Origin of the sequence: Pseudokineococcus lusitanus (assembly GCF_003751265.1) — a bacterium.
In the GTDB taxonomy this organism is placed as follows: Bacteria; Actinomycetota; Actinomycetes; order Actinomycetales; family Quadrisphaeraceae; genus Pseudokineococcus; species Pseudokineococcus lusitanus.
Genome location: NZ_RJKN01000001.1, coordinates 629,638 through 685,097 on the forward strand (window position 1 = coordinate 629,638; position 55,460 = coordinate 685,097).

Genomic DNA, 55,460 nt, shown 5'->3' on the forward strand with positions numbered 1-55,460 from the left:
AGCACGGCGACGGCCCGGCCCCGCCGCCGCCAGCCCACCGCGGCGCCGGCCACGGCCACCTCGAGGACCCGGCAGGCACCCACCCGCCGGGCCCCCGCGGTGGCCACCGCCCGGGCTCTCACCCAGCACCGGGCGCTGCCGGTCCGGCGCGGCCGCGGCGCGCCGGCCGCGACCGCGACGACGTCGGCCCGTCACCGCGCCGCCCGCGCCCTGCGCACGGCCGCCGCGGCCGCCGCGACCAGCACGGGCCGGGCGCTGTCCCGCCGGACCCCGCGCTCGCGGGCGACGACGGCCACCGCCTCGACGGCACGGCACGGCCACACGGCACGGGCGCTGGCGGCCGCCGCCGCGGCGGCGACCTCGCCCGCCAGGGCCCGGCGGACCACCCGGGCGCTCGCGGCGGCCGCGGCGCTGCTCCGCCCGGCGGCCGCGGCGACCCGCGTGACCGGCTGGCCGAGCACGTCGACGTCGTCCGCGACCTCGTCGTCGAGGTCGACGCCGGCGCGCACGGTCGAGCACCTCGCGGCGGCGCTGGCCACCGCGGTGGCGCTCGTGCGCACGGCGGTGCGCTTCCCGCCGCCGACGACGACCGACGGCGACCTCGTCGCCACCATCGGTCCGCCCGAGCCCGGCTGGGCGCTCGCCGCGCCCCGCCCCACCTGGCACCTGCAGGAGCCCGAGACCGGCTGGCTCCTCGGCCCACCCTCACACCAGCCCGGAGGAGACCGATGGAGCTGACAGCCGGCTCACGCGCGTGGGCGCACCACGAGCTCACGCCCACCCGCGGCAAGGCCGTGCCGCTCGCCGAGGTCAAGGCCAAGGGCGCCGTGGCCTTGCGCGGCACCGCGCCCCCGGCCGAGGCGTGGGCCGACGCCGTCGTCGACGTCAGCCCGCTCGGCGGCTTCGACGTCGCCGTGTGGTGCGACCTCAGCGACGCCCGCCCGGGCGAGGTCTACGACGTCTACGTCCTCCTTGAGCCGGGCGACGAGTACCTGCCGAAGCGGACGGGCCGCATCGACGTCACCGCGGCCACGGCCTAAGGGGGGCGGCGTGGAAGACGTCATCCCCTGGCCGGCGGTCTTCGACGGGCTCGGTACCGCCGGGATGGTCGCCGTGCTGTTCGTGCTCCTGGCCACCGGCCGGCTGTTCACGAAGAGCTCGGTCGACCGCCTCGAGGCGGCCTGGACGGCACGGCAGGCGTCGGTCGAGCAGGCGGCGGCAGAGGCCGTCGCTGCGGCCCAGGCCGACCGCGACCTGCGGGTCGAGGCCATCCGCGAGGACCGGGACGCCCAGCTCACCCGAGCTGATGCGACGAGCACGGAGTGGCGCGAGGCCTGGGAGGCCAGCGAGCGTGGACGAGTCGAGGCAGTCAGCCAGTTCCTCGAGGTCGCGCGCGGGGCCACCGCGGCTGTGGCGGCCATCCCTGACGCCACCTCCGGCCGGCGACCGCCGCCGCCACCCGAGGCGGTCTCCGATGGATCGTGACGCCGAGCTCGCGGCCGCCCGCGTCGCCCGAGCCCGCACCCAGCGCGCTGTCGAAGAGCAGCGCGGCGGGCCGCTGGCCCGCATGGCCGCCTGGATGGCCGACGTCCGCGAGGTCAACCACCTCGCCGCCAGCATCCGCATGACCTTCAACGACCCGCCGCGTCGGGAGGACCGCACCCCGTGAGCCAGCTGCTCGACCTCGCAGACCGATCCTTCCCCGAGCTGCTCTACCTCGGCGCCGTCCTCCTGGTCCTGGCGCTCGCGGCCTACCTCGTCGCAGCGCGGCCGCTGCGCTCCGGCGCCGGACGGCTGCTCATCCTCCTCGGCGGCGGGTGGGCGCTGACGCTGCTGCTCGTCGCCTCCACCCAGCTGCTCGGGCCCTACCCGGCCCGCCCCCTGGTGCGCATCGCCGTCTACGGCTTGGCCGTCCTCGCCGGCGGCGCCTTCCTCACCGAGATCTGCAAGCAGGTCCGCGCCCGCAGCCGCCGCCGCACCACGCAGCCGCGCACCCGCGGCTGACCCGCCCCACGCCAGCAGCCGACGCCCGCCCCGGGCGCCGGCCCCCACCCATGCCCGAGGAGGGCCCGCATGGCCACCGCCTACCTGCGGCAGCACGAGCCACGCCGCCGCCAGTACCGCTCCCCGCGCCGCCTCGACCGGTCTCCGGTCCGCGGCAAGGTTGCTCCCGTCACGGTCGTGCACACCGCCGAGTCGGTCATGGACGCCGTCGGCGACGACACCGGCGCCGAGAACGTCGCCCGCTTCATGGTCGGCCGCACCGACCCCGGCAGCTACCACGACCTGGTCGACAGCGACTCCCGCGTGCAGCTGGTCTACTACGGCGACGAGGCCTACCAGGACGGCACCGGCTCGAACCCGTGGTCGCTGTCCATCTCCTTCGCCTGCCGCACCACCGACTGGTCGAAGATGAGCCAGGGCCGCCGCCGCGCCTTCCTGCACCAGGGCGCGCTCGCCTTTAAGGCGCAGCAGGACTGGCGCCGGTCGAAGGGCTACCCCCTCGTCGCGCTGCGCCGCATCAGCAAGGCCGAGAGCGACCGCGGCGTCTCCGGCTTCGTCTACCACGGCGACCGCGACCCCGGCCGCCGCACCGACCCGGGCACGAGCTCGCGGGCGGCCTTCCCGCTCGCCGAGTTCTTCGCCGAGATCGTCCGCGTCGAGGCCGGCCGCGCGCCGGCGCCCGAGATCACCCCGGTCAAGGTCGGCACCCGCGAGCTGCGGCAGACCTCGCCGACGATGAAGGGCACCGACGTCCTGGCCGTCCAGCGGTGGGCCGGCGTCGCCGAGGACGGCTCCTACGGGCCCGCGACCGTCGCCGGCGTGCGCCGGGTGCAGGAGACCGTCGGCGTGCCCGTCACGGGCGTCGTCGACGCCGTGACGTGGCAGCACTACGGCCGCTGGGTGAAGTGGCGCGCCGACAAGGCCGCTGCCGACTCCGCGCCGAAGCCGGCCCCCGCCCCGGCGCCGCGCCCGCCGGTCACCGCCAAGCCCGCTCTGCCGCGCCTGGGCGCCTTCACCGCCGACCGCGGCCTCAGCCGCGCCCGGAACTCCAGCACCTACCACGCGGGCGTCGAGAAGTGGCAGCGCGCGCTCGCCGCGCAGGGCCTGTACCGCATCGGCTCGGACGAGCCGGGTCGCTTCGGCGACGACACCGAGGCCGCGACGAAGACGCTGCAGCGTCAGCGCGGCCTCGTCCCCGACGGGGTCGTCGGCCCCGCCACCTGGCCCCACGGAGAGAAGTGGTCATGACCCCTGCCCGTCACGCCGCACCCGGGGCCCGCGGCCCCGCCGTCCTGCAGCTCGAGGTCTACGCCAAGGCGGCGCTCTACATCGCCGCGGCCGCCATGGCGGCGATCGTCGCGGCGCTCACCGACGACGTCGTCACGCCCGCCGAGCTCGTGCTCGTCGGCCTGGCCGTCATCGGCGCCGCCGGCGTCTACCTCGTGCCGAACCTGCCCGAGGGCGCTCGCCGCTACGCCAAGGGCGGCGTGGCCGTCCTGGTGGCCGCCGGCGACGCGCTCGTCGTGCTCGTCTCCGACGGCGTGACGCTGTCGGAGTGGCTGCTCGTCGTGCTCGCCGGGCTCGCGGCCGTCGGCGTCGTCGTCGTGCCGAACGCCTCCCCGGCCGACCTCACGCTCGCGCAGCGCGCCGGGCCGATCACCGTGCTGCCGGTCGTCACCACGACGACGGGCCTGAGCTCCGGCGACGTGCAGCAGCGCGTGACGGAGCGCTTCGACCCCGCGTCGCTGGGCTCGGTCACCACGGCGGCGGCGGCCGACCTGCGCTTCGACGACGACGGCGTGCTGCAGAGCGTCGCCCCGCCCGGCGCCTGACCAGCGCGCGCCCTCGCCCCCCGCCCCGGCTCACGCCGGGGCGGGGGCGCTTCGTCGCGTCCATGCTGACTGCGGTGCGACACCGCCATCGCCCGAACTTAGCGAGTGCTAGGTTGTAGTGAGCAGGATGACCAACTAGTGAACGAGGTGGCCGCGGCATGGACAGCCAGTGGAATGAGATCCCGGCGGACGTGCGGGACATGCGACGGAGGACTCTCTTTTCCGTCTTCAGCCCCTCCGCACCGGTCGATCGGCGTGAGGTCTTCGCCGGACGCCTCGAGCAGCTGGCGACCTTGCGTGAGGTCGTCTTCCAGCGGGGTCAGCATGCGGTCATCTACGGGGAGCGAGGCGTAGGGAAGACGTCGCTTGCACGGGTGTCCCGAGACGTCGCCACGGCTGAGCAGATGTTCACGGCGCATGTGACCTGCGACGGCGGCGACAGCTACGCGAGCATGTGGACGAAGGTACTCTCGGAAATCCATTTCACCATCGAGGGCACCGAGGGAGGCGAGGAGGGCAGCTCGACCGCGCTGGCGTACGCATCGGAGATGAGCGGGGCCATCGACTCGAACACCCTCCGCATGGTCTTCACGGCGCTGGGACGCGTGGCGCCGACCGTCGTCTTCATCGACGAGTTTGACGTAATCACTAGCGCAGAAGTGCGTCAGCGAACCGCCGAGACGATCAAGATGCTTTCCGATCAGGGCGTCAACGTTACCGTCGTGCTCGTCGGCGTTGCCGAGGACGTCACGGGTCTCATCTCCGCTCACGAGTCCATTAATCGGAACATTGTGCAAGTGCCGATGCCCCGCATGATCGTGTCCGAGCGCCTGGACATCATTCGTACTGGCCTCAGCACGGCTGAGATGTCGATCGACGACTCTGCCGCACAGCGCATCGCGCTCCTGTCCCAAGGGCTGCCGCACTTCGTGCACTCCCTAGCACAGAAGGCGGCGCTAGCTGCCTTGAACGCCGGGCGGGACCGCGTGGAGGACGGCGACGTGTCTGTCGCCATTTCGCAGGCGCTCGACGCCTCTCTCGTAACCGTGTCGTCCGCCTATTACCACGCGGTGACATCAAATCGTGAGACGACGTTGTACCCGTCGGTGCTACTGGCCTGTGCCTTGGCGACTCCAGATGACCGAGGCTTCTTCACGGCCAAGGCGCTGGTCGCTCCCCTCACAACGATTCTGGGGAGAGAGGTCGGCATCCCCGCCTTCGGGCCGCACCTCAACAAGTTGGCCAACGAGAGAGGGCCGGTTCTCATCAAAGAAGGTGAGCCGCGCCGCTACCGATACCGCTTCCGCAACCCGCTGTTGCAGCCGTACGTGCTCATGCGAGGCATCTCGGATGGGCTGATCAGCTTCTCTGCCATTGAAGGGCCTTAAGCAGAAGCGCCCCCGGCCACGGGCCCGGGGGCGCTTCTGCGTGCTGGGTCAGCGGTCGGCGAGCTGGCGGCGCGGGGCGGTGGTCTCCACGGCGACGGCGCTGATGGCGTAGGTGCTGCCGACGCGGGTGGCGGCGAGGGTGCCGGCCTTGATGCGCTCGAGGACGGACTGGCGGGTCATACCGAGGCGCTCGGCGGCCTCGGTGACCGAGAGCAGCTCGGGCAGGAGCGGGAGGGCGACGCGGCGGTCGAACTCCTTCGTCGTCATCGCCTCGACGGCCGCGACGTCGGGCCGCCCGAACTGCGTGAGCAGCGCGAGGGCGGTGGTGACGGCCTGGCCGACGCTGTCGGCGGGCAGGCTGACGATGACCTCGAGCCGGCCGACGTCGGTGACGCTGACGGCGGGCGAGTAGAGGGCGAGGAAGTCGAGCAGGCGCTCGTGGTCGTCGGGGACCTCGCGGTGGGCGCCGGCGGGCCCGAGCTCGAGCCGGATGGTGTGGGACGTGGCCACGGTGTGCCTCCTGGGTGGTGGTGGGGCTGCCGGGGGTGGGGTGATGATGGCCGGACCTCCCAGGGACCGGAGGCACTTGCTCTGCCTCCGGCCCCTGGGGGCTACCGCTCGCCGTCGCGTCTCCGCTTCGGCGGCTTGGGCGGCCACTGGAACCCGCGGCGCTTGAGCGGCGCCAGCGCGTTCAGCGTCGACCGCCTGTCGCTCGCGGTCCCCGCGAAGGTCGTCACCTTGCGCCCGTCGGCGTCGCGCACCTCCACGTGCCCGCTCTTCAGCGTCTCCGTGGTGTAGCCCGCCGCCTCGATGGCCTCGACGATCTTCTTGAGGTCCTTGTCCATCATCATCACCCCCTCTCGCTTGCTGACAGGACGAGCATACCAGCCTTCCTGTCGTTTGACAGGACGACGGGCGGACGGGTGACGTGATGTCGAGCGCACCCGGGCGCGCTCGCGTGACGTGACGATGGCGCCATGCCCCGCACGCGTGTCAGCGCCCGCCGCCGCACGGCGCAGCTCCTCGTCGGCTACGGCCTGCCGTTCGCGGGCGCTGGCGCCGCGTACCTCTTCGGCGTCCGGGACTGGCTCGGCGCCCGCACGGCGGCCGCCGAGTGGTGGGCCGGGCAGATCGCCGCGGCCGCCCCCGGCGTCGCCTGAGAGTCGGCCCTCCGCTCGTGCCCTACCCCGGCCGGCCGGTTCTTCGGCCCCTCCCCCGCTTCGCCGGCACGGGCGGCGACGGCGGCCGCCGCGCCGACCCGGACCTCGTCGAGTTCGTCCTCGCCGAGTACGCCGCCGGGCGCTCACTGCGCGAGATCGCCGAGCTGACCGACCGGTCCCACGGCGCCATCCGCTACCTGCTGCAGCGCCGCGGCGTCCTGCGCCGTGACCGCGGCGCGCCACCTGCTGCCGCGCCGCCGCCATAGCTCGCCCGCACGACGCTCGAGCACGGCATACGGTCACCGACGTGACGGGGGACGCGCTCGAGAAGCAGCTGCAGGTGTGGTGCCCCACCTGCCAAGAGCTGAAGTTCTGGCACGCGCACGTGCCTACGTGGTGCGCCAACTGCGAGCAGCTCTTCCCTACCCGCATCCTGCTGCGCCGCGGAGTCCGCGACATCAAGATCCACGACTCACAGGCGCAGTGCCCCGACTGCGACCTGTACTCGCCGATCATCGACGGCATCTACGAGTTCACCAGCACGGCCCTCAACCTGCTGTCGCGCCCCGAGTACGACCTCGAGCGGCTCGCAAACGTCGCGCTCGCCCTCAACGCCGCTCGTCAGCAGCGGTCCCCGCAGGCGGCCATCCGGACCGTGACGAAGACCGACGAAGAGCTGGGGCAGCACCTCAAGCGCTTCTTCGAGTGGAAGGGCGCCCCCGCTGTCATCGCGGCGCTGACGCTCCTTGTGAGCGTGGTCGTGCCCTTGGTCACCGCCTACGTGGGCCGCACGGGGGTCGACGAAGATCGCGTGCACGAGATCGTCGAGGAGGCCGTCCAAGAGTCTCGGCGGCAGAGCAACGAGCCGGACGCCGTCACCGAAGCGGTCGTCGAGGCTGTCCGTCAGGCCTTCGCAGAGGAGCGGGCGAGGTCACAGCCACCCCGACCAGACACACCACCGCCAGTAGCGCCATGAGGGCGTAGCCGACCGGGGTGCCGGCTTCGACGGCCAGCAGTGCCGTGACGACGGCTGCCACCACCCACTAGCGGTGCACAGCACCAGTGTCCTCTTAGCCCGACCGATCTTCGGGACCTGCTGACAGAGGTCGCCTCTACCTTCCCAGCGCATGGCGGGCGGGATGCATCCGAAGCGCGGCCGCGGCGTACCGCTCGGCGAGCGACCCGTCGCCGGCCGCGACGAGCCTCCGGCGCCCGTGGCGACGAGCCCGGCCTACCGTCGGCTCATGGGACTGCCGGAGCCGCCGCGGCCGCCGCTGTCGCTGGACCGCCAGCACGTGCTCGTCGAGACGGACGAGGGCCCGGCCGCCGGCCTGCTCGTCGAGCTGGCCGGGGACCGGGCCCGGGTCATGTACGCGTGCGACGAGGAGGATGCCTCGCAGAGCCTCCTCGAGACGTGGGTGCACGTCGACGACGTCGTCGAGGTGGACGCGCCCCCACCCGTCTGAGCAGCTGTCAGGGCGTGGCTACGCGGGGGTCCAGTCGTTGCAGCCGCGGCTCTGCCAGATGTCCCCGTCCTCGAGCTCGACACGCAGCGGACCGTCGGACAGCTCGTTGCTGATGATGTCGGCGTCCGCCCCGAGTCCGTCGAGGAAGGCGTAGTAGCAGCCGAAGGCTCCGCCGTCCGTCCGGTAGGAGCCGGCAGCGACGTCCTCGCCCACGACGAAGACGCCGTCTCCCGGGATGGTCGACGCTTCGACGGCCTCCTCCGTCGCGGTGACGGCCGCCTCGCGCTCGGCGACGGCCGTCTCCCTGTCGGTCAGCTGCTGCTCGGCCTCATCGAGCAGCGTCTGCGCCTCGGCAAGACCTGCCTCGACCTCGGTGACCCGATCCTCGGCCGCGTCGCGGGCGGTGTTGGCGCCCTCGAGGTTGCGCTGCAGCTGCTCCACCGACGACTGCAGCTCGTCGCGGTCGGCGGTCATGGCGGCCATCTGGTCGTCGTCTCCCCCGGCGGCGCTGCAGCCGATGAGGAGCCCGAGGAGCCCGGCGCCGACGGCTGCGGCGATGAGGCCGCGGCGGCCGCCCGGGCGCGCCAGTCGCTCGGCCTTCGCCTGCTGCTCTTCCACGACCGGGCCCTCGTCGGCTGCTGCACGGTCGTCGTCGACGTAGAGCTGCCAGCCCTCGGGCGCCGGCCCCCATGCCGGGTCGGGCTGCCAGTCCGCCGGCGGCTGCCACCCCTCGGGAGGCGCGGGCCAGTTCGGCGGTGGGTTGAAGCGTCGTGCCATGTCGGTGGGTCCTCCCCGTATCGATCCTCGCGGCGTGCATGCACGCGCCCGCCAGCCTGCGCCAGGAGGCGCCGAGCCCGCGGCGATGTGTCCGTCCTGTGACCTGCGGTCAGGCGGCTGGCCGGAGCCCGCCGCGTCGACGGTCCGCCTCGAGCAGCGCGCCCGCCGCGGCGCGACGGCGGGCGTCGTCCGGGACCAGCGTGTAGATCTGCGTCGTCGTCACCTGGGAGTGACCGAGCAGTTCCTGGACGGCGCGCAGGTCCCGCTCGACGGAGTAGGCGAGCGTGGCGTAGCGGTGCCGCAGCGTGTGGGCGGTCCAGCCGGGCCCGAGCGCCGCGGACATCAGCTTGGAGACCGTGTGCGCGGTCAGCGGCTGCCCCGGCCTGGTGCCGGAGGGGAAGATCCAGCCGGGCGGGAGCCGGCGCAGGATGCGCGCGAGCTCGTCGTCGAGGGGGACCAGGCGCTCGCGGGCGCCCTTCCCCCGCACGTGCAGCGACGACCCGACGACGTCGCGCACGAGGTCTTCGCGGCGGACCCGGGCGACCTCGCCGGCGCGCAGGCCGGTGCGCTGGGCGATCACGAGCATGAGCCGCTCGCGCAGCGGCGCCCGCTCGAGCGCCTCGAGCAGCACCTCGTCGGGCGTGGGCCGCGGCGTCCGCCGCGGCGCGCGGATCAACGGCAGCGCCAGCGTCGGGTCACGCAGCAGCCGCCCAGCGGCAACGGCCCACCCGTAGAAGCCCCGCAGCGACGCCCGCACCGACCGGCGCGTGTCCGCGCCCCACTCCATCCCCGCCGTCCACGAGACCAGGTCGTCGGTCGTCAGGTCGTAGGGCCCGCGCTCGCGGTGGGCGGTGGCCAGCCGGCGCAGGTGGTACCGGCGCAGCTCCCTCGTCGTGCTCGGGCGCCCGGCCGCGGTCAGCCACCGGTCCCACCCGTCGATCTCCGTCTGCCACGTCGTCGTGACGATCAGCCCCATGCCTCGCACTCGAACACCCGTGCGATACACACCGCCAGCGGCTTCGGCGGCATTCACCCGATCCGGGCGTGTCGCCTTCACTCGTGCGGGTGGCGTCGTGCCGCCGGGTGAACGCTCGGCCGCCGACGGACGTACTCCCCCAGACGTCTCGACGGGGAGGTGGTCGACGAGGACCAGCGGAGGGCGGCTCACGGCCGGTACGCCCGTAGCTCGCGCTCGAGCACGCGCAACGGGCGCCCGGCGCCGCGGTCGAGGCGCACGAGCACGTCGCCGTCGGCCAGGTCGCCCAGCGTCGAGACGCGGGCGACCTCGTGGAAGTCGAAGCCCAGGTCGACGAGCTGCTCGGCGCGGGCGTCGCTCATGCCGTCGCCGTCCAGCGTGGCCATGTCACCGACGCGCAGCGGCGCGCTCACGCCGCCACCGCCGCCGGCGCGAGCTCGCGGCGGCCGGGCGCACGCCGCTCGCTGCCGCGACGCAGCGGAGCCAGCGGCACGACGACATCCGCGCGGCCCCACCCAGAATCAGTGGGTTCCCGGTTCGAGTCCGGGGCGGCGCACCAGCACGAGGCCCTCGTCCGACACCGTCGGGCGGGGGCCTTCGTCGTCCTCCCTCGCGGGAGCGGCTGCGCCGCAGCGCCGGCCGACGCCACGACGGCGGTCCCCGAGGAGCCCCGCGCCGCCGGGCGGGGCGCACGTTTACGCCGTAGCGTCGCGCGCACCCGCCGCCGCCCCGGTGCGCGGGTCCCCGCCCCCGAGGAGCCCCTGTGACCCCCCGCAGCCGCGCCGCCGCCGTCTCCCTCGCCGTCGTCCTCGCGGGCGGCCTGCTCGCCGGGTGCGGCGCCGGCCGGGACCTGTCCGACCGCAGCGGCGGCGGCCTGTCGATGGAGCCGTGGCGCGACCGCGTCGACGCGCGGGACCGCGGGGACGACCGCGCCGGGGCCGCCGAGGACGCCGCGCGCTCGCTCGAGGACTGCGCCGACCCGGACGACGCCGCGGAGCTCGAGGGCGACCAGGGCGACGTCTCCGTCACCGTCCACGTCCCGGCGGACTCCTCCGACGACCACGTCGAGGACCTCGAGGACTTCCGCGAGGACACGGACGCCGGCCCGGTCTGCTGGGTCGTCGTCGAGGTGGACAACCGGGACGGCACCGAGGTCGTCGACCTGCCCGAGGTCGACGTCGTGGCTGCCGACGGCAGCCGCGTGACCCTGCAGCGTGCCTCGGACGTGCTGAGCACGTGGGCCGAGCGGTCGGACGACGACGACGCCGTGGCCCGCGCCGTCGAGCTCATCACGCAGACCGGCGGCACGGTCTCCCCCGGCCAGGAGGGCTACCTCGTGCTGCTGGCCGCCGAGGACCTCGACGACCCGCGGGCCGCGCACGTCCGGCTCACCGACGGCGGGGACGTCCTCACGCTGGAGCGCTGACCCCCGCGCCCGCGCGGCGGCGGGGCGCGAGCCGCAGCCGCAGCCCGTCGCGCGGGCGCATCGTCACGAGCGCGTCCACGCGCACCCGCTCCCCCGGCACGGGGTGCACGGAGGCGCCGCGGAGGAGCTCGGCGAGGACGAGCGTCGTCTCGACGAGCGCGAAGTCCCGGCCGATGCAGAGCCGGGGCCCGGCGCCGAACGGCGTGTACGCCCCGCGGGCCTCCCGGCCGAGCCCCTCGCCCTCGAACCGCTCGGGCCGGAAGACCTCCGGGTCGGGGAAGAGCTCGGGGCGCCGGTGCAGCAGCCAGGGGCTGATGATCACCGTCGTGCCCGCCGGCAGGGCGACGCCGTCGACGACGTCGTCGACGAGCGCCCGCCGGCTCACGACCCACGCCGGCGGGAAGAGCCGCAGCGACTCCTCCACCGCCGCGCGGGTCCGCACGAGCGACCGCAGGTCCGCCCACGCGGGCGCGCGGCCGCCGTCCTCGTCGGCGCCGCCGAGCACGGCGTCGAGCTCCTCGGCCACGCGGGCCTGGGCGCCCTGCTCCTCGGCCAGGAGGTGCAGCGTCCAGGTGAGGGCGGACGCGACCGTCTCGTGCCCGGCGATGACCGTCGTCACGAGCTCGTCGCGCAGCCCCTCGGGCGCCAGGTCCCCCGCGTCGACGGCGCGCAGCAGGAGGGCGAGGAGGTCGCCGTCGTCCTCGTGCAGCCCGCGGGCCCGCCGGCGGGCGACGACGTCGGCCGCCGCGACGTCCAGCGTCGCGACCGCGCGGCGCAGCCGTCGCCGCGCCGGGGTCGGCAGCCACGCGGGGAGCGGCGTCCGGACCCGGCCGACGACGACCTCGAGGGCCTCGAGGACCGCGGCCACGAGCCGCTCGCCGTCGTCGGTGACCTCGCCGCCGAAGAGGGTGCGCCCCACCACCTCGAGCGTCGCCTGCAGCGCACCGGCGTCGACGTCGACGACGCCGCCCGCGGCGGGCCACGTGGCGCGGAGCCGGCCGGCGGCCGCCACGGACTGCTCCGCGACGACCCCGAGGCCGCGCGGGTGGAAAGCCGGCTGGGCCGTCCGGCGCCGCTCGCGCCACACCTCGCCGTCGCTCGTGAGGAGGCCCGTCCCCGTGACGGCCGACAGGGCGCCGTACTGCGCCGTCCGCTTGCCCCACGCGCGGTGGTTCTCGACGAGGACGCGCCGCGCCGCCGCCGGCGACGACAGCAGGACGACAGGGTCCCGCGGCATAGGGAACGCGACGACGTCGCCGTAGCGGCCGCGGAGGCGGGCGAGGAAGCCGAGCGGGTCCGCGCGGATGCCGGGGACCGCGGCGACCATCTGGTGCGGGAGCGGCCCGTCCGCCTCGACGGGCGTGTACCGGGCGTTGCGCCGCGGCGCCGCCCCCGTCGCGGCGCTCAGAGGTACAGCCCGGTGCGGCCCTGGCGGTCGTCCGCCTCGGCGACGGCGTGGAGGTCCCGCTCGCGCAGCAGCACGTACTCGTGCCCCGCGATCTCGACCTCGCCGCGGTCCTCCGGGTCGAAGAGCACCCGGTCGCCGAGGGCCACCTGGCGCACGTGCTGCCCGACCGCCATGACCACGGCCCACACGAGGCGCTTGCCGACGGCCGCGGTGGCCGGGATGACGATGCCGGACGACGAGCGCCGCTCGCCGCCCGCGGCCTCGGTGGAGACGAGCACCCGGTCGTGGAGCATCCGGACGCCGAGCGTGCCGGGCCGCGGCCGCGCGCCGCCGGAGGGGACGTCGGCCGGGGCCGGGTCGGGGCGGTCGGCGCTGTCGCTCACAGCCGCGACGCTACCCGCCGGTCGACGCCGTCCCGGCGGCCGCCCGGGCGCGGGACGGCCGCGCCGGGGGCCGGCGTCGGCGACGGGCGGAGGGGTCGGACGCGCGTCAGCCCAGGCGCTTCTGCGCCTTGGCGGCGGCCTTCTCGACCTTGCGGCGGCCACGGCGGCGGTGGCGGCGGACGGCGCTCACGAGGGCGAGCACGGCGACGCCGGCCGCCCCGGCGCCCGCGGCCGCCACGCGCTCGACGCGCAGCTCGCCCGACGACGTGTAGACCGCGTCGTGGCTCTTCTGCCGCAGGTCGGCCTTGGTGCGCGCGACGACGTTCTTCGGCGAGACCTTGTCGACGAGCGCGTCCACGCTCTCGGCGAGCTGGGCCTGCTGGCCCTTGATGAGCTGCTCGAGCGCGGCCGGGTCCGAGGGCAGCGGTGCGCCGGTGGACGGACGGGCGGTGCTCATGGGGCCTCCAGTGCTGGTCGCAGGCCCGGGGGCCGCCGACGGTGGTGCGCGGATGATCAGCGACGACGCTATCGCGCAGGGGGTGCGGCGGCAGGTCCGGAGCGAGGGCCGGGGCCGCCACGGCCGAGCGGGCCCGACGTCGGGCGGGCGCCGTCGCCCCGGCTGGCTAGCCTCCGGCGCATGACCGATGCCGGGACGCCCGCCCCCACCGCCTCCTCCACGACCCGCCGCCTCGAGGTCGGGGACGAGGCCCCCCTCTTCACCCTGCCCACCGCCGACGGCGGCGAGGTCAGCCTCGAGGCCCTCCGCGGCCGCTCCGTGGTCGTCTACTTCTACCCGGCGGCCATGACGCCGGGCTGCACGACGCAGGCGACCGACTTCCGCGACAACCTCACGCCGCTGCGCGAGGCCGGCTTCGAGGTCGTCGGCGTCTCCCCCGACCCGGTGACCAAGCTCGATGGCTTCGCCGAGCAGGAGGGGCTGACCTTCCCCCTGGCCTCCGATACCGACCACGCGGTCCTCGAGGCGTACGGCGCGTGGGGCGAGAAGTCGACGTACGGGCGCCTGTCGGTCGGCGTCATCCGCTCGACCGTCGTCGTCGGCCCCGACGGGAAAGTCGTCCACGCCGCCTACGGCGTGAAGGCCAAGGACCACGTGGCCCGCCTCCTCCGCACGCTGGGCGTCACCGCGGGGGCCTGACGGCGGCGGGACGGCGCCCGGCCCGGCGGCCGGGCGCCGTCCCTAGGCTGACGACGACGACGTCGTCACCGCGGACGTGGTGGAACTGGCAGACACGCGAGGTTTAGGTCCTCGTGCCCGAGAGGGTGTGCGGGTTCGAGCCCCGCCGTCCGCACGCACGGCGACGGCCCCGCCCCCCGCGAGGGGGACGGGGCCGTCGGTGGTGCCGGTGGTGCGGGGCGCGAGGGTCAGGCCGCCGGCGGCATGAGGACGCCGTCGATGAGGTAGACCGTCGCGTTGGCCGTCTGGACGCCGCCGCAGATGACGTTCGCCGGCGTCTCGGCGCCGCTCTCGACGGTGATCGAGTCGCCGCTGCCCGAGACCGTGAGGTCCTGGCCCTCGAGCGTCGTGTAGGTGCCGTCGGGGGCCGAGGGGTCGACCGTCTCGCCGACCACGTGGAAGGTGAGGACCGAGGCCAGCGTGTCCGCGCCCTCCGGCGTCTGCAGGAGCTCGAGCGTGGCCGGGTCGAGCGCCGCGAAGGCGTCGTCGACGGGCGCGAAGACGGTGATGCCCGAGGCGGCGTCGAGGTCGCCCGTCAGGTCGACGTCCGGGTTGAGCTGGCCGGAGACGGCCGCCGTCAGCTGGGTGAGCAGCGGGTTGTTGCTCGCCGCCACCGTGACCGTGTCCTGCGCCATCCCGGAGACCGAGCCGGCGCCGTCCGGCACCGCGGCGGCGTAGTCCTCGCAGCCCGGGCCGACGAGGTTCGCCGCCGGGTCCATGTCGCCGCCCATGGCGTCGTCGGAGGGGCTCTCCGAGGGCGTCTCCATGGGCATCTCCTCGGTGGGGGCCGAGGCCGAGCCGTCGGGGGTGGCGTCCGGCGTGCCGCCGGTCGGCTGCTCGCCGCCGCAGGCCGCGAGGGTCAGGACGAGGGCCGAGGTGGCGCCGAGGGTGACGAGGGTGCGCGAGCGCTTCATGGTGGGTCCTCCGCTGTCTGGGGATCGTGCCCTGCCGGGCTGGTGCACGGGGTTCGGGTCCCGGCCGTCGGTGGATTGCCCTGCGGCAGTTCGTCACTCGACCGTGACCTGAGGTGGTGGTGACAGCACGGTGCCCCGGCGCGCGCTGCTGCGCACGCCGGGGCACGGGTGGTGGTCGTCACAGCGCCCGGACGGCCCCTCTCGGGCGGTCCGCCGCCGGCCCGCGGCCCACCTCACCGGTGGTGGCCTCGAGCATCGTTGTGCCTCAGGTCGTCCCGGTGACGGTGATGCTGTGCCACCCGCTGGCGCCGTCGGGGATCGGGTCCGCCCGCTCCTCCGTCTGCACGACGCCGTCGCCGTCCGTCGCCCGGACGGTGAGGGTGTGGCGGCCCTCGGTCAGCTCGTAGGGGAAGCGCCACTGCACCCAGGTGTCGTCGTCGTAGCGCTCGCCCAGCTCGGCCTCGGCCCAGTCCCCGTCGTCGACGCGGACCTCGACCTTGGCGACGCCCCGGCCCTGCGCCCAGGCGGTGCCGCCGGCGACCGCGGCGCCCACCGCGGCCCGGGACAGCGGCGTGGGCACCTCGATCCGGCTCGCCGTCTTGATGACGCCGGTCTCGGACCAGCCGCGGTCGGTCCAGTAGGCGGTGCGGTCGGCGTACCGCGTCACCTCGAGGTCGACGACCCACTTGGTCGCCGAGACGAAGCCGTAGAGACCGGGGACGACCATCCGCACGGGGAAGCCGTGCTCGGTCGGCAGCGGCTGCCCGTCCATGCCGAAGGCCAGCAGCGCGCCCACCCCGGCGTCCGTGAGGGCGCCGAGCGGCGTGGACGCCGTCCACCCGTCGCTGCTCGTGGAGAGCACCATGTCGGCCCCGTCGACGGGCCGGGCGCGCTCGAGCAGGAGGTGCAGGGGCAGGCCGAGCCAGCGGGCGTTGCCGGCGAGCCGGCCCCCGACCTCGTTGGAGACGCAGGTGAGGGTCGTCCACTGCTCGACGAGGTCGCCGAGCTCGCCGCCGACGAGCTCGTCGTAGGTGATCTCCACCTCCTCCTCGACCATGCCGTGGATCCGGAGGGTCCACGTGGCCGGGTCCACCTGCGGGACGCTGAGGGCCGTGTCGATCCGGTAGAAGTCCGCGACCGGCGTGCTCCAGGGGCCGACGCCCTCGACGCCGACGTCGACGCCCGCCGGCACCGGTGCCGCCGCGACGGCGGGGGCCGGCAGACGCAGGGCGGACCGGGCGGCGGCGACGCCGCGGCTTGCGACGCCGAGGGCCCGGCCGCCCGCGAAGGCGACGCCGGCGATGGCCCCGGTGGCGCCGACCGCGGCGAGGAAGGCGCGGCGTCCGGCCCCGTCCGGGTCCTGGCCGCGCCGACCCGCCTCCTCGACGCGGCCGAGGCGCGCGACGAGGGCCCGCAGCGCAAGGACCCCGGCCAGCGCGCCGGCGGCGCTGGGGAGGACCGACAGCGGCGCGGCGTCGGGCCGGCTCAGGGCGGCGGCCACGCCGGCCGCGCCGAGGACGAGGACGACGAGGTCCCCGAGCACCTGGCGGCGTCGGGCGAGGAGCCCCGCCGCGGCGGCGAGGGCGCCGAGGACGAGGCCGATGCCCACGAAGAGCGCGACCTTGTCGTTCGTGCCGAAGAGGCTGATCGCGCCCTCCTTGAGCCACGCCGGCGTGACGTCGACGAAGGCGGCGCCGACGGCGAGCACGGGCGCGGCGGTGGGGGCGACGAGCCCGGCCACCACCTCGGCGACGCCGAGCGTGAGCGCCGCGGACGCGAGTCCGGCCAGCGCGGCGAGCAGGCCCGCGCCCGGCCCGCGGCGGCGCCCGGGGGCGGCCTCGGGGCGGGTGGTCCTCGGTGCGACGGTGCTCATGCCCCTCCTTCGTCCCCGGGCCCGCGACGGATGGTCACGGGGCGGCCGGACCGCCCGTCCGGGCGCCGGGCCCGGTGCCCGCGAGGTGCCCCGGCAGGACGGCCGCGAGCGCGCCGAAGGCCAGGGCGCGGTGCGACACCCGGTTCTTCTCCGCGGCGTCGAGCTCGGCCACCGTGCGCCCGTCGGGCAGCCGCAGCACCGGGTCGTAGCCGAAGCCGCCCGTGCCCCGGGGCTCGCGGGCGAGCACCCCCTCCAGCCGCCCGTGGTGCACGTCCTCGAGGCCGCCGGGAAGGACGAGCGCGGCCGCGCAGACGAAGGCGGCGCCGCGGGCCTCGTCCGGCACGTCGGCCAGCTGGGCGAGGAGCAGCGCGGTGTTCGCGTCGTCGTCGCCGTGCCGCCCGGACCATCGGGCGCTGAAGATGCCCGGTGCGCCGCCGAGGACGTCGACGGCCAGGCCCGAGTCGTCGGCGAGCGCGGGCAGGCCGGTGGCCGCGCAGGCGGCGCGGGCCTTGAGCAGCGCGTTGGCCGCGAAGGTGGTCCCGCTCTCGACGACGTCCGGGGTCGCGGGCAGGCGCGGGTGGTCCAGCGGCAGCAGCTCGAGGTCCGGCAGCGCCGCCCGCAGGAGGGCCTCGAGCTCGCGGGTCTTGCCGGCGTTGCGGGTGGCGAGGACCGCCGTCGTCACGCGGCACCCCCGGCGTCGGGCGCCAGGTCGGCCGTCGTCACCGTCGTCCCGCGCGGGGCCGCGAGGGCCGCGGCCTGCAGGCGGGTGAGGTCGGCGCAGCCGCCGAGCGCGAGGTCGAGGAGGGCGTCCAGCTCGGCGCGGTCGAAGGGCGTGCCCTCGGCGGTGCCCTGGACCTCGACGAGCCGGCCGTCGCCCGTGGCGACGACGTTCATGTCCGTCCCGGCGGCGACGTCCTCGACGTAGTCGAGGTCGAGGACCGGCCGGCCGTCGACGATGCCGACGCTCACTGCGGACACGTTGCCGCGCAGCGGGTCCCGCTTGACGATGCCCTGCTCGCGGGCCCACCCGACGGCCTCGGCCAGCGCCGTCCACGCGCCCGTGACGGCAGCGGTGCGGGTGCCGCCGTCGGCCTGGAGGACGTCGCAGTCGAGCACCACGGTGCTCTCCCCCAGCGCCCGGGTGTCGACGACGGCCCGCAGCGACCGCCCGACGAGGCGGGAGATCTCGTGCGTGCGCCCGCCGACCTTGCCGCGCACCGACTCCCGGTCGCTCCGGGTGCTCGTCGAGCGCGGGAGCATCGCGTACTCCGCGGTCACCCAGCCCTCGCCGGAGCCCTTGCGCCAGCGCGGCACGCCCTCGGTGAGGGAGGCCGTGCAGAGGACGCGGGTGTCGCCGAACTCGACGAGGACGCTGCCCTCCCCCGCGCGCTGCCAGCCGCGGGTCAGGCGCAGCGGGCGCATCCGGTCGGGGGCACGTCCGTCGTGGCGGGCCGGGGCCGTGGGGCTGCTCATGCCGCGAGACTACGGCGCCCTCCCGCGCCCCTCCCGGGCCTCCGACGGCGGCTCAGACCTCGACGACCTGGCCCGGACGCACCACCTCGGCGGGCGGCGCGCCGCCCACGGCGACGGCCTCCGCGAGCGCGACGGCGGGGTCGTTCCACGGCGGCAGGTGGGTCAGCAGGAGACGGGCGGCCCCGGCGTCGCGCGCGACCTCGGCCGCGCGTCGTCCGGTGAGGTGGACGCCGCGCAGGTCGTCGCGTCCCTCGACGAAGGCGGCCTCGGCGAGCAGGACGTCCGCGCCGCGGGCCAGCTCGACGACGGCGTCGCACGCGTCCGTGTCCCCCGTGTAGACGAGCACCCGGCCCGTCGCGACCTCGGTGAGGCGGATGCCGTACGCCTCCACCGGGTGCAGCGCGGGCCCCACCTCGACCCGCCACGGCCCGAGCGCCACCGGCTCGTCCACGCGCCAGGGCCGGACGTCGAGCCGCCCGCCCAGCCCCTCGCCGACCTCGGCGCCGTAGGCCGCCGCGAGGTGCTCGGCCGTCCCGGCCGGACCGTGCACGGGCAGCCGGCCCGCCCCCGGCGGCCGGCGCGGGTCGTAGGCGCGGGCGACGTAGAGCCCGCAGAGGTCGAGGCAGTGGTCGGCGTGCAGGTGGGAGAGGAGGACGGCGTCGAGGGCGTGCAGGTCGGCGTGGCGCTGCAGCGGCCCCAGGGCCCCGCTGCCGAGGTCGAGCAGCACCCGCCACGGCCGCGTGCCGCCGCTCCCGTCCGGGCCGTCGGCCTCCACGAGGTAGCACGACGCCGCCGAGCCCGGGCCGGGCACGGACCCCGAGCACCCGACGACCGTCAGCCGCACGGCGTCGCCCCCGGGACCGGGCCGCCGCGGCGCGTGCTCACCGCGGGGCCGCCGCGAGGAGCCCCGCGCTCTCGGCGAGGGCCACCTCGGGTCCGAGGAAGCGGCGGGCCAGCGCCGTGAAGGTCTCGGGGTCCCCGGTCGTGAGGAAGCGGTGACGGGGCGGCGGGCCCCCGGCTGGCCGCTCGAGCCCCCGCTCGACGAGCGTGCGGTAGACCTCCTGCGCCGTCTCCTCGGCGCTGCTGACGAGCACCACCTGCGGGCCCATGACGAGGGAGAGCACGCCCGTGAGCAGCGGGTAGTGCGTGCAGCCGAGCACGAGGACGTCGACCTCGGCCTCCTGCAGGGGCGCCAGCGCGCGGCGGGCCTCGGCCAGCAGGTCCGGCCCCGTCGTGACGCCCGCCTCGACGAACTCGACGAAGCGCGGCACGGCCTGCGTGCTGACCCGCAGCAGCGGCGCGGCGGCGAAGGCGTCCTCGTAGGCCCGCGAGGTGGCGGTGGCCTGCGTGCAGATGACGCCGACGCGGCCGGAGCGCGTCGTCGCCGAGGCGCGGCGGACGGCGGGCCGGATGACCTCGACCACCGGGACGTCGTAGCGCTCGCGCGCGTCGTGGAGGACGGCGGCGCTGGCGGAGTTGCAGGCGATGACGAGCATCTTCACGCCGCGGTCGACCATCTCGTCGAGGCACTCGAGGGCGTACCGGCGCACCTCGGCGATGGGCCGCGGGCCGTACGGCTGGCGCGCCGTGTCGCCGACGTAGAGGACCGCCTCGTCGGGGAGCTGGTCGAGCACGGCGCGGGCCACGGTGAGGCCGCCGAAGCCGGAGTCGAAGATGCCGATCGGGTCGTCCGCCACGCGGGGCAGCGTAGGCGCGGGCGACGACGACGCCCCCGCCCGGCACGCCCCGGGAGGGGCCCGCGGACGTGCCGTTCGTCACGTCGTCCGGTCAGCCGCGTCCGGTCCCCCGCCCCCGCCGGCCCTCCGCGGGGAGGGCGTCGAGCAGGACGTCGGTGAGGCCCTCCTGCATCCACGTGAGGAAGTCGTAGACGCCGGCCGTCCAGGCCACGGGGTCGTCCGCGTCGGCCTCCTCGGCGCGCAGCGCCACGAGCGCCGCGTCGTCGTCGGTCTCGAGGCCCAGACGGGCCGCGAGGACGAGCCGCACGTCCGTGAGCGCCCGCACCCAGGCCTGCGCCTCGTGGTCGTCGAGCAGGAGGGGGGCCGGGCGCCGCAGGGTGGCCGCGGCCCGGCGCAGCCCCTGCTGCTTGCGGGCCGCGAGACCCTCCTGCGTGAAGCGGCGGAAGTCGGACGCCGCCTCGTCGTCGTCCGTGCTGGCCGGCGGCAGGAGCCGGGCGACGGCCGGGTCCTGCGGCGGCCCGGGCGGCTCGGCGGTCAGCTGGCGCTCGAGGGCGGCGAGCGGGTCGGCGGGGACGGCGCCGTCGGCCGCGTCCGGTCCGGCGCCGGCCGCCTCGTCGAGCATCCCGGCCACGTCCTCGAAGAGGCCCACGAGGAGCTCGACCTCGCCGGGCTCGAGGCCGGCGGTCACGCCGCGGCGGGTTCGGCGGAAGCGTCGGGCCATGGCGGCATCCTCCCCCGCGCGGGCGGGCGGCGTCGCCCCGCCCGCGGCGGGGGCGACCCCTCAGGAGTCGTGGGAGAAGGTCGCCCAGAGGCCGAACCCGTGCAGCGCCTCGACGTCGCGCTCCATCTCCTCCAGCGAGCCGCTGGAGACGACGGCCCGGCCCTTGGTGTGCACGTCCTGCATGAGCTCCTCGGCCCTGGCCCGCGGGTAGCCGAAGTAGCTCTGGAAGACGTAGGTGACGTACGACATGAGGTTGACCGGGTCGTTCCACACGATGGTCACCCAGGGCTGCTCGGTGGCCGGCGCCTCGGCGGACGCGGGCCGCTCGGCCTCGACGGGCGCGGTGGTGACGACCCAGCCGGCGGTCGCCGCGGCCGCCCCGGCCCCTCGCGTGGTCACGCCGTCACTGTAGGCGCGGCGCGGGACGACGCCCCCGCGCCGGGAGCCCGTCGCGGCGCCCGCCCGCGGTCGCGGCCGCCGGCGTCGCGGGCCGCTGCGGCGGGGCGGCCGTATGGTCGCCGCCGTGGGCTCCGCCGCGCTGTACACCGACCGCTACGAGCTGACGATGCTGACGGCCGCGCTGGCCGACGGCACCGCGGACCGGCGGTGCGTCTTCGAGGTCTTCGCCCGCCGTCTGCCCGACGGCCGGCGCTACGGGGTCGTCGCCGGCACCGGGCGGCTGCTCGAGCAGCTCGCCGACCTCCGCTTCGACGAGGACGACGTCGCCTGGCTGCAGGCCGAGGGGGTCGTCGACGCGCGGACGGCGGACCACCTGCGCGGCTGGCGCTTCCGCGGGTCCGTGGAGGGCTACCCGGAGGGCGAGGTGTACGTCCCCGGCTCGCCGCTGCTCACGGTGCGCGGCACCTTCGCCGAGGCGGTGCTCCTCGAGACCCTCGTGCTGTCCGTCCTCAACCACGACAGCGCCGTGGCCGCGGCGGCCTCGCGCATGACGAGCGCCGCCGACGGCCGGCCCTGCCTGGAGATGGGGTCCCGCCGCACCCACGAGGAGGCGGCCGTCGCCGCGGCGCGGGCCGCGGCGGTCGCGGGCTTCTCGGCGACGTCGAACCTCGCGGCGGGCCGCCGCTACGGCATCCCGACCGTCGGCACGGCGGCGCACGCCTTCACCCTCCTCCACGACGACGAGGACGCCGCCTTCCGCTCGCAGCTCGCGGCGCAGGGGGCCGGGACGACGTTGCTCGTCGACACCTACGACGTCGAGGCGGCCGTCGCCCGGGCCGTGGCGCTGGCGGGGCCGGACCTCGGGGCCGTGCGGCTGGACTCCGGCGACCTCGGGGAGCTCGCCACCCAGGTGAGGGCGCAGCTCGACGCGCTCGGTGCCTCCCGGACGCGTGTCGTCGTCACGAGCGACCTCGACGAGTTCGCCGTCGCCGCCCTCGCCGCGGCGCCGGTCGACGGCTACGGCGTGGGCACGAGCCTCGTCACCGGCAGCGGCGCGCCGACGGCCGGGCTCGTCTACAAGCTCGTCGCCCGCGAGGACGCCTCGGGCGCGATGCGCGGCGTCGCCAAGGCCAGCCCCGGCAAGTCGACCGTCGCGGGCGCCAAACGCGCCTGGCGCGAGATGGACGGCGACGCGGCGGTCGCCGAGGTCCTCGTCGTCGAGGGGTCCGCGGCCGACGACGGCGCGCCCGTGCCCGGCGCCCGGCCGCTCCAGGTGCCGCTCGTCAGCGACGGCGTCGTCGTCGCCGGCGGCACCACGGGCGCCGACGGCGTGCGCCGCGCCGCGGCCCGCCACGAGGCCTCGCGCGCCGAGCTCCCCGCCCAGGCCCGCCGTCTCGGGCGCGGCGAGCCCTGCCTGCCGACCGAGGTGCGCAGCGCCGCGCCGTCCCGCTGACCCCGCCCCGTCCGCGCGCCCGAGGAGGACCCGTGACCACCACCGCCGAGACCGACGCCGCCGTCCCGCCTGCCCGGGCGCGCGCGCTCGTCGTCGTCGACGTCCAGGTCGACTTCTGCGAGGGCGGCTCGCTGGCCGTCGAGGGCGGTGCGGGCGTCGCCGCCGCCGTCACCCGCCACGCCCGCGAGCGCGCGGACGACTACGCCGCCGTGGTCGCCACGCAGGACTGGCACGTGGACCCGGGGGACCACTTCAGCGACACCCCCGACTACGTCCGCAGCTGGCCGGTGCACTGCGTCGCCGGCACCGCGGGGGCGCAGGCGCACCCGGCGTTCGACCTCGGCGTCGCGCAGGAGGTGTTCCGCAAGGGCGCCTTCGAGGCCGCCTACTCCGGCTTCGAGGGCGCCGCCGAGGACGGCACGTCGCTCGCGGACTGGTTGCGGGAGAAGGCGGTCGGCGAGGTCGACGTGGTCGGCATCGCCACCGACCACTGCGTCCGGGCGACGGCGCTCGACGCGGCGGCCGCCGGCTTCGGGGTGCGCGTGCTCCTGCCGCTCGTCGCCGGGGTCTCCCCCGCGACGACGGAGGCCGCCCTGGCGGAGCTGCGGGCGGCCGGCGTCGAGCTCGTCGGCTGACGCCTCAGGCCCCCACCTGCCGGCGCACCGCCTCGACGTCCACGAGGGACCGGACGTCGGCCACGCGCCCACCGGCGTACCGGTAGAAGACGTGCTCGCCGAAGACCACCCGGCGGCCGTCGACGGCGACGCCGAAGAGCTCCCCCACCGGTGGCAGTCGAAGGCCAGCCGCACGGCCACGACGTCGCCGGACGCGACGACGTCCTCGGCCACGAACCGCAGGTCCGGGATCGCCGCGACGTCGCGCTCGAGCATGCGCCGGTAGCCCGCCAGGCCCAGCGGCCGGTCGTCGTGCCGCACGTCGTCCGCGACGTGGTGCCCGAGCTCGTCCCACCGGCGCGCGTTCAGGCAGTCGAGGTAGGCGGCGTACGCCGACGTCAGGTCCACGGCCCCTCCTGAGGTCCCGGGCCCGGCGCGGTGCCGGGTCCGACGGACGGCATGGTCCCCGGCCCGGGACCATGCCGTCCGTCGGGCTCGACGGCCAGGCGTCGTTCAGCCGCCGACGAGCGCCCGGGCGAGCGCCGGGTCGAGGTCCGGGGAGGCCAGGACGTGGAGCCGCTGGGTCGGGCGGGTCATGGCGACGTAGAGGTCGTGGGCCCCTGCCCGCGGGTCCTCGCCCTCCGGGCCGTCGAGCAGCTCGGCGGGCTCGACGAGCACCACGCTGTCGAACTCCAGGCCCTTGGAGTCGGCGACCGCCATGACGACGACCGGGTCCTCCAGCGCCGTCGCGCCGGTCGACACCGTCAGCGGGGCGCCGTCGGGGCCGGTCACCCGGCCGACGAGCGCGGCCGCCACCTCCTGCACCCGGGCGGGCGGCACGAGGACGGCGAGCCGCCCGCCGCGCGCACGGGCGGCCTCGTCGACGACGACGTCGCGCAGCAGCGCCTCGCGCGCCGCGCCGGGGGCGGGCAGCTCGGTGAGCACGGGCGGCCCCTCCCCCTCGCGCACGGAGTCCGGCGTCCGCCCGGGCGCGCCCGTCACGGCGAGGACGGCCGCCGCCGCGTCCATGACCTGGCGCGGCGTCCGGTAGTTGACCGTCAGCTCCTCGAGCCGCCACCGGCCCTCGGCGAAGGGGTCCAGCGCCTCGCCCCAGGCGGAGGCCCCTGCGGCGGAACGCGTCTGGGCGAGGTCGCCGACGACCGTCATCGATCGGCTCGGGCACCGGCGGACGAGCAGCCGCCACATGAGCGGCGAGAGCTCCTGCGCCTCGTCGACGACGACGTGGCCGAAGACCCACGTCCGGTCTCCCGCCGCCCGCTCGGCGACCGTGAGCGACGGGCCGCCGCCGTCGACGTTGCGCTCGGCCAGGTCCTCCGCGCTCGCGACGTAGCCCTCGACCGCCGTCGTGCCGGCGCCCGACTCGATGACGTCCTGCGCGTAGGCGAGGGCCTCCTCGCGGGCCTTCTCGGACGCCCGGGCCGAGCGGGCCGCGTCGCCGTGCGCGTCGTCGCCGAGCAGCTCGGCGGCCTCGTCGAGCAGGGGGACGTCGTCGACGGTCCAGGGCGCGTCCACGGACCGCGCGAGCAGCGCCCGCTCGGCGTCGGTGAAGATCCCCTCCGACGCCTCGAGCAGCCGGTGCGGCCGCGTCAGCAGGTCCCCCAGCAGCTTCTGCGGCGACATCGGCATCCACGCGAGGTTGAGCGTCACCCGGACGTCGCGCGAGGCCCGCAGGTCCGCGACGACGGCCGGCCGGTCCTCGGCCTCCAGCTTGTTGCCCTGCGCCCGCCCCACCGCGTCCGCGAGGTGCAGGAGCAGCTCCTTGACGAAGCCCGCGCGCGCGTCGTTGTGCGGCTCGCCCCCGGCGCGGGCGCGGTCGCGGGCCCGCGCGACGACGCGCGGCTGCAGGGTGACGGTCGTGCCCTCGACGTCGAGGCGCTGCGGGCCCGCGGGCACGCGCTGCCGGGCCGCGACGGCGCGGGGCAGGACCGCGAGCCAGCGCTCGTCGCCCTTGAGGCGCGCCACGGCGGGACGGTCGGTCGCGCGCGCGTCGACGCCCGGGAAGAGCCGTCCCGCCGTAGAGGTGAGGACGCCGTTCTCGCCCAGCGACGGCAGCACCTGCTCGATGTAACGGAGGAAGACCGGGCTGGGCCCCACGACGAGGACGCCGCTGCGCGCCAGGCGGTCCCGGTGGGCGTAGAGCAGGTAGGCGGCGCGGTGCAGCGCCACGGCCGTCTTGCCCGTGCCGGGACCGCCCTGGACGACGAGGACGCCCTTGGCGTCGGCGCGGATGACGGCGTCCTGCTCCGCCTGGATCGTCGCGACGATGTCGCCCATCCGCCCGGTGCGCTGCGCGCCGAGGGCCGCCATGAGCGCCCCCTCGCCGCCGAGCGCGGTGAGGCCGCGGGCCTCCACGCCCTCGGCGTCGAGGACGTCGTCCTCGAGCGTCGCCACGTCCCGGCCCCGCAGGGACAGGTGCCGCCGGCGCGCGACGCCGGCCGGGCGCGCGGCCGTCGCCTGGTAGAAGGGCTCGGACGCCGGCGCGCGCCAGTCCACGAGCAGCCGGTCCTGCGCCTCGTCGGCGAGGCCGAGGCGGCCGACGTAGCGCGTCTCGCCGTCGCCCATGTCGAGACGGCCGAACACGAGGCGGTCCTCGACGGCCTGCAGCTGGGCCAGCCGCGCCTCGTGCAGCGCGGCGAAGGCGTCGCGCTCGGACCGGTTCTGGTGGGTGCCCGTCGACTCGGACCGGTGGACGGCCGCGAGCTCGTCCGCCGTGCGGCGGCGCAGGTCGTCGAGGCGCGCGTAGCGCGCGGCCACCGCCGTCTGCTCGGCGGCGGTCTCCCGCTCCCGGTCCGCCTCGGCGGGGGCAGCGGTGCTGGGCGTCGCGTCGGTCGTCATGGCTCCTGGCCGGTGCGTCGGGCGGGCGGGCGGTGGTGCGGGCGGGGCCTGGGGGCGCTCGTGATCGGTCAGCCGACGTCGAGCGCGAGCAGGTCGTCCTCGGTCTCGCGGCGCACGAGGACCCGCGAGGTGCCGTCGGCCACGGCGACGACCGGCGGCCGCGGCACGTGGTTGTACTGGCTGGCGAGGCTGCGGCAGTACGCGCCCGTCCCCGGGACGGCGACGAGGTCCCCGTGCCCGAGGTCGGCCGGGAGGAACTCGTCCATGACGACGACGTCGCCGCTCTCGCAGTGCTTCCCGACGACGCGGGACAGGACCGGCGGGGCGTCGGAGCGGCGGGACGCGAGCGTCGCGGAGTAGTCGGCCGCGTAGAGGGCGGTGCGGACGTTGTCGCTCATGCCGCCGTCGACGGCCACGTAGCGGCGGGTGCCGCCGTCGTCGAGGGCGACGTCCTTCGTCGTGCCGGCCGTGTAGAGCGTGAAGGTGCTGGGGCCGACCACGGCCCGGCCGGGCTCGACGCTGATGCGCGGCACCTCGACGCCCTCGCCCGCGCACGCGGCCCGGACCACGCGGGCCATGCCGGCGGCGAGGTCGGCGGGCCCCATCGGGCGGTGCTGCGTCGTGTACGCCATGCCGAAGCCGCCGCCGAGGTCCATCTCCGGCAGCCGCACGCCGTGCTCGCGCTGCACCGTGGCGTGCAGGCGGACGAGACGCCGGGCGGCCACCTCGAAGCCCTCGACGTCGAAGATCTGCGAGCCGATGTGGCTGTGCAGCCCCCGCAGGTCCAGCTCGGGGCGGGCGAGGACGGCGGCGACGGCGCGGGCCGCCTCCCCCGTCGCCAGCGAGACGCCGAACTTCTGGTCCTCGTGCGCCGTCGCGATGTAGGAGTGCGTGTGGGCCTCGACGCCGACGGTCACGCGGACCATGACGGGGGCGCGCACCCCGAGCCGGGCCGCGACGTCGGCCACCCGGTCGACCTCGGGCAGCGAGTCGACGACGACCCGGCCGACGCCCGCCGCGAGCGCCCGCTCCACCTCGGCGTCGGACTTGTTGTTGCCGTGCAGCGCCATCCGCGCGGGGTCGACGCCGGCGCGCAGGCCGACGGCGAGCTCGCCGCCCGTGCAGGTCTCGAGGAGCATCCCCTCCTCGGCCACCCAGCGGGCCACGGCCGTGCAGAGGAACGCCTTGCCGGCGTAGTAGACGTCCGCGCCGCCGCAGAGGTCGGCGAAGGCGTCGTCGAAGGCCGTGACGAAGCCTCGCGCGCGCGCCCGCAGGTCCGCCTCGTCGACGACGTAGGCGGGCGTCCCGTGCTCGGCGGCCAGCCGCACGACGTCGACGCCGCCCACCTCGAGGGCGCCGTCGGCGCCCCGGCGGACGGTGCGCGCCCACAGCGGCTCGACGAGCGTGTTGACGTCCGCGGGCACCGCGAGCCAGCCCGGGCCGCCGTAGCCGTCGGCGTGGAGCGCGCCGGCCTCGTGCGCGCGCAGGGCGGGGCTCACATGCGCTCCGGCGCGCTCACGCCCACGAGGGCCAGCCCGGAGGCCAGCACCGTCCGGACCGCCTCGGCCAGCCACAGGCGCGTGCGGTGCTCGTCGCCCACCGGCTCGTCGCCCAGCGGCGTGACCCGGCGCTCGTCGTACCACTTGTGGAAGGTGCCGGCGAGGACCTCGAGGTGGCGGGTGACGCGGTGGGGCTCGCGCAGCTCGGCGGCCTGCTCGACGACCCGCGGGTGCTCGGCGAGCGCCGCGAGGACAGCCTGCTCCGTGGGGTGGTCGAGCAGCGACGGGTCGAAGCCGTCCTCCCGGCGCACCCCGGCCGCCTCGGCGTTACGGGCGACGCCGCAGGTGCGGGCGTGCGCGTACTGCACGTAGAAGACGGGGTTCTCGGCCGTGCGGCGGGTGAGGACGTCGAGGTCGACGTCGATCGACGAGTCGGTCGAGCTGCGGGTCAGCGCGTACCGCGCGGCGTCGACGCCGACGGCCTCGACGAGGTCCTGCATCGTCACGACGGTGCCGTTGCGCTTGCTCATGCGCAGCGGCTGCCCGTCGCGGACGAGGTTGACCATCTGGCCGATGAGGACCTCCACGACGGCGGGGTCGTCGCCGAAGGCCGCCGCCGCGGCCTTGAGGCGGCTGACGTACCCGTGGTGGTCGGCGCCGAGCATGTAGATGCAGAGGTCCGCGCCGCGGGAGCGCTTGTCCCGCAGGTAGGCCAGGTCGCCGGCGACGTAGGCGGGCTTCCCGTCGGACTTGATGACGACGCGGTCCTTGTCGTCGCCGTGGTCGGTCGAGCGCAGCCACCACGCGCCGTCGGCCTCGTACAGGGCCCCGCTGCCGCGCAGCTCGGCCAGCGCCTTCTCGACGGCGCCGGAGGCGTGGAGCGAGTCCTCGTGGAACCAGACGTCGAAGTCGACGCCGAAGTCGTGCAGGTCCCGCTTGATCTCGTCGAACATCAGCGCGACGCCGTCCGCGCGGAAGACCTCCTGCGCCTCGGCGTCGGGGAGGGCGAGGACGTCGACGCCCCGCTCCCGCGCGTCCGCGAGCACGCGGTCGGCGATGTCGCCGACGTACGCGCCGCCGTAGCCGTCCTCGGGGGCGGCCTCGCCGCGGGCCCGGGCGAGGAGCGAGCGGGCGAAGCGGTCGATCTGCGCGCCGTGGTCGTTGAAGTAGTACTCGCGGACCACCTCGGCGCCCGTGGCCGCGAGGACGCGCGCGAGGGCGTCCCCGACGGCGGCCCACCGGGTCCCGCCGAGGTGGATGGGCCCCGTGGGGTTGGCCGAGACGAACTCGAGGTTGACGTGGAGGCCGGCACGGCGGTCGCTCGTCCCGTAGGCCGCACCCGCCTCGACGACGGTGCGCGCGAGGGCCCCGGCCGCGGAGGCGTCGACGACGACGTTGAGGAAGCCGGGCCCGGCGACGTCGACGCCTGCGACGCCGTCCACGGCGGCGAGCCGCCCGGCGAGCGCGGTGGCGAGCCCCCGGGGCGGCGCCCCGGCCTTCTTGGCCAGCTGGAGGGCGACGTTGGTGGCCCAGTCCCCGTGCTCCCGGCTGCGCGGCCGCTCGACGCGGACATCGTCGGGCAGGTCCGCGACGGCGAGGGACCCGACGGCGGGGTCGCCGGCCTCGACGGCCTCGACGAGGCAGCGGCGGATCGCGGCGGAGAGCTCGGCGGGAGTCACGGGGGTCGAGTCTAGGAGCCGCGGGGGTGGGTCCCGGACGCGGTCCGGGTGCCGGGCAGGACCCTCGCCGGACGTCCTCGTCCGTGCGGCCGGCCCTGCTGGTGGTGCCCCCGGCAGGATTCGAACCTGCGCCCCCGCCTCCGGAGGGCGGTGCTCTATCCCCTGAGCTACGGGGGCCGTCGGTCCGGGCTCGTGCCCGACGGACCGGGAGGAACGCTACCGCACGGCGGGAGGAGGTCGTCCCGCGCCCGACGGCGGCGGGAGGTCGGCGGCGGGTCGGGCGGCCGACGGGCCCCCGGTCAGGCCGCCGGGACGCCCGTCTGCGCGGCGACGCCCTCGACGTGCTCCCAGTGCCACGGCTCCGTGGGGCCCGAGCCGCCCGGCTGCGCCCACGTCGGGTTCTCCCAGCCGAAGGACGGGGCGTGCTCGCGCATCCAGGCGTACCGCTCCCCCGACCCCGTGCTGACGCCGCTGCCGAGGTCGACGGCGAGGCCCCAGCCGTGGTCGCTCGTGCCCGGCTCGGCGGCGAAGCCGGGCCGCTCCGCGGCGACGGCGTGCTGCTCGGCGAGCGAGCGGTAGCCGTCGGTGAGGGCGAGCCGCTCGCCGAAGCGCTCCTCGAAGGCCGCCGACAGCTCGACGAAGGACAGCGCGACGTCGGCGCGCAAGCCCTCGTCGTCCCAGAGCGCGCAGACGGCGTCGGCGGGCAGCTGCCCGTTGGGCGCCGAGGTCGTGCCGTCGGGGAGGACGCCGCTGCAGCCCGGGAGCGCGGAGCGCTCCTCGCTCCGGCTCACGCGGTCGGCCATGGCGCCCGCCGCGGCCACGCGGGACGCCAGCTCGGCCTCCGCCGCCTCGCGGGCGGCGGTGTCGGCCGCGCGCTGCTCGCGGGACGCCGCGGCCTCGTCGGCGAGCCGCCGGACCTCCGCGGCCCGCGCCGCCCGGCCCTCCTCCTCCTGCGCGACGACGAGCGCGGTGGCGGCGACGTCGGCCCGCTCGCGGTCCGCGGCGGCGACCGCCTGCAGCGCCGGCACGGTGATCGGCAGCACGAGCACCGCGACGCCGAGGGCGCCGGCCGCCGCCACCGGGGCGCGCCGCGGGCGACGCGCGGCGCGCAGCCGGGCCGCCTCGGCCTCGCGACGGGCCCGGCGCGAGCCCGGCGCCGCCGGGGCCGGGGCGGTCACCGGTCCGCGGCCGGCGGCGCGGTGGGCACCGCCGCGCACGCGGGTCGCGGGGCGGTCGGCGGGCTCGGGCAGGCTCGCGGGAGCGGTCACGGGCGTCCTCCGGGCGGTGCCGTCGGACGACGGCGCACGCGGGCAGGCCGACGTCGTCGGCCGGTCGTGGCGGGACCCTCCGGCGCCCCGCGCAGCGGCGGGGGGCCTTCCCGGCACGGGCCGGAGGGCGGCCCGGCGTCACGACGACGGGCTCGAGGTCACGAGACCGTAACGCCGCGGTGACCGGTACACCAAATCCGCACCCTGCGCATCCCGGGACGGTGACAGCGCGTCAGCCCGCCGGCCCGGCAGGGGCGGCGCCGGTCGGCCGGAGGAGACGTCCCGTGCGACGCCGTCACCGACCGTCGTCCCGGGCGGGGCCGACCTCACCGCGGGGGCACCGCGCACGGCGACGTCGAGACGTCGAGCGGTCCGGGCCCGCCGTCACCAGCCGCTGGGCAGCGGCCGGCCCTCCTCGTAGCCGGAGGGCGACTGGACGCCGACGACGGCGCGCTCGTGGAGCTCGGGCAGCGTCCGGGCCCCCGCGTAGGTGCAGGCGCTGCGGACGCCCGAGGTGATGGCGTCGACGAGGTCCTCCACGCCGGGGCGCTCGGGGTCCAGCCTCATCCGCGAGCTCGAGATGCCCTCCTCGAAGAGCGCCTTGCGCGCCCGCTCGAGCGCCGAGCCCTCGCGGGTGCGGTGGGCGACGGCCCGCGCCGACGCCATGCCGAAGCTCTCCTTGTAGCTGCGCCCGTGCTCGTCGACGAGCAGGTCGCCCGGGCTCTCGTGCGTGCCGGCGAACCACGAGCCGACCATGACGGAGGAGGCGCCGGCGGCCAGGGCGAGGGCCACGTCGCGCGGGTGCCGCACGCCGCCGTCCGCCCACACCGAGGCGCCGAGCTCGCGCGCCTGCGCGGCGCACTCGAGGACCGCCGAGAACTGCGGGCGGCCGACGCCCGTCATCATCCGCGTGGTGCACATGGCGCCGGGCCCGACGCCGACCTTGACCACGTCGGCCCCCGCGCCGACGAGGTCGCGCACGCCCTCGGCCGTGACGACGTTGCCGGCGACGACCGGGACCCCCGGGTCCAGGGCGCGGACGGCCCGCAGCGCGTCGAGCATCTTCTCCTGGTGGCCGTGGGCGGTGTCGACGACGAGGACGTCGGCCCCCGCCGCCAGCAGCGCCGACGCCGCGCCGGCGACGTCGCCGTTGACGCCGACGGCGGCGCCGACCCGCAGGCGGCCGGAGCCGTCCACGGCCGGGGCGTAGAGCGCCGAGCGGATGCAGCCCCGCCGGGTCAGGGCACCGACGAGGACGCCGTCGCGGACCACCGGCGCGAAGGACCGGCGGGCCCCGTGCAGGACCTCGAAGGCCCGGTCGAGGCCGCCGTCGCGCTCGACGTCCGCGGCGTCGAGGACGAGGGGGTCGGCCGTCATGACCTGGGCGAGCGAGGTGAAGCGGTCGACGCCCTCGCAGTCGGCGGCCGTGACGACGCCGACGGGCCGCCGGGCCTCGTCGACGACGACGAGCGCGCCGTGGGCGCGCTTGGGCAGCAGGTGCAGCGCGTCGACGACCCGGTCCCCCGGTGCCGCGACGATGGGCGTCTCGAGGACGGTCCCGCGCGCCTTGACCCACGCGACGACGTCCGCGACGACGTCGAGCGGCACGTCCTGCGGCAGCACGCCGATCCCGCCGCGACGGGCGACGGTCTCCGCCATCCGGCGGCCGGTCACGGCCGTCATGTTGGCGACGACGAGGGGGACGGTGGCGCCGGTGCCGTCGTCGGGCGTGAGGTCGACCTCGGTGCGCGAGGCGACCGAGGAGCGCCCCGGCACGAGGAACACGTCGTTGTAGGTGAGGTCGTGGCCGGGGGCGGAGCCGTCGAGGAAGCGCACGGGCGTCGATGCTAGGGCGGACGGGCGACGTGACGGACGCCTCGCCGCCCGGCCGGGCGCGCGGCCGCCGCCCACCGGGCCGGCGCCCGCCCAGGCACTAGGCTCGCCCCGCCGACGCCGGCCGCGGCCGCGCGGCGTCGCACCCGGCTCACCGACCCGTGGAAGAGGGCGATCCGCACCGTGTCCCAGCAGGAGACCACCAGCACCGGAGGGGCCTCCGAGGGCCCGGGTCGCAGCGGGGACGGCGGCGTCCCCGCCGGCTTCGGGGCGAACGCCTGGCTCGTCGACGAGCTGCACGAGCGCTACCTCGAGGACAAGGACTCCGTCGACCCGGCGTGGTGGGACTTCTTCGCCGACTACACACCCGGCGACGGCGCGCCCGAGGGCACGGGCGAGGACGCCGGCGCCTCCGACGACGCCGCCGCGGGCACCACGGGCACCACGGGCACCGGTGCGGCCACCACGCCCCCCACGGAGGTGCCGGCCGGCGAGCCGGCGACCCCGGCCCCCGCCCCCACGACGCCCGCCCAGTCCGCCGAGGGGTCGGGCTCCTCGTCGACGCCGCGCGAGGCCGGCGCCGCGCGCCGCACCGCCGACCGCCCCGTCACCGCCCCCGCCACGGCGGACCCGGCCGCCCCGCGGGCCCCCCGCGCCGACGAGCACGCGGCCGGCGCGCAGGCCCCGGCGCCCGCCCCCGCCACGCCCGGCGCCTCGGCCGGCACGTCCGGCGGCCGCACCGACCGTCCCCGGGCCGCCTCGGAGCCGGGTCTGTCCGCGGGCGTCGGCCCGCGCGACGGCGCCACGGGGGACGGCCCGGCGCGCGTCCTGCGCGGCCCCGCCGCCGACGAGGAGGAGCGCGCCGACGTCACGACGCGCCTGCGCGGCCCCGCCGCCCGCGTCGTGACGAACATGGAGGCGAGCCTCGAGGTCCCCACCGCCACGAGCGTCCGCGCCGTGCCGGCCAAGGCCCTCATCGACAACCGCATCGTCATCAACTCCAACCTCGCCCGCGCCCGCGGCGGCAAGGTCTCCTTCACCCACCTCATCGGCTACGCGCTCGTCGAGGCCCTCGCCGAGATGCCGTCGATGAACGTCGCCTACGCCCTGGAGGACGGCAAGCCGGCCGTCGTCCAGCCCGCGCACGTGGGCCTCGGCATCGCCATCGACCTGCCCAAGCCCGACGGCACGCGCCAGCTCATGGTCCCGGCGGTCAAGCCGGCCGAGCGGATGGACTTCGCCGAGTTCTGGGTGGCCTACGAGGACGTCGTCCGCCGCGCCCGCGGCGGCAAGCTCGGGGTCGACGACTTCGCCGGCGTGACGATGAGCCTCACCAACCCGGGGACCATCGGCACCGTCCACTCCGTGCCCCGCCTCGTGAAGGGCCAGGGCGCGATCATCGGCGTCGGGGCCATGGACTACCCCGCCGAGTACCAGGGCGCGTCCGAGGAGACCGTGGCGCGCCTCGGCGTCAGCAAGGTCATGACGCTGACGTCGACGTACGACCACCGCGTCATCCAGGGCGCGCAGTCGGGCGACTTCCTGCGCCTGGTCCACACCAAGCTGCTGGGGCTCGACGGCTTCTACGACCGCGTCTTCTCCGCGCTCCACATCCCCTACGAGCCGGTCCGCTGGGTCAAGGACACCTCGCTCAAGGGCCAGGACGACGTCGGCCGCGTGAGCCGCGTCGTCGAGCTCATCCACGCGTACCGCGTGCGCGGCCACCTCATGGCCGACACCGACCCGCTGGAGTACCGCCAGCGCCGCCACCCGGACCTCGACGTCCAGACCCACGGCCTGACGCTCTGGGACCTCGACCGCGAGTTCCCCACCGGCGGGTTCGGCGACGGCGCCCCCATGAAGCTGCGCCACATCCTCGGCGTGCTGCGCGACTCCTACTGCCGCACCACCGGCATCGAGTACATGCACATCCAGGACCCCGAGCAGCGCGCCTGGATCCAGTCGCACGTCGAGAAGCCGTACTCCAAGCCCGACCGCGACGAGCAGCTGCGCATCCTCGGCCGCCTCAACGCCGCCGAGGCCTTCGAGACCTTCCTCCAGACGAAGTTCGTGGGGCAGAAGCGCTTCAGCCTCGAGGGCGGCGAGTCCGTCATCCCGCTGCTCGACGCCCTCCTGTCCGAGGCCGCGGAGGCGGGCCACGACGAGGTCGCCATCGGCATGTCCCACCGCGGCCGCCTCAACGTGCTGACGAACATCGCCGGCAAGAGCTACGGCCAGGTCTTCCGGGAGTTCGAGGGCAGCGCGGTCCCCGGCAGCGTCCAGGGCTCCGGCGACGTCAAGTACCACCTCGGCACCGAGGGCCGCTTCACCGCGGCCACGGGTGCGTCGACGAAGGTCTACCTCGCGGCCAACCCGTCGCACCTCGAGGCCGTCGACCCCGTCCTCGAGGGCATCGCCCGCGCCAAGCAGGACCGGATCGACCTCGGGGGCAAGGCGTTCCCCGTCCTGCCCGTCCTCCTGCACGGCGACGCCGCGTTCGCGGGCCAGGGCGTCGTGGCCGAGACGCTCAACCTGTCGCAGCTGCGCGGGTACCGCACGGGCGGCACCGTCCACGTCGTCATCAACAACCAGGTCGGCTTCACGACGGCGCCCGCCAGCTCGCGCTCGTCGTACTACTCGACCGACGTCGGCCGCATGATCCAGGCGCCGATCCTCCACGTGAACGGCGACGACCCCGAGGCGTGCGTGCGCGCGGCCCGGCTGGCCTTCGCCTTCCGCGAGGAGTTCGAGAAGGACGTCGTCATCGACATGGTGTGCTACCGCCGCCGTGGTCACAACGAGGGCGACGACCCCTCGATGACGCAGCCGCTCATGTACGCCCTCATCGAGGCCAAGCGCAGCGTCCGCAAGCTCTACACCGAGGCCCTCATCGGCCGCGGCGACATCACGGTCGAGGAGGCCGAGCAGGCGCTGCGCGACTACCAGGGCCAGCTCGAGCGGGCCTTCGCGGAGACGAAGGAGACGCCGGCCTCGGGCGGCAGCCGCGCCGGCGACGGCGCCGACGGCCCCGGCGGCCTCGAGCGCCCGTCGGCCCAGCAGGACGACCGCGTCGTCCGCGCGGACTCGACGGCCGTGGACCGCTCGGTCCTCGAGCGCATCGGCGGGGCGCACACCAGCCCGCCCGAGGGCTTCACCGTCCACCCCAAGCTCATGGCGCTCCTCGAGAAGCGCGAGCAGATGTCGCGCGAGGGCGGGATCGACTGGGGCTACGGCGAGCTGCTGGCCTTCGGCTCGCTGCTCCTCGAGGGCGTCCCGGTCCGGCTCGCGGGTCAGGACAGCCGCCGCGGCACCTTCACGCAGCGCCACGCGGTCCTCCACGACCGGGAGACCGGGCGCGAGTGGACGCCGCTCAAGGCGCTCTCGGACGACCAGGCGCGCTTCTGGGTCTACGACTCCCTGCTGTCGGAGTTCGCCGCGATGGGCTTCGAGTACGGCTACTCGGTCGAGCGGCCGGACGCGCTCGTGCTCTGGGAGGCCCAGTTCGGCGACTTCGCCAACGGCGCCCAGTCGATCGTCGACGAGTTCATCTCCTGCTCGGAGCAGAAGTGGGGCCAGCGGTCCTCGGTCGTGCTGCTGCTCCCCCACGGCTACGAGGGCCAGGGGCCGGACCACTCCTCGGGCCGGATCGAGCGCTTCCTGCAGATGTGCGCGGAGGAGAACATGACGGTCGCCGTGCCGTCGTCGCCCGCCTCGCACTTCCACCTGCTGCGTCGCCAGGCGTACGCCCGCCCGCGCCGCCCGCTCGTGGTCTTCACCCCCAAGTCGATGCTGCGGCTCAAGGCGGCGGCCAGCGCCGTGGAGGACTTCACCGAGGGCGGCTTCCGCGCCGTGCTGCCGGACACCCGCCTGCCGGGGGCGCCGCAGGACGTCGACCGCGTGCTCCTGTGCAGCGGCAAGGTGTCCTGGGACCTCGAGGCTGCGCGCGCCAAGCGCGGCGACACGCGCACGGCGATCGTCCGGGTCGAGCAGCTGTACCCGCTCGACGAGGACGCCTACCGCGCCGCCCTCGAGCCCTTCGGCGACGCCGAGCTCGTGTGGGTGCAGGAGGAGCCGGCCAACCAGGGCGCCTGGCCCTTCGTGGCCCTGGGCGTGGCCCCGCAGCTGGGCCGCAGCATCCGCCCGGTGACCCGGCCCGCCTCGGCGGCCCCGGCCACCGGGTCGAGCCGCAAGCACGCGGCCGAGCAGGAGGACCTCGTCACCCGGGCCTTCGCCCGCTGACCCCGCGGGCGTCGTCGCGCGGACCGGGAGCCCCGGTCCGCGCGACGACGCCCCGGCACGACCACCACCGGGGCCCGGCCACGAGCCGGTGCCCCGCCCGACGACGGACCCGACAGACGGCGAGGACGCGTGAGCACTGCACCCACCGACACCGGCGGCCTGCCGCCCGGACGGCGCATCTGCGTCCTCGGCGACGCCCTCGTCGCCGGGGTCGGCGACCCGCGCGCCCTCGGCTGGACCGGGCGCGTCGCGGCGCGCACCCCCGAGGACGACGACGGCCCGACGACGCTCTTCCCCCTCGGCGTCCCCGGCGAGGGGACCTCCGGGCTCCTCGAGCGCTGGGTCGGCGAGGCCGGCCGCCGCTTCGCGCCCGGGGCCGACAACCGCGTCGTCGTCGGGCTCGGCAGCGCCGACCTCGAGGCGGGGCTGACGATGGCGCGCAGCCGCCTCAACCTCGCCAACGTCCTCGACGAGGCCATGTCCCGCGGCCTGCCCGTCCTCGTCGTCGGCCCCGTGCCCGGCCTCGAGGGCGCGCGCAACGACGACGTCGCCGAGCTCGCCGACGCCTTCGCCGACGTCTGCGCCCGGCGTGCCGTGCGCTACGTCGACTGCTTCGACCCCCTCGTCCACCACGAGCAGTGGCACGCCGACGTGGCCGCCGGCGACGGCGTGCACCCCGGCCAGGCCGGCTACGGCCTGCTCGCCTGGCTCGTGCTCAACGGGGGCTGGCGCCCCTGGCTCGGCCTGCCCGACGAGGGCTGAGGCCGGCCGACGCCGCGGTCCGGCCCGGCGCTCACCCGCCGGGCCGGACGACGACCTTCCCGAAGAGCTCGCCGGCCGCCATCGCGGCGAGGCCCTCGCCGACGTCGGCGAGCGGCAGGACCCGGTCGACGACGGGCCGCACGCCCGTCGCGGCGAGCAGCCCCACGAGGTGCTCCAGCTCGTCCCGCGTCCCCATCGTCGTGCCGACGACCCGCAGGCCGAGGAAGAACACCCGCTGCAGCTCCGCGGAGGGCGCCGGTCCCGACGTCGCGCCCGCGACGACGACGGTGCCGCCCGGGCGCAGCGACCGCAGCGAGTGGGCCCACGTGGCCTCGCCGACGGTCTCCATCACCGCGTCGACGCGCTCCGGCACCCGCTCCCCCGGCGCCAGGGCCGCGTGCGCGCCGAGGTCGAGCGCGCGCCGCCGCTTCTCCTCGCTGCGGCTCGTCACCCACACCCGGCGCCCGGTCGCCCGGCCGAGGGCGACGAGCGCCGTGGCCACGCCGCCCCCGGCCCCCTGCACGAGGACGGTCCCGCCCTGCTCCGCCCCGGAGAGCCGGAGCATCCGGTAGGCCGTGAGCCACGCCGTCGGCAGGCAGGCCGCGTGCTCGGCGGACAGGCCCGGCGGGCGCGGCACGACGTTGCGCGCGGGCACGACGACCTCCTCGGCGAGGGTCCCGTCGTACCGCTCCGACAGCAGCGAGCGCCCGGGGTCGAGGGTGTCGTCGCCCGTCCACCCCGGCGTCGTGACGACCCCGTGCACGACGACGTCCCGCCCTTGCTCGTCGACGCCGGCGCCGTCGCACCCGAGGACCACGGGCAGGTCCTCGTCGCGCAGCCCGACGCCGCGCAGGCTCCAGAGGTCGTGGTGGTTGAGGCTCGCGGCCTCGACCCGGACCCGCACCCACCCGTCGGGCACCTCCGGGCGCGGTCGCTCGACGACCTCGAGGGCGGACAGCGGGTCGGTGGGCGAGGTCCTCGACGCGACGGCAGCCAGCACGCCGCCACGGTAGGCCGACGGGGACGGACGGGCACGGACGGGAACGACCCGTGACATCCCCTACTTCCGTTCCCATCGCCGCAGAAGTCACCTACTGTTCGACTGCCGCGGCACCGCTGCCGCGGCACCCGGGCGCAGCGCTGCGACCCGGTGGAGCAGAAGGAGAGCTGTGCACCCACACCAGCGAGCAGGCGCCAGGAGGGGGCTCGTCGCCCTCACCGGGATCGCCCTCCTCGGCGGCACCCTGACCGCCGTCCCGGCGGCCTTCGCGGCGCCGGTCGACCCGTCCCAGCTGCCTCCCCAGGAGCCGGGCGTCACGCTGCGCACCTACCAGCTCGGGTCCGGCATCGCGCAGCTGTGCACGCTGCGCGACGGCCAGACGCCGAACGTCGACAAGCTCGTCCCGACGATCGACCTCACGAGCGACGAGGACTTCGGCGCCGCCGACAACTTCGTCTCCCACGCGCTCGCCAACCTCACGGTGCCGACGAGCGGCGACTACACCTTCCGGCTCACGAGCGACGACGGCTCGCGCCTGACCATCGGCGGCGAGCTCGTCGTCGACAACGACGGCCTGCACGGCGAGGAGGCCGTCGAGGGCACCGTCACCCTCGAGGCCGGCGTGCACGAGCTCGAGGCCGAGATGTTCGAGGCCGGCAACGGCCAGCGGCTCCTCCTCGAGTGGCGCGCCCCGGGCGCGACGTCCTTCTCCGTCGTCCCCAGCAGCGCCCTGTCCACCGAGGCCGGCGTCGTCCGCGTCACGGCCCCCGGCTTCAAGTACTGCGAGACCGGCCGCGACACGGCCGGCGACGGCCTGCGGCTGGACGCGGTCAACCCCGGCTACGACCTCGTGGACCTGCGCCCCGAGGGCTTCGAGCCGATGGTCTCGGCCATGACCTTCCTCGGCGACGACCTCGTCGTCGTCACGTCCGGCGCGGTGAGCCCGGCCGGCCCGCCGCAGAACCCCACACCGGGCGAGGTCTTCCTCCTCGAGGGCGTCACGGAGGCCGACGGTCCCGAGGACGTCACCGTGACGAAGATCGCCACGGACCTGCTCAACCCCATGGGCGTCGACGTCGTCGACGGCACCCTCTGGGTGTCCGAGCGCGACGGCCTCACCGAGCTGACCCCCGACGCCGACGGCGACGGGATGCTCGAGAACCGCCGGCACGCGGACTGGCCCTACGGCGGCAACTTCCACGAGTTCGCCTTCGGCCTCCTCCACGACGAGGAGAACTTCTACGTCAGCCTCTCCGTCGCCATCGACAACGGCGGCGCGACGACGAACCCGCAGCCGGCCGCCGGCCGCGGCACCACCTACGCGGTCGACCGCGAGACGGGCGAGATCTCGGCCGTCGCGGGCGGCCTGCGCACGCCCAACGGCATGGGCTGGGGCCCGGACGACGAGCTCTTCGTCATGGACAACCAGGGCGCCTGGCTGCCGGCGTCGAAGATGGTGCAGGTCGAGCAGGACCGCTTCTTCAACCACTACACCAACCCGGCGGGCGCCTTCGAGGCCCAGCCGGTGACCCCGCCGGTGCTGTGGCTCCCGCAGAACGAGATCGCCAACTCGCCGAGCAACCCCGTGCTGCTCGAGGAGGGGACCTTCGCCGACCAGATGCTCTTCGGCGACGTGACCTACGGCGGCCTCCAGCGCGCCTACCTGGACGAGGTCGAGGGCCAGAAGCAGGGCGTGGCCTTCCGCCACACCGCGGGCCTCGAGGCGGGCGTCAACCGCACGCTCGTCGGCCCCGACGGCTCCCTCTACGTCGGCGGGATCGGCGAGGCCGGCAACTGGAGCGAGTCGGGCAAGCTCCGCTACGGCCTGCAGAAGCTCGTCCCGAACGGCGAGAGCGTCTTCGACATGACCTCGGTGGAGATCACCGAGGCCGGCTTCGACGTCACCTACACCGAGCCGCTGTCCGACGAGACGGTCGCCGGCATCGCCGGGGCGTACGAGCTGCAGCAGTGGCGCTACGTGCCGACGCAGCAGTACGGCGGCCCGAAGGTCGACGAGGAGTCCCTCCTCGTCACCGGGGCCACCGTCTCCGAGGACCGCCGCACCGTGTCGCTGACGGTCGACGGCCGCGAGCCCGGGCACGTCGTCCACCTCCGCTCCCCGCGCTCGTTCACGTCGGCCGACGGCGAGGAGCTGTGGAGCACCGAGGCCTGGTACACGGCCAACGTCGTGCCGGGCTACGTGGCCCCGCCGGACCTCGGCTGGTACGAGGCCGAGGAGGCCGTCCTGCGGGGCGGCGCGGTCGTCGACAGCGAGCACAACGGGTACTCCGGCACCGGCTTCGCCGGCGGCTTCTGGAACGTCGGCGCCTCGGTGACCTTCACCGCGACGGTCGACGAGGCGGGCGTCCAGCCCGTCCACCTGCGCTACGCCAACGGCCCCAACCCGGCGCCCGGCACCAAGGAGGTCTCGGTCCTCGTCAACGGCACCGAGGTCGACCCGTGGGCCCTGCCGAGCACGGGACCGTGGAACCGCTGGGCCTTCGCGACCCGGGACCTCGACCTCCGCGAGGGCGAGAACACCATCACCATCCGCTACGACGCGGACGACGACGGCAACGTCAACCTCGACCTGCTGTCGGTCGGCGAGCAGGACGTCTGCGCGCCGGTCGCCGAGGACGGCTGGAAGGGCCTCTTCGACGGGACGCTCGCCAGCTTCTCCGAGTGGAACATGGCCGGCCCGGGCTCCTTCGGCCGCCAGGCCGACTGCTCGATCCGCGGCAGCGGCGGCCTCGGCCTCCTCTGGCACCCCGAGCAGCAGGAGAACTACGCCCTGCACCTCGACTGGAAGCTCACCAAGGACGACAACGGCGGTGTCTTCGTCGGCTTCCCCGACCCGGGCACCGACCCGTGGGTGGCCGTCAACCGCGGCTACGAGATCCAGATCGACGCCACGGACGCCGACGACCGCACGACGGGCGCCATCTACACCTTCCAGGGCGCCGACCTGGCGAAGGTGGCGGAGTCGCTCAACCCCGTCGGGCAGTGGAACTCCTACGAGATCCAGGTGTCCGGGGACACCATCCGCGTCTACCTCAACGACGTGCTCGTCAACGACTTCACGAGCACCGACCCGGCGCGCGACATCGAGCGCGGCTTCCTCGGCGTCCAGAACCACGGCGCCGGCGAGTTCGTCTACTACCGCGACATCCGCGTCAAGCAGCTGGAGGAGACGGGGCCCACGGCCCCCGCCGCCCCGGCGGGCGTGACGGCCACCGGCGCCGACAGCGCGCTGCGGGTCTCGTGGGACGCCGTCGAGGGGGCCACCGGCTACACCGCCACGGCCTCCCCGGGCGGGCGCACCTGCACGACGACGGACGCCACCACCTGCCGCATCGGCAAGCTCTCCGCGGGCACGCCGTACACGGTGACGGTCGTGGCGCACGGGCCCGGCGGCTCCTCGACGGCCTCGGCCCCGTCGGCGTCGGTCACGCCGTCCGCCGTCCCCGGGACCCCGGGCGTCACCTCGCTCGCGGTCTCGGCGGAGACGCGGTGCTCCGCGGGCGGCAAGGCCGTCCTCGTGGTCCGCGCCCGCAACAAGGAGGCCGTCCCGGCCGACGTGCTCATCACCACGTCGCTCGGCGAGGTCAAGGTGACCGCGCTCGCCCCCGGCGCTACCCACACGGCCCGCTTCACGGGCCGCACGGCGGAGCTGGCGGCCGGCGAGGCCACCGTGGCGGGCTACACCGTCCGCGACGGCGCGGGCGCCCGCACCGTCTACCGGGCGGCCCACCCGGGGTCGCCCTGCTGACCCCGCGCCCCTAGGGGCACCCGTACGGCGCGAGCCCGGGACGGCCGACCGGCCGTCCCGGGCTCGTCCGCGTCCGGGGCGGGGCGCCCGGTGTCAGACGTCCTCGCCGCGGGCGGCGGCGAGGTCGAGCGCCGCGACGTCGAGCCCGGCCTCGGCGTCCCGCCACGCGCGGACGGCGTCGTCCCAGGCGTCGGAGCGGACGGCGGACCGCTCGGCCGAGGAGACCGCGCCGGCGAGCGCCGCCGTGTCCGGGGCCGGCGGACGGCGGGCGCGCGAGCGGAGCGCCCGCCCCAGCGCGGTCGCCTCGTCGACGACCGCGTCGGCCCGCGGGTCGCCCCCGGCGGCGCGGCCCTCGCGCCGCGCGGTGTCGGCGAGCGCCGCGACGGCGTCGGCGAGGGCGGCTCGGGCGGTGGCGAGGGCCGCCTCCTGGGCGGAGACGTCCTCGCGGTCGGGGCGCTCGACGGGGCTCACCCGCCGCATCCTGCCGCGAGACCGGGGACGCCTCGACCGGGCCCTCGCGTGGCGCCGCCGTGACCCGCCCGTGGCCCGCCGGTGAACATCCTGCGAGATGTGCGCGTCCGGGCCCGTCCTGCGTGCCGGGCGGCCGGCGCCGTCCTACCGTCCTCCGTGAACGCCCGACCGGCCGCGGTGACGAGGTGCCGCCGCGGCCCGGGACGCCGACCGAGGGACCGACCCCGCATGACGACCACGACCGGACCGACGCCGGGCGCGACGGGGGCCGGCGACGACCTCCCCGGGTCCCCTCCGCGCCCGCGCGCGCCCCTCACCACCGCCGCCGCCCCGGCCGCCGTCGTCCCCGCGCGGGTCCCCGGCCACGTCACCGGCCGTCCCCTCGTGCACCGCGCCGTGGGCGCCCCGCCGGCCGTCGTCGCCCACCGCGGCAGCTCCCTCGCGCACCCCGAGAACACGCTGCCCGCGCTCGAGGCCGCCCGCCGCGACGGCGCCTCGTGGGTCGAGGTCGACCTGCGCCGCACCGCGGACGGCGTCGTCCTCCTCCTCCACGACCCCGCGCTCGACCGCACGACCGACGGCCGCGGCGACGTCGCCGGCACCCGGTGGCGCGACGTGCGGCACCTCGACGCCGGGACGTGGCACTCGGACGACCACTCGGGGGTGCGGGTCCCGTCCTTCCCCCAGCTCCTCCGCTGGGCCGTCGGCGCCCCCGGCACCCACCTCCTGCTCGAGATGAAGGGCGTCTGGGACACCGCGTCCGCGGCCGACGCGGTCGCCGTCGTCCGGCGCTACGGGCTCGCGTCCCGGACCGTCCTGCAGTCCTTCCAGCCGGCCACCGTGGCCGCGGTCGCCGCCGCGGCGCCGGAGATGGCCCGCGGGCTGCTCGTCAGCGCCGAGGGCGTCGGCGAGCTCGGCCCCGCCTCGGAGCCGGGCCACGCCGAGGCCGTGGCGGACCTCGTGCGCCGCCACGGGCTCTCGCTCGTCAACCCCGGCGACCGCCTCCTGGCCGCCGACCCGGACCTCGTCGCCCGCCTGCAGGCGCTCGGCGTCGCCGTGTGGCCCTGGACGGTGGACGCGCCGGCCCGCTGGGACGCGCTCGTGCGGGCCGGGGTCGACGGCCTCATCACCAATCGCCCCGGCGCCCTCCTGCAGCACCTCGCGGCGGGGCGCGCCGCCTAGACCGGGCGTGCCCCCGCGTCGGTGCCGCCCCGCGGCCCCCGGCGCAGGCCGACGGCGGTGAGGGTGGCGGCCAGCCCCACGAGCACGACGACGTGGAGCAGCCAGCACCACAGCAGGGCGGCCACGACCCCGCCCACCGCGGCCGAGCCGCCGAACGGCGCCCCGATGTCCACGGGCAGGGCCACGAAGAGGACGATCCCCTGGATGAAGCCGGCCACGAAGGCGCCGGTGCAGAAGCCGCCCACGAGCGACGCCCGCCACGACAGCTCCTGCGGGGCGCTCGTCCGGAACGTCCAGGACAGCGGCAGCGAGACGACGACCCAGACGACGTTGAGCGCCAGGTAGACGCCGAGGGCCGTGCCGCCGACGCCGCGGGCGAAGAGGTCCGCCAGCAGGGGCGTCACGCCGAGGACGACGAGCAGGAGCAGGGGCGCGACGGCCAGGACCGGCAGCAGCGTCGCCCGGGCGCGCCAGCCCGGGCCGAGCCGGGCCAGCAGGCCGCGCCGCCGGGTCGCCCCGTCGTCCGCCGCGGGCAGCGGCGCGGACGTCCCGTGGGCGGGCCGGGCCCCCGTGGCCTCGCCCGCGCCGTCGCCGAGGGCCGCGTACGCGCGCCGGAGGCCCTCGCCGTAGAGGCTCGCGGGCAGCAGGCTGAAGAGGACGACCGGCCAGGACACGGAGAGCCCGTAGGCCACGACCCGCTCCGCCAGGACGTCCGCCCCCATCGCCGAGGGCAGGGCGGCCCGCATGCTCTCGCCGAGCGCGAGGACCCGGTCCTCGCCGACGGTCCAGCCGAGCACGCGGAGGGCGATGAGCACCGACGGGACGGCGGCGAGCGCCAGGTAGAAGGTGAGGCCCGCGGCGGTCAGGGGCAGCTCCCGGCGGGCCAGGAGCCGACGGGTAGCCGCCGGGAGGCGCCGGGCGACGTCGCCCCGGGACGGGGACGCGTCCTGCCCCGCCGCGGCGGGCGGACGGGACGAGGGGGTGCTCCCGCCGGCGGGCGGTCGGGACGGCACGGGCACCGCGGGGGCTGGTCCGGGCGGGTGCACCGCGGCAGCGTCGCACGCCCCCGGCGCGGCGTCCCGCCGGACGGGGACGGGCGGGTGCCTCAGGCCACGAGGCCGAGCCGGCGCAGCTCGACCGTGAGGTCGTGGGGCCGCGACGCCGCACCCGTGGCGCCCTCGAGGTCGACGACGCCCTCGCGGAACAGCTGCACGAGGTGCTGGTCGAACGTCTGCATGCCGTAGAAGCCGCCCTCGGCGACGATCTGCTCGATCGACGCGGTCTTGTCGGGGTCAGCGACCGCCTCGGCGATGCGGCCGGTCCCGACGCAGACCTCGACGGCGACCGCCCGCCCCCTGCCGTCCGCCCGGGGCACGAGCCGCTGGCAGACCACGCCCCGCAGCGACGCGGCGAGCGACAGGCGCACCTGGCGCTGCTCGTCGGCGGGGAAGAAGTCGATGATGCGGCCGACCGTCTCGGTGGCGTCGGTCGTGTGCAGCGTGCTCATGACGAGGTGGCCGGTCTCGGCGGCGGCGAGCGCCGCGCGCACCGTCTCGGCGTCGCGCATCTCGCCGACGAGGACGACGTCCGGGTCCTGGCGCATCGCGGCCCGCATGGCCGCGGCGAAGTCGGCGGTGTCGAGGCCGAGCTCGCGCTGGTTGACCATGGCGAGCTTGTCCTGGTGGAGGACCTCGATGGGGTCCTCGATCGTCAGCAGGTGCACCTCGCGGTGGGTGTTGACGTGGTCGACCATCCCGGCGAGCGTCGTCGTCTTGCCCGACCCGGTGGGGCCCGTGACGAGGACGAGCCCGCGCTTCTCCAGCGCGAGGGTGCCGAGCACGGCCGGGACGCCGAGGTCGGCCAGCGGGACGGCGCCGACCGCCACCCGGCGGACGACGAGCCCCACCGAGCCGCGCGCGCGGAAGGCGTTGACGCGGAAGCGCCCGAGGCCCGGCACGGAGTGGGCGAAGTCGGCCTCGTTGGTGCGGTCGAAGACGGCACGGGCGTCGTCGCGCATGACCTGGCGCAGCAGCGCCTCCATGTCCGCCGGCGAGAGCGGGCGGTGCTGGAGGCGGCGCAGCCGGCCGTCGATCCGGACGCGCGGGGGCGAGCCCACCTTGCAGTGCAGGTCCGAGCCCTCCAGCTCGCAGAGCGCCCGGAGGAAGGGGTCGATGTGCAGCTCCGCCGACGCCTCGTCCGCGGCGGGCGGGGCGGCGGACGGCGGGGCGTCCGGGACGGCGGTCTGGCTCACGCCCCCGTCATCGGCGGGCGGCGCCCGGCGCTTGAGCCGCACCGCCGGCGGCCTCGAGCACGACGAGGAGGTCGCCCTCCTGCACGACGTCCCCCGGCCCCACGGCCACGCGCACCACCCGGCCCGGTCCCTCGGGGACCACGGGGATCTCCATCTTCATCGACTCGAGGAGCAGGAGGGTCTGCCCGGCGGCGACGACGTCGCCCTCCGCCACCTCGACGCCGAGCACGCCCGCCACCATCTCCGCCCGGACGCTCTCCACGCGCGCAGCCAACCACGGCGACCCGGACCGCGGCAGGCCGTGGCGGGCCGCCGGGGCGACCGGCCGCCGCGGCCGGGTGTGGGACGATCGGGGCGACCGCAGGACCGAGACCCGGAGGGAGGAGCCGCATGAGCAAGCGAGCCCGCAAGCGCCGCTCCCGCAAGAAGAACGGCGCCAACCACGGCAAGAAGCCCAACAGCTGACCTGCCGGCGGACCCCGCGTCCGCACCGCACGACGACGAAGGCCACCCCGCGCGGCGGGGTGGCCTTCGTCGTCGTGCGGTGCGGCGGGGCGTCAGCCGCGGGTCGTCGTGATCGAGGTCATGATCCGCACGCGCAGCGACTGCGGCGCGTGGTCGCCGGCGCAGGCCCGTCGGACGACCTCCCGGACGACGACCTCGACGTCGCGCTCGCGCAGGCACGGGGCGCACTCGGCGAGGTGCCGCTGGATGCGCGGCACGTCCACCTCGTCCTCGGCCGACAGCTCCTCGTCGAGGAAGGCGTAGAGGCGGTCGATGACCTCCTCGCAGTCCGTCTCGCCGGAGCGCGCACGCCCCTCGGGAGCCGCGTCCCCGCAGCGGCCGCCGCTCACGCGTCGGCCCCCCGGCCCGCGCCGACGACGCCGCGGTCGCGCGCGTAGTCCGCGAGCTGCTCGCGCAGCTGGCGCCGGCCGCGGTGCAGCCGGGACATCACGGTGCCGATGGGGGTCCCCATGATCTCCGCGATCTCCTTGTAGGCGAAGCCCTCGACGTCGGCGAGGTAGACCGCGATGCGGAAGTCCTCCGGGATGTTCTGGAGGGCCTCCTTGACGTCGGAGTCGGGGAGGTGGTCGAGCGCGTCCGTCTCCGCCGACCGCAGCCCCGTCGACGTGTGCGACTCCGCCCGCGCGAGCTGCCAGTCCTCGACGTCCTCGGAGTGGGACTGCTGGGGCTGCCGCTGCTTCTTGCGGTAGGTGTTGATGTAGGTGTTCGTGAGGATGCGGTACAGCCAGGCCTTGAGGTTCGTGCCCGGGCGGTACTGGTGGAAGGACGCGAAGGCCTTGGTGAAGGCCTCCTGCACGAGGTCCTCCGCGTCGGCCGGGTTCCGCGTCATGCGCATGGCGGCCGAGTACAGCTGGTCCAGGTGCTGCAGGGCCTCCGCCTCGAAGCGGGCCACCCGCTGCGCCGCGGACTCCGCCTCCGGGGCCCGCGAGCCGTCCTCGCCGCTGCCCTCGCCCACCTCGACCTCGGGCGCCTCGGCCGTGACGTCGGTCCCCGCCGGGGCGTCCGCCGCGGGGGTGGGGCTGTCGGTGCGCTCGTCTGCCATCACGGCCGAGCGTAGTCCGGCGGGCCGGGCGGTGCCCACCGCCGGGCACCGCAGCGGCGTCTCCGCGCGGTGGTTGTCCTCGAGGACGACCAGCATCGTGCCCTCCTGCTCTGGTCTGCGTCGGTACCGGCACCTCGCGGCCGGGGGCGTCGTGCCTCCCGGCGGTCCGGTGCGTGTCCCCCGCGTCAACCGCCGTCGCGCGGCGGCTGTTCCTCGCCCGCCACCGGCCCCGCCGGCGCCCCGTCGACGGGCCCGGCGGGACACCCCGCGCCGGTCGTCCTGCGTGGTGGGTGGGCCACCGATGCGGTAGACCAGCAGGCATGTCCCTCATGCGACGCCTCGCCCGCCCGCTGATCGCCGCCGCCTTCGTGGACCAGGGCGTCCAGCTCGCCCGCCGCGCGCCCGCCCACGCCGACGCGTGGTCGCCGCTCGTCGAGCGCGTCCGCTCCCCGCTGGGCCTCGGCGACACGCCCACGGCCACCGTCGTGCGCGCCGACGGCGCCGCCATGGCCGTCTCGGCCCTCCTCTTCGGCCTCGGCCGCCTCCCCCGCCTCTCGGCCGCGGTCATGGCGGCGAGCCTCGCGCCGGCCGCCCTCTCCGAGCACGCCTTCTGGAAGGCCGACGGGGTCGACGAGCGCAAGCGCCAGCGGACGCTGCTCCTCAAGGACCTCGGCCTCGTGGGCGCCGCCCTCGTGTCGGCGGTGGACACCGACGGCAAGCCCGGTCTGTCGTGGCGCTCGCGCCGCGCGGCCAAGGACGCGGGCCGCGCCGGCCGCGCCGCCGGCAAGCTGGCCCGCCGCGAGGCCCGGCACGCGGCCCGGACCGCCGACCGCTCCGTGCGCCTCGCCGGGCACCGCGTGGGCGACAAGATCGGCGTCTGAGCACGCACCACCCGCCCGGCACGCCCGGGCGGTCGTCGGAGGGCGGTCGGGGAGCACCCCGGCCGCCCTCCGTCGTCCCGCGGCGGGGGCGGTGACGGGCCCCGCCCGCCCGGTCGCGCGAGGTCGGCCGGCCACCTCCCTACGCTGGCGCCATGGAGCTCTCCCGGTGGCCGGCCCCGCACGCCGACCGGCCCGTCGACGCCGTCGTCGCCCTCCCCGGGTCGAAGTCGCTGACCAACCGCTACCTCGTCCTCGCCGCGCTCGCCGACGGGCCGTCCCTCGTCCGCGCGCCCCTGCGCTCGCGGGACACCCTCCTCATGGCGCGCGGGCTCGAGGCCCTCGGCGCCCGCGTCGAGGAGGTCCCCGGCGCAGCCGGCGGCACGGACTGGCGGGTGACGCCGGCCGCCGCCCTCACCGGCGGCTCCGTCGACGTCGGCCTCGCGGGGACCGTCATGCGCTTCGTCCCGCCCGTCGCCGCGCTGGCGACCGGTGACGTCCGCCTCGACGGCGACCCCCGGGCCCGCGAGCGGCCCCTGGCCCCGGTGGTCGGGGCCCTCCGCGACCTCGGGGTCGAGGTCGACGACGCCGGGCGGGGCGCCCTCCCCCTCGTCGTGCACGGCCGCGGCGCGGTCCCCGGGGGCGAGGTCAGCCTCGACGCCGCCGCCTCGAGCCAGTTCGTCTCCGGGCTGCTGCTCGCCGCGGCCCGCTACGAGCGGGGTCTCGTCGTCCGCCACGTCGGCCCGCCGCTGCCCAGCCAGCCGCACGTCGCCATGACCGTCGAGGTCCTCCGGGACGCCGGCGCGGTCGTCGAGGAGCGCGGCGAGGACGTGTGGGCCGTGGCCCCCGGCCCGCTGCAGCCGCTCGACGTCGACGTCGAGCCGGACCTGTCCAACGCCGCCCCCTTCCTCGCCGCGGCGGCCGTCACGGGCGGACGGGTGCGGGTCGTCGGCTGGCCGCAGCGCACGACCCAGGCCGGCGACCTCCTGCGCGACCTGCTCGACGAGATGGGCGCGGAGGTCTCGCTCGACCGGGACGGCCTCGTCGTCCGCGGCGGCGACCTCTACGGCGTCGACGTCGACCTGCGGGAGGCGGGCGAGCTGGTCCCCGTCGTCGCCGCGCTGGCCGCCCTGGCGTCCTCCCCCACCCGCCTGCGCGGCGTGGCCCACCTGCGCGGGCACGAGACCGACCGCCTCGCGGCGGTGGTCGCCGAGATCACCCGGCTCGGCGGCTCGGCCGAGGAGACGGCGGACGGCCTCGTCGTCCGGCCGGCCCCGCTGCACGGCGGGCTCGTGCGCACGTACGCCGACCACCGCATGGCGCAGATGGGCGCCGTGCTGGGACTCGCGGTGCCGGACGTCGTCGTCGAGGACGTCGAGACGACGCGCAAGACCCTGCCGGACTTCCCCGGCCTCTGGGCGGCGATGCTCGCCGGGGAGCAGGCCGGCGCCCCGGCGGCGGGGGCCCCCGGACGGTGAGCCGGCGAGCGCCCGACGAGGACGACGTCCGCAGCCGCCCGAACCCCCGGGGGTCGCGGCCGCGGACCAAGCAGCGCCCCCGGCACGAGGACGCCGTGCCGGGGCTCGTCCTCACCGTCGACCGCGGCCGCTCCACCGTCCTCGTCGACGGCGCCGAGGTGACCGCGGTGCGCTCGCGCGAGCTGGGGCGCACGGGCGTCGTCGTCGGGGACGCGGTCCACCTCGTCGGCGACACGAGCGGGGACCCCGGCACCATCGCCCGCGTCGTCCGGGTCGACGAGCGCCGCACCGTGCTGCGCCGGTCCGCGGACGACGACGACCCCGTCGAGCGGGTCCTCGTCGCCAACGCCGACCAGCTGGCGGTCGTCGTCGCGGCCGCCGACCCGGAGCCGCGGACGGGCCTCGTCGACCGCTGCCTCGTCGCCGCCCTCGACGCGGGCATGGACGTCCTCCTCGTCGTGACGAAGGGCGACCTGGCCGACCCCGCGGCCTTCGTCGCCGGGTACGCGGCGCTCGACCTGCCGTCGGTCGTCCTGCGCCGCGCCGCCCGCCCCGACGGCACACCGGTGGTCGACGACGAGGGACGCCCGCGGCACGACCCCGCCGGGCTCGCGGTGCTGCGCGAGCGGCTCGCCGGCCGCACGACCGTCCTCGTCGGCCACTCCGGCGTCGGCAAGTCGACGCTCGTCAACGCCCTCGTGCCGGACGCCGCCCGCGCCACCGGGCGGGTCAACGACGTCACCGGCCGCGGCCGCCACACCTCCTCCTCGGCCCTGGCGCTGCGCCTGCCCGCGACCGCCCCGGGCGACGGCGGCAGGGACGGCGGCAGGGACGACGCCAGGGACGGCGGCACCGACGACGGGCCCGCGGGGTGGGTCGTCGACACGCCCGGCGTCCGCAGCTTCGGCCTCGCGCACGTGCGGCCGTCCTCCCTGCTCGCCGCCTTCCCCGACCTCGAGCCGGGCGAGGAGGGCTGCCCGCGCGGCTGCTCCCACGACGAGCCGGAGTGCGGCCTCGACGCCTGGGTCGCCTCGGGCGCGGCGGGGCCCGCCGGCCCGGCCCGGCTCGAGTCGCTGCGGCGCCTCCTGCGCAGCCGCGCGGGCGGCGAGGAGGCCGGCGGCGCGCCCGTGCGGCCCGACGTGCCCGCCGCGGGCAGCCGGTAGCGACGGCCGGCGACGGGACGGGCGGTAGCGTCCGCCCGGTGAGCCCGACCTCCGCCGACAGCCTCCGCCGGGCCCGCGGCGTCGACGACGACCTCCGCCTCGCGCACGTCGTCGCGGACGCCGTCGACGGCCTGACGACGTCCCGCGCCGGCGCCCTCGACCTGCAGGTCGACACCAAGCCCGACCTCACGCCCGTCACCGACGCCGACCGCGCCGCCGAGGAGCTCGTGCGCTCGCAGCTGGCGCGGGTCCGTCCCCGCGACGCGGTCCTCGGCGAGGAGGGCGGCCTCACGGGCGGCGGCTCCCGGCAGTGGGTCGTCGACCCCATCGACGGCACGAAGAACTTCGTCCGCGGCGTGCCGGTGTGGGCGACGCTCCTGGCGCTGCTCGTCGACGGCGAGCCCGTGCTCGGCGTCGTCTCCGCGCCCGCGCTCGGCCGCCGCTGGTGGGCCGCCACGGGCACCGGCGCGTGGACGGGCCGCTCGTTGGCGTCGGCGCGGCAGATCCACGTCTCGGAGGTCGACGAGCTCGCCGACGCCTCGCTGTCCTTCTCCAGCCTGACCGGGTGGGAGGAGGCCGGCCGCCTCGACGGCTTCCTCGACCTCACCCGGCAGGTGTGGCGCACCCGCGCCTACGGCGACTTCTGGTCGCACGTCCTCGTCGCCGAGGGCGCCGTCGACGTGGCCTGCGAGCCGGAGCTGGCCCTGCACGACATGGCCGCGCTCGTCCCCGTCGTCACCGAGGCCGGCGGTCGCCTCACCTCCCTCGCCGGCGTGGACGGGCCGCACGGCGGCAGCGCCGTCGTCACCAACGGCCGGCTGCACGAGCGGGTGCTCGAGGCGCTCGCCGCGCGCGGGGACGCCTGAGCCGCAGCCCGGACCGTCCCGGACGCGGCTCTCGGCGCGCGCCCGCCGCACCCCGCGCGCAGGATGGCGGCATGACCTCCCCCAGCCCCGACCCGGACCCGAGCGACACCCCCGGCCTCGAGCCGGGCGGCGGCGTCCGCCCGGGCGACACGCCGCCGTCGGAGGCGGGGACGTCCGGTCTCTCGGACAACAAGCCGACCGACCAGAAGCAGCCGTCGGGCGCGGTCAACAAGGCGGTCCCGATCGCGATCATCGGGCTCGTCCTGCTCTTCGTCCTCTTCTTCGTCGTCCGGGCCATCTTCTTCCCCGGCTGACCACCCGCCCCGCACGCACGGAGCCCCGTGGCCGTCGGCCACGGGGCTCCGTCGTGCACGGGGCGGGTCAGCCCTCGTCGTCGTCCCGGCTGCCGCTCCCGCCGAGCAGCCAGCCGCCGGGGCCGGCGAGCTCGTCGGCCGCCGCGGGACCCCAGGAGCCCGGGGCGTACGGCTGGACGGCGGGCCGGTCCCGGAGCACGGGCTCGACCCGCGACCACGCGGCCTGCAGGCCGTCCGAGCTCGTGAAGAGCGACCGGTCGCCGTGCAGCACGTCGTGCAGCAGGGCCACGTACGGCGGCAGCGGGTCGCCGCCCGCGACGTCGCACAGCTGCAGGCGCGCGCTCGAGCTGGTGAGCACGAGGTCGGGCCCGGGCTGCTTGAGCACCATGCCGATGTCCAGCGCTCCCGAGCCGGAGATGTCGACGGTGAGGACGTTGCCCTGGACCGGCAGCGACGGCAGCGACGGCGCCTCCGGCCGCCGCAGGACGAGGCTCACCCGCTGGGCCTTCTGCGCCATCCGCTTGCCGGTGCGCAGGAGGAAGGGCACGCCGTGCCAGCGGTCGGTGTCCACCCACACCCGCGCGGCGACGAAGGTGTCCGTCGTCGAGCCGTCGGGGACGCCGTCGATGTCGGTGTACCCCTCGTACTGCCCGAGGACGACGTCCTCGGGCTGCAGCGGCCGGACGGCGGCGAGCACCGCCTCGCGGGCGGTCTGCAGGTCCTCGGCGGACGACGACGCCGGCGCCTCCATGGCCACCTCGGCCGTCACCTGCAGGAGGTGGGTGACGAGCATGTCGAGCAGGGCGCCCGTCTCGTCGTAGAAGCCGGCCCGGTCCGCGACGTCGAGGTCCTCCGGCACGTCGACCTGCACCTGCTCGACGGAGTCGCGGCCCCAGACGTTGCCGAAGAGCGCGTTGCCGAAGCGGAGGACGTGGAGGGCCTGCGTGCCCTCCTTGCCGAGGAAGTGGTCGATCCGGAAGACCTGCTCCTCGTCGAGGACCTCGTGCACGAGCGCGTCGAGCTCCCGGAAGGACTCGGGGGAGGTGCCGAAGGGCTTCTCGTAGACGACCGTGGCGCCGTCGGCGAGGTCGTGCTCGCCGAGCGCGCGCGTCGTCTCCTCGAAGGCCGACGGCGGGATGGCGAGGTAGTGGACCAGCTGGGCCTGCTCCCCCAGCTCCGCCATGTCCTCCCGGGCGTGCCGCAGCACGTCGAGCAGGCTCCCCGGCGAGTCGGTCGTGAAGCCGCCGCCCGCGAAGAGCAGGCGCTGCGAGAAGTCCTCCCAGGGACCGGAGTCCGGGTGCGGGCCGAACTCCTCGAGCACCTCGCGCACGTGGCCGCGGAAGTCCTCGTGGGCGACGTCGCCGCGCCCGTTGCCGACGAGGCGCCAGTCCTCCGGCATGAGCCCGCGGCACGCGAGGTCGTAGAACGCCGGCAGCACCATCCGCCGGGCGAGGTCGCCCGTGGCGCCGTAGAGGACGAAGACCGTGGGGGCGGGTCGGGCGGCGGGGTCGGGGCGCGCGTCGTCAGCCATGCGCTCGACGCTAGGCGCGCACGTCCCCCGGTGCGCGCCGGGGCCGGGCGGGCACGGGCCCGGCCGTCAGCCCCGGCCCGCCTCGGGCACCCACACGCGCATCGTGCCCGGCCCGCGCTCGGCCCAGCGGTGGTACGGCACGAGGGGGACCTCGACGCGCACGCCCTCCCCCTCCGGGGGGCGGTCGCCGTACGGCAGGTCGCCGCCGACCGCGGGCACGGCGCGCAGCCGACCCGCCGCCACGGCGCCGTCGCCCGCGCGTCGCAGCGGGACCCCGGTGTCCACCTCGAGGAGGTCGAGGTCGGCGCCGTCGGGGAGGTCGGGCTGCTCGACGCACAGCACGAGCGGGCCGGCCTCCACGGCCACGCACCCGCGCACCGCGTCGACGCGGGGGTCCGCCCGCGACCAGCGCGGCGCCACGGGCAGGCGCAGCAGGAGCCGCTCCCCCTCCACCCAGCGGCGGGTGACCACGGCCAGCCCCGGGGCGACCGCCGTCGTCGTCGGGCCGTCGACGAGCTCGGCGCCCGTGGCCCAGGCGGGGACGCGCAGCGCCAGCGCCACCGCCCGGCCCGGCTCCTCGACGACGTCGACGACGACCTCGCCCTCGACCGGGTAGCCGGTCCGCACGCGCAGCCCCAGCACGCCCCCGTCGTCGAGGGCGACCCGCACGTCGCAGGAGGTGTGCTGGAGCAGCTCCACCCGGTCGCCCTCGACGGCCACGGCGTACGCCTGCCAGGACGCGAGCGTCCGGGCCACGTTGGTCGGGCAGCAGGAGACGTCGAACCACGGCGCCCGCGCCCCACCCTCCGCCCGCGGGTTCTCGGCGTCCTCGGCGACGTCCGTCCCCGCGACCCGCTGCTGGAGCGGGTTGGCGTAGAAGAAGGCCCGGCCGTCGCCGCGCGGGGACGTCGCGACGACGTTGTAGAAGGTGCGCTCGACGAGGTCGGCGTACCGGACGTCGCCCGTGGCGAGCGAGAGGCGCCACGACACCATGACCGAGCCGACGCCGGCGCACGTCTCGCAGTAGGCCCGGTCGGGCGGCAGCTCCCAGTCCTCGCCGAAGCCCTCGTCCTGGTGGCGGGAGCCCATGCCGCCCGTGATGTAGGTGCGGCGGGCCACGCTCCGCTCCCACTGGCGGCGGACGGCGTCGAGCAGCCCCGCGTCCCCCGTGTCGACGGCCACGTCGACGGCGCCGGCGGCGAGGTAGAGCGCACGGACGGCGTGCCCGCGCCAGACGTCGGCGTCCCGCACGGGGACGTCGTCCTGGAAGTACGCGGGTCCGAGGAGGGGGATCGGCCCCAGGCGGCCGTGCCCGCGCCGCTCGACGAAGAGCGCCGCCTGGGCGGTGTAGCGCGGCTCGTCGAGGAGGCGGCCGAGCTCGGCCAGCCCCACCTCGATCTCCGGGTGCCCGCAGACGCCGTCGCGCCCGTCGGGGCCGAACTCCTCGCAGACCTGGTCGGCCGCCCGTCGGGCGACCTCGACGAGCAGGTCGGCGGGGTGGGTGCGCCCGCGGGCGACGGCCGCCTGGAGGAGGTGGCCGACGCAGTAGAGCTCGTGCCCTTTCTCCAGGTCGCTCCACCGGGGCGGCAGGCCGGGGTGCCCGAAGGCGGTGCTGAGGTAGCCGTCCGCGTCCTGGGCCGCGGCCACGCGCGCCACGAGCCGGTCGTGCAGGGCCTCGAGGTCCGGCGTCGGCGC

The 55,460-nt window shown here is 76.6% G+C and carries 57 protein-coding genes, 3 tRNA genes and 1 pseudogene (2 of these 61 only partly in view); 28 read left to right on the plus strand and 33 right to left on the minus strand.

Going from position 1 to position 55,460, the window contains the following annotated elements; all coding sequences use genetic code 11:
- The 8 genes from EDC03_RS02890 to EDC03_RS02925 form a co-directional block, all read left to right on the plus strand.
- Positions 1-738, plus strand: partial view of a hypothetical protein gene (locus EDC03_RS02890; protein WP_123378629.1) — the final stretch only. The gene continues 813 nt to the left of window position 1, outside the view; only the last 738 of its 1,551 coding nucleotides appear in the window; its start codon lies off the left edge, out of view; the stop codon is at positions 736-738.
- Positions 729-1,040, plus strand: coding sequence for a hypothetical protein (locus EDC03_RS02895; RefSeq protein ID WP_123378630.1), 312 nt, complete (start codon positions 729-731; stop codon positions 1,038-1,040). Before EDC03_RS02890 ends, EDC03_RS02895 begins: the two co-directional genes overlap by 10 nt.
- A 10-nt stretch (positions 1,041-1,050) precedes the next feature.
- Complete coding sequence (locus EDC03_RS02900; RefSeq protein ID WP_123378631.1) at positions 1,051-1,485, plus strand: hypothetical protein; 435 nt, start codon at positions 1,051-1,053, stop codon at positions 1,483-1,485.
- Positions 1,475-1,669, plus strand: a complete 195-nt coding sequence (locus EDC03_RS02905; RefSeq protein ID WP_123378632.1) for a hypothetical protein — start codon at positions 1,475-1,477, stop codon at positions 1,667-1,669. The genes EDC03_RS02900 and EDC03_RS02905 overlap by 11 nt, the downstream gene beginning before the upstream one ends.
- A complete protein-coding gene (locus tag EDC03_RS02910; protein WP_123378633.1) occupies positions 1,666-2,004 on the plus strand; it encodes a putative phage holin in 339 nt (112 codons plus the stop codon). Before EDC03_RS02905 ends, EDC03_RS02910 begins: the two co-directional genes overlap by 4 nt.
- A gap of 69 nt (positions 2,005-2,073) precedes the next feature.
- A complete protein-coding gene (locus tag EDC03_RS02915; RefSeq protein WP_123378634.1) occupies positions 2,074-3,252 on the plus strand; it encodes a peptidoglycan-binding domain-containing protein in 1,179 nt (392 codons plus the stop codon).
- On the plus strand, positions 3,249-3,836 hold the full coding sequence (locus EDC03_RS02920; RefSeq protein ID WP_148057994.1) for a hypothetical protein: 588 nt from the start codon (positions 3,249-3,251) through the stop codon (positions 3,834-3,836). Before EDC03_RS02915 ends, EDC03_RS02920 begins: the two co-directional genes overlap by 4 nt.
- 158 nt (positions 3,837-3,994) lie before the next feature.
- Positions 3,995-5,224: an ATP-binding protein gene (locus tag EDC03_RS02925; protein WP_123378636.1), complete on the plus strand. Its 1,230-nt coding sequence runs from the start codon at positions 3,995-3,997 to the stop codon at positions 5,222-5,224.
- A 48-nt stretch (positions 5,225-5,272) separates the two neighbouring features.
- On the opposite strand, the gene EDC03_RS02930 is transcribed toward EDC03_RS02925, so the two are convergent.
- Both EDC03_RS02930 and EDC03_RS02935 read right to left on the minus strand, forming a co-directional pair.
- A complete protein-coding gene (locus EDC03_RS02930) occupies positions 5,273-5,734 on the minus strand; it encodes an excisionase family DNA-binding protein (protein WP_123378637.1) in 462 nt (153 codons plus the stop codon).
- A gap of 101 nt (positions 5,735-5,835) precedes the next feature.
- Positions 5,836-6,072, minus strand: a complete 237-nt coding sequence (locus tag EDC03_RS02935; RefSeq protein WP_123378638.1) for a hypothetical protein — start codon at positions 6,070-6,072, stop codon at positions 5,836-5,838.
- Positions 6,073-6,201: 129 nt separating this feature from the next.
- Between EDC03_RS02935 and EDC03_RS02940 the strand changes: the two genes are divergently transcribed.
- The 4 genes from EDC03_RS02940 to EDC03_RS02955 all read left to right on the plus strand — a co-directional run bounded on the left by EDC03_RS02940 (position 6,202) and on the right by EDC03_RS02955 (position 7,850).
- On the plus strand, positions 6,202-6,384 hold the full coding sequence (locus EDC03_RS02940; protein WP_123378639.1) for a hypothetical protein: 183 nt from the start codon (positions 6,202-6,204) through the stop codon (positions 6,382-6,384).
- Between the two features lie 17 nt (positions 6,385-6,401).
- Positions 6,402-6,650, plus strand: a complete 249-nt coding sequence (locus tag EDC03_RS02945; RefSeq protein WP_123378640.1) for a helix-turn-helix domain-containing protein — start codon at positions 6,402-6,404, stop codon at positions 6,648-6,650.
- Between the two features lie 41 nt (positions 6,651-6,691).
- On the plus strand, positions 6,692-7,360 hold the full coding sequence (locus tag EDC03_RS02950) for a hypothetical protein (protein WP_123378641.1): 669 nt from the start codon (positions 6,692-6,694) through the stop codon (positions 7,358-7,360).
- Positions 7,361-7,628: 268 nt separating this feature from the next.
- The gene (locus EDC03_RS02955) at positions 7,629-7,850 is read left to right on the plus strand and encodes a hypothetical protein (RefSeq protein ID WP_148057995.1); all 222 of its coding nucleotides are present in this window, start codon (positions 7,629-7,631) and stop codon (positions 7,848-7,850) included.
- Between the two features lie 18 nt (positions 7,851-7,868).
- Here the strand turns inward: EDC03_RS02955 and EDC03_RS02960 are convergent, their stop codons facing one another.
- From EDC03_RS02960 to EDC03_RS02970, 3 genes are all read right to left on the minus strand, one after another.
- A complete protein-coding gene (locus EDC03_RS02960; protein ID WP_123378643.1) occupies positions 7,869-8,627 on the minus strand; it encodes a hypothetical protein in 759 nt (252 codons plus the stop codon).
- 109 nt (positions 8,628-8,736) lie between these two features.
- The gene (locus EDC03_RS18360; protein WP_199719867.1) at positions 8,737-9,603 is read right to left on the minus strand and encodes a tyrosine-type recombinase/integrase; all 867 of its coding nucleotides are present in this window, start codon (positions 9,601-9,603) and stop codon (positions 8,737-8,739) included.
- A gap of 188 nt (positions 9,604-9,791) precedes the next feature.
- Positions 9,792-10,016: a hypothetical protein gene (locus EDC03_RS02970; protein WP_123378644.1), complete on the minus strand. Its 225-nt coding sequence runs from the start codon at positions 10,014-10,016 to the stop codon at positions 9,792-9,794.
- 64 nt (positions 10,017-10,080) lie between these two features.
- Between EDC03_RS02970 and EDC03_RS17460 the strand changes: the two genes are divergently transcribed.
- A tRNA-OTHER gene (locus tag EDC03_RS17460) sits at positions 10,081-10,162 on the plus strand.
- A 204-nt stretch (positions 10,163-10,366) separates the two neighbouring features.
- On the plus strand, positions 10,367-11,029 hold the full coding sequence (locus EDC03_RS02980) for a hypothetical protein (RefSeq protein WP_123378646.1): 663 nt from the start codon (positions 10,367-10,369) through the stop codon (positions 11,027-11,029).
- Here the strand turns inward: EDC03_RS02980 and EDC03_RS02985 are convergent.
- From EDC03_RS02985 to EDC03_RS02995, 3 genes are all read right to left on the minus strand, one after another.
- Positions 11,013-12,437 carry a cytochrome P450 gene (locus EDC03_RS02985; protein ID WP_277872059.1) on the minus strand — a complete coding sequence of 475 codons (1,425 nt, stop codon included), beginning with the start codon at positions 12,435-12,437 and terminating at the stop codon, positions 11,013-11,015. The two genes, EDC03_RS02980 and EDC03_RS02985, sit on opposite strands and share 17 nt — an antisense overlap.
- Complete coding sequence (locus EDC03_RS02990) at positions 12,434-12,730, minus strand: GroES family chaperonin (RefSeq protein ID WP_123378807.1); 297 nt, start codon at positions 12,728-12,730, stop codon at positions 12,434-12,436. Before EDC03_RS02990 ends, EDC03_RS02985 begins: the two co-directional genes overlap by 4 nt.
- A 196-nt stretch (positions 12,731-12,926) precedes the next feature.
- On the minus strand, positions 12,927-13,277 hold the full coding sequence (locus tag EDC03_RS02995) for a DUF3618 domain-containing protein (RefSeq protein ID WP_199719868.1): 351 nt from the start codon (positions 13,275-13,277) through the stop codon (positions 12,927-12,929).
- 180 nt (positions 13,278-13,457) lie between these two features.
- On the opposite strand from EDC03_RS02995, the gene bcp reads away from it, so the two are divergent.
- Together bcp and EDC03_RS03005 are read left to right on the plus strand one after the other, a co-directional pair.
- Positions 13,458-13,976, plus strand: a complete 519-nt coding sequence (gene bcp / locus EDC03_RS03000) for a thioredoxin-dependent thiol peroxidase (RefSeq protein WP_123378648.1) — start codon at positions 13,458-13,460, stop codon at positions 13,974-13,976.
- Between the two features lie 70 nt (positions 13,977-14,046).
- Positions 14,047-14,130 (plus strand) — tRNA-Leu (locus EDC03_RS03005).
- Between the two features lie 73 nt (positions 14,131-14,203).
- Here EDC03_RS03005 and EDC03_RS03010 read toward each other — a convergent pair.
- The 8 genes from EDC03_RS03010 to clpS all read right to left on the minus strand — a co-directional run bounded on the left by EDC03_RS03010 (position 14,204) and on the right by clpS (position 21,092).
- On the minus strand, positions 14,204-14,929 hold the full coding sequence (locus EDC03_RS03010) for a fasciclin domain-containing protein (protein WP_123378649.1): 726 nt from the start codon (positions 14,927-14,929) through the stop codon (positions 14,204-14,206).
- 265 nt (positions 14,930-15,194) lie between these two features.
- Entirely contained in the window at positions 15,195-16,802 is a 1,608-nt protein-coding gene (locus EDC03_RS03015; RefSeq protein WP_123378650.1) for a molybdopterin-dependent oxidoreductase, read from the minus strand.
- 34 nt (positions 16,803-16,836) lie between these two features.
- Complete coding sequence (gene rdgB, locus EDC03_RS03020) at positions 16,837-17,484, minus strand: RdgB/HAM1 family non-canonical purine NTP pyrophosphatase (RefSeq protein WP_123378651.1); 648 nt, start codon at positions 17,482-17,484, stop codon at positions 16,837-16,839.
- Positions 17,481-18,275, minus strand: coding sequence for a ribonuclease PH (gene rph, locus EDC03_RS03025; RefSeq protein WP_123378652.1), 795 nt, complete (start codon positions 18,273-18,275; stop codon positions 17,481-17,483). Before rph ends, rdgB begins: the two co-directional genes overlap by 4 nt.
- Positions 18,276-18,327: 52 nt before the next feature.
- Positions 18,328-19,119, minus strand: coding sequence for an MBL fold metallo-hydrolase (locus tag EDC03_RS03030; RefSeq protein ID WP_123378653.1), 792 nt, complete (start codon positions 19,117-19,119; stop codon positions 18,328-18,330).
- Between the two features lie 37 nt (positions 19,120-19,156).
- Entirely contained in the window at positions 19,157-19,972 is an 816-nt protein-coding gene (gene murI / locus EDC03_RS03035; RefSeq protein ID WP_123378654.1) for a glutamate racemase, read from the minus strand.
- Positions 19,973-20,063: 91 nt separating this feature from the next.
- Complete coding sequence (locus EDC03_RS03040) at positions 20,064-20,693, minus strand: DUF2017 domain-containing protein (RefSeq protein ID WP_123378655.1); 630 nt, start codon at positions 20,691-20,693, stop codon at positions 20,064-20,066.
- 60 nt (positions 20,694-20,753) lie between these two features.
- The gene (gene clpS / locus EDC03_RS03045) at positions 20,754-21,092 is read right to left on the minus strand and encodes an ATP-dependent Clp protease adapter ClpS (RefSeq protein WP_123378656.1); all 339 of its coding nucleotides are present in this window, start codon (positions 21,090-21,092) and stop codon (positions 20,754-20,756) included.
- A gap of 112 nt (positions 21,093-21,204) precedes the next feature.
- Here clpS and EDC03_RS03050 point away from each other — a divergent pair, with 112 nt between their 5' ends.
- Both EDC03_RS03050 and EDC03_RS03055 read left to right on the plus strand, forming a co-directional pair.
- Positions 21,205-22,545: a nicotinate phosphoribosyltransferase gene (locus tag EDC03_RS03050; protein ID WP_123378657.1), complete on the plus strand. Its 1,341-nt coding sequence runs from the start codon at positions 21,205-21,207 to the stop codon at positions 22,543-22,545.
- 32 nt (positions 22,546-22,577) lie between these two features.
- Positions 22,578-23,180 carry an isochorismatase family protein gene (locus EDC03_RS03055; RefSeq protein WP_123378658.1) on the plus strand — a complete coding sequence of 201 codons (603 nt, stop codon included), beginning with the start codon at positions 22,578-22,580 and terminating at the stop codon, positions 23,178-23,180.
- A 4-nt stretch (positions 23,181-23,184) separates the two neighbouring features.
- Here EDC03_RS03055 and EDC03_RS17765 read toward each other — a convergent pair whose 3' ends face one another.
- The 8 genes and pseudogenes from EDC03_RS17765 to EDC03_RS03090 form a co-directional block, all read right to left on the minus strand.
- Positions 23,185-23,328, minus strand: a complete 144-nt coding sequence (locus EDC03_RS17765) for an ester cyclase (RefSeq protein ID WP_199719869.1) — start codon at positions 23,326-23,328, stop codon at positions 23,185-23,187.
- Between the two features lie 38 nt (positions 23,329-23,366).
- Positions 23,367-23,567 (minus strand): annotated as a pseudogene (locus tag EDC03_RS18535) (ester cyclase); the annotation flags it as partial.
- 105 nt (positions 23,568-23,672) lie between these two features.
- On the minus strand, positions 23,673-26,015 hold the full coding sequence (locus tag EDC03_RS03065; RefSeq protein WP_123378659.1) for a HelD family protein: 2,343 nt from the start codon (positions 26,013-26,015) through the stop codon (positions 23,673-23,675).
- Positions 26,016-26,083: 68 nt separating this feature from the next.
- Entirely contained in the window at positions 26,084-27,502 is a 1,419-nt protein-coding gene (gene lysA, locus EDC03_RS03070) for a diaminopimelate decarboxylase (protein WP_123378809.1), read from the minus strand.
- Between the two features lie 8 nt (positions 27,503-27,510).
- Entirely contained in the window at positions 27,511-29,193 is a 1,683-nt protein-coding gene (gene argS, locus EDC03_RS03075) for an arginine--tRNA ligase (RefSeq protein WP_123378660.1), read from the minus strand.
- Between the two features lie 102 nt (positions 29,194-29,295).
- Positions 29,296-29,370: transfer RNA gene (locus tag EDC03_RS03080), tRNA-Arg, on the minus strand.
- A gap of 122 nt (positions 29,371-29,492) precedes the next feature.
- Positions 29,493-30,461 (minus strand): M15 family metallopeptidase, encoded by a 969-nt coding sequence (locus EDC03_RS03085; RefSeq protein WP_123378661.1) that lies wholly within the window; start codon positions 30,459-30,461, stop codon positions 29,493-29,495.
- A 384-nt stretch (positions 30,462-30,845) separates the two neighbouring features.
- Entirely contained in the window at positions 30,846-32,297 is a 1,452-nt protein-coding gene (locus EDC03_RS03090; protein WP_123378662.1) for a GuaB1 family IMP dehydrogenase-related protein, read from the minus strand.
- A 180-nt stretch (positions 32,298-32,477) separates the two neighbouring features.
- On the opposite strand from EDC03_RS03090, the gene EDC03_RS03095 reads away from it, so the two are divergent.
- Positions 32,478-36,533: a multifunctional oxoglutarate decarboxylase/oxoglutarate dehydrogenase thiamine pyrophosphate-binding subunit/dihydrolipoyllysine-residue succinyltransferase subunit gene (locus EDC03_RS03095; RefSeq protein WP_123378663.1), complete on the plus strand. Its 4,056-nt coding sequence runs from the start codon at positions 32,478-32,480 to the stop codon at positions 36,531-36,533.
- Between the two features lie 129 nt (positions 36,534-36,662).
- A complete protein-coding gene (locus tag EDC03_RS03100) occupies positions 36,663-37,295 on the plus strand; it encodes a GDSL-type esterase/lipase family protein (RefSeq protein ID WP_241966995.1) in 633 nt (210 codons plus the stop codon).
- A gap of 31 nt (positions 37,296-37,326) precedes the next feature.
- Here EDC03_RS03100 and EDC03_RS03105 read toward each other — a convergent pair whose 3' ends face one another.
- Positions 37,327-38,295 (minus strand): zinc-binding dehydrogenase, encoded by a 969-nt coding sequence (locus EDC03_RS03105; protein ID WP_241966996.1) that lies wholly within the window; start codon positions 38,293-38,295, stop codon positions 37,327-37,329.
- 169 nt (positions 38,296-38,464) lie between these two features.
- On the opposite strand from EDC03_RS03105, the gene EDC03_RS03110 reads away from it, so the two are divergent.
- On the plus strand, positions 38,465-42,064 hold the full coding sequence (locus EDC03_RS03110) for a 3-keto-alpha-glucoside-1,2-lyase-like domain-containing protein (RefSeq protein ID WP_199719870.1): 3,600 nt from the start codon (positions 38,465-38,467) through the stop codon (positions 42,062-42,064).
- A 93-nt stretch (positions 42,065-42,157) separates the two neighbouring features.
- Here the strand turns inward: EDC03_RS03110 and EDC03_RS03115 are convergent, their stop codons facing one another.
- Complete coding sequence (locus EDC03_RS03115; protein WP_123378665.1) at positions 42,158-42,535, minus strand: hypothetical protein; 378 nt, start codon at positions 42,533-42,535, stop codon at positions 42,158-42,160.
- 228 nt (positions 42,536-42,763) lie between these two features.
- Between EDC03_RS03115 and EDC03_RS03120 the strand changes: the two genes are divergently transcribed.
- Positions 42,764-43,717 carry a glycerophosphodiester phosphodiesterase gene (locus tag EDC03_RS03120; RefSeq protein ID WP_123378666.1) on the plus strand — a complete coding sequence of 318 codons (954 nt, stop codon included), beginning with the start codon at positions 42,764-42,766 and terminating at the stop codon, positions 43,715-43,717.
- Here the strand turns inward: EDC03_RS03120 and EDC03_RS03125 are convergent.
- The 3 genes from EDC03_RS03125 to EDC03_RS03135 all read right to left on the minus strand — a co-directional run bounded on the left by EDC03_RS03125 (position 43,714) and on the right by EDC03_RS03135 (position 46,230).
- The gene (locus EDC03_RS03125) at positions 43,714-44,736 is read right to left on the minus strand and encodes a YhjD/YihY/BrkB family envelope integrity protein (RefSeq protein ID WP_158674180.1); all 1,023 of its coding nucleotides are present in this window, start codon (positions 44,734-44,736) and stop codon (positions 43,714-43,716) included. The two genes, EDC03_RS03120 and EDC03_RS03125, sit on opposite strands and share 4 nt — an antisense overlap.
- An 86-nt stretch (positions 44,737-44,822) precedes the next feature.
- Entirely contained in the window at positions 44,823-45,968 is a 1,146-nt protein-coding gene (locus EDC03_RS03130; protein WP_199719871.1) for a type IV pilus twitching motility protein PilT, read from the minus strand.
- 7 nt (positions 45,969-45,975) lie between these two features.
- Entirely contained in the window at positions 45,976-46,230 is a 255-nt protein-coding gene (locus EDC03_RS03135) for a biotin/lipoyl-binding carrier protein (RefSeq protein ID WP_123378668.1), read from the minus strand.
- A gap of 128 nt (positions 46,231-46,358) precedes the next feature.
- Here EDC03_RS03135 and EDC03_RS18540 point away from each other — a divergent pair, with 128 nt between their 5' ends.
- Positions 46,359-46,433, plus strand: coding sequence for a 50S ribosomal protein bL37 (locus EDC03_RS18540; protein ID WP_422393789.1), 75 nt, complete (start codon positions 46,359-46,361; stop codon positions 46,431-46,433).
- Positions 46,434-46,525: 92 nt separating this feature from the next.
- Here EDC03_RS18540 and rsrA read toward each other — a convergent pair whose 3' ends face one another.
- Together rsrA and EDC03_RS03145 are read right to left on the minus strand one after the other, a co-directional pair.
- Entirely contained in the window at positions 46,526-46,822 is a 297-nt protein-coding gene (gene rsrA / locus EDC03_RS03140) for a mycothiol system anti-sigma-R factor (RefSeq protein WP_123378669.1), read from the minus strand.
- Positions 46,819-47,535 carry a sigma-70 family RNA polymerase sigma factor gene (locus EDC03_RS03145; protein ID WP_123378812.1) on the minus strand — a complete coding sequence of 239 codons (717 nt, stop codon included), beginning with the start codon at positions 47,533-47,535 and terminating at the stop codon, positions 46,819-46,821. The genes rsrA and EDC03_RS03145 overlap by 4 nt, the downstream gene beginning before the upstream one ends.
- A 320-nt stretch (positions 47,536-47,855) precedes the next feature.
- On the opposite strand from EDC03_RS03145, the gene EDC03_RS03150 reads away from it, so the two are divergent.
- The 5 genes from EDC03_RS03150 (at position 47,856) to EDC03_RS03170 (ending at position 52,234) form a co-directional block, all read left to right on the plus strand.
- Positions 47,856-48,416 carry a hypothetical protein gene (locus EDC03_RS03150; protein WP_123378670.1) on the plus strand — a complete coding sequence of 187 codons (561 nt, stop codon included), beginning with the start codon at positions 47,856-47,858 and terminating at the stop codon, positions 48,414-48,416.
- 152 nt (positions 48,417-48,568) lie between these two features.
- Entirely contained in the window at positions 48,569-49,891 is a 1,323-nt protein-coding gene (aroA, locus tag EDC03_RS03155; protein WP_123378671.1) for a 3-phosphoshikimate 1-carboxyvinyltransferase, read from the plus strand.
- Positions 49,888-51,054 (plus strand): ribosome small subunit-dependent GTPase A, encoded by a 1,167-nt coding sequence (rsgA, locus tag EDC03_RS03160; RefSeq protein WP_422393774.1) that lies wholly within the window; start codon positions 49,888-49,890, stop codon positions 51,052-51,054. The genes aroA and rsgA overlap by 4 nt, the downstream gene beginning before the upstream one ends.
- A 38-nt stretch (positions 51,055-51,092) precedes the next feature.
- Complete coding sequence (gene hisN / locus EDC03_RS03165; protein ID WP_123378672.1) at positions 51,093-51,920, plus strand: histidinol-phosphatase; 828 nt, start codon at positions 51,093-51,095, stop codon at positions 51,918-51,920.
- A gap of 71 nt (positions 51,921-51,991) precedes the next feature.
- Positions 51,992-52,234, plus strand: coding sequence for a DUF6480 family protein (locus tag EDC03_RS03170; RefSeq protein ID WP_123378673.1), 243 nt, complete (start codon positions 51,992-51,994; stop codon positions 52,232-52,234).
- A gap of 67 nt (positions 52,235-52,301) precedes the next feature.
- Here EDC03_RS03170 and EDC03_RS03175 read toward each other — a convergent pair whose 3' ends face one another.
- Positions 52,302-53,765, minus strand: a complete 1,464-nt coding sequence (locus EDC03_RS03175; protein WP_123378674.1) for a glucose-6-phosphate dehydrogenase — start codon at positions 53,763-53,765, stop codon at positions 52,302-52,304.
- Positions 53,766-53,831: 66 nt separating this feature from the next.
- Positions 53,832-55,460: the 3' portion of a glycoside hydrolase family 127 protein gene (locus EDC03_RS03180; protein WP_123378675.1), read on the minus strand. 321 nt of this gene lie beyond the right edge of the window; the window shows 1,629 of its 1,950 coding nt (coding positions 322-1,950); the start codon falls outside the window, past its right edge; it ends in the stop codon at positions 53,832-53,834.

Excerpts from the sequence above, each read along its gene's own strand:
- EDC03_RS02895 (WP_123378630.1), top strand. The coding sequence starts at position 729 with ATGGAGCTGACAGCCGGCTCACGCGCGTGGGCGCACCACGAGCTCACG.
- EDC03_RS02905 (WP_123378632.1), top strand. The coding sequence starts at position 1,475 with ATGGATCGTGACGCCGAGCTCGCGGCCGCCCGCGTCGCCCGAGCCCGC.
- EDC03_RS02915 (WP_123378634.1), top strand. The coding sequence starts at position 2,074 with ATGGCCACCGCCTACCTGCGGCAGCACGAGCCACGCCGCCGCCAGTAC.
- EDC03_RS02920 (WP_148057994.1), top strand. The coding sequence starts at position 3,249 with ATGACCCCTGCCCGTCACGCCGCACCCGGGGCCCGCGGCCCCGCCGTC.
- EDC03_RS02925 (WP_123378636.1), top strand. The coding sequence starts at position 3,995 with ATGGACAGCCAGTGGAATGAGATCCCGGCGGACGTGCGGGACATGCGA.
- EDC03_RS02935 (WP_123378638.1), bottom strand. The coding sequence starts at position 6,072 with ATGATGGACAAGGACCTCAAGAAGATCGTCGAGGCCATCGAGGCGGCG.
- EDC03_RS02940 (WP_123378639.1), top strand. The coding sequence starts at position 6,202 with ATGCCCCGCACGCGTGTCAGCGCCCGCCGCCGCACGGCGCAGCTCCTC.
- EDC03_RS02955 (WP_148057995.1), top strand. The coding sequence starts at position 7,629 with ATGGGACTGCCGGAGCCGCCGCGGCCGCCGCTGTCGCTGGACCGCCAG.
- EDC03_RS02960 (WP_123378643.1), bottom strand. The coding sequence starts at position 8,627 with ATGGCACGACGCTTCAACCCACCGCCGAACTGGCCCGCGCCTCCCGAG.
- EDC03_RS18360 (WP_199719867.1), bottom strand. The coding sequence starts at position 9,603 with ATGGGGCTGATCGTCACGACGACGTGGCAGACGGAGATCGACGGGTGG.
- EDC03_RS02990 (WP_123378807.1), bottom strand. The coding sequence starts at position 12,730 with ATGCTCCACGACCGGGTGCTCGTCTCCACCGAGGCCGCGGGCGGCGAG.
- EDC03_RS02995 (WP_199719868.1), bottom strand. The coding sequence starts at position 13,277 with ATGAGCACCGCCCGTCCGTCCACCGGCGCACCGCTGCCCTCGGACCCG.
- bcp (WP_123378648.1), top strand. The coding sequence starts at position 13,458 with ATGACCGATGCCGGGACGCCCGCCCCCACCGCCTCCTCCACGACCCGC.
- EDC03_RS03010 (WP_123378649.1), bottom strand. The coding sequence starts at position 14,929 with ATGAAGCGCTCGCGCACCCTCGTCACCCTCGGCGCCACCTCGGCCCTC.
- EDC03_RS03015 (WP_123378650.1), bottom strand. The coding sequence starts at position 16,802 with ATGAGCACCGTCGCACCGAGGACCACCCGCCCCGAGGCCGCCCCCGGG.
- rph (WP_123378652.1), bottom strand. The coding sequence starts at position 18,275 with ATGAGCAGCCCCACGGCCCCGGCCCGCCACGACGGACGTGCCCCCGAC.
- EDC03_RS03040 (WP_123378655.1), bottom strand. The coding sequence starts at position 20,693 with ATGGCCCGACGCTTCCGCCGAACCCGCCGCGGCGTGACCGCCGGCCTC.
- EDC03_RS03050 (WP_123378657.1), top strand. The coding sequence starts at position 21,205 with ATGGTCGCCGCCGTGGGCTCCGCCGCGCTGTACACCGACCGCTACGAG.
- EDC03_RS03065 (WP_123378659.1), bottom strand. The coding sequence starts at position 26,015 with ATGACGACCGACGCGACGCCCAGCACCGCTGCCCCCGCCGAGGCGGAC.
- EDC03_RS03120 (WP_123378666.1), top strand. The coding sequence starts at position 42,764 with ATGACGACCACGACCGGACCGACGCCGGGCGCGACGGGGGCCGGCGAC.
- EDC03_RS03145 (WP_123378812.1), bottom strand. The coding sequence starts at position 47,535 with ATGGCAGACGAGCGCACCGACAGCCCCACCCCCGCGGCGGACGCCCCG.
- EDC03_RS03150 (WP_123378670.1), top strand. The coding sequence starts at position 47,856 with ATGTCCCTCATGCGACGCCTCGCCCGCCCGCTGATCGCCGCCGCCTTC.
- aroA (WP_123378671.1), top strand. The coding sequence starts at position 48,569 with ATGGAGCTCTCCCGGTGGCCGGCCCCGCACGCCGACCGGCCCGTCGAC.
- EDC03_RS03170 (WP_123378673.1), top strand. The coding sequence starts at position 51,992 with ATGACCTCCCCCAGCCCCGACCCGGACCCGAGCGACACCCCCGGCCTC.
- EDC03_RS03175 (WP_123378674.1), bottom strand. The coding sequence starts at position 53,765 with ATGGCTGACGACGCGCGCCCCGACCCCGCCGCCCGACCCGCCCCCACG.